A 44930-nucleotide genomic window follows, 5' to 3' on the forward strand; every position below is an offset into this window, starting at 1 on the left:
GCACAGCGTAAAAAGGCCGCGTGAATCGTGGGTTAAGAGCTACACGAAACAGGGGCAAGGTCACTTCGAGCACAGCCCCGTTCGCTACGCGGCTTGAGTCAAGTTCAATGAGGCCGGATCAATAGCTTTTTTTCGGGCATGAAGCAGGGGCCGTGCAACACGCCTGCCGCGTGGATGATGAGGTGGAACGTGCCACCTGCACGCAGGGCGTCGGCTGCCTGGCCGATGCTGGCCTCATCGTCCATGTCCAGGCGCGGCTGGGATCGGCGGTGCAGGCCCACCACCTCGGCGCAGCGGGGGTGGGCGCGCAGGGCCTGCACAAAGGCCTGGCCGATGCCGCCACTGGCGCCGATGACCAGGGCGCGAAAGCCGAGGGGGAAGGAATCCAGCGTCAAGGCAGTGGTCAAGGAGTGGTCTCGCTGTCCAGCGCGTGGGCCAGCAAGTCCTCCAGTGCCAGCACCTGCAAGGCGCTGTGGTGGGTGCTGCGCAGGAAGATCGGCGGCGCGACATGGGCCAGCAAGGCTTCGCGCCAGCGCTGCACGCACAGGCACCAGCGGTCGCCGGGCTTGAGGCCTGCGAAGCGGTACTCCGGGCGCGGGGTCGTCAGGTTGTTGCCACGCGCGAGGGAGAAGTCCAGGAACGCCTGGGTCATCTGGGCGCAGACCACGTGCCTGCCGTGGTCCACGTCATGCGTGGAGCAGCAGCCATCGCGGAAGAATCCGGTCAACGGATCGTAGGAGCAGGGCACCAGGGGAGTGCCCAAGACGTTGAGATCGGCCATGGCGGTGGGAAAGGGATGGCGTTGATGCGCCATTGTGGGCAAATCACCCGCTGGCGCAGACCTGGCTGCGCCATACACCCTGCGCCATGACGGGCTTTGCTGCGCCACGAGTCAGCGTGGCAGCAAACCCTTGAGCTGGTACAGCGCATCCAGCGCCTCGCGCGGGCTGAGCTGGTCGGGTTGGATGGCTGCCAGGGCGGCTTCGACCGGGCTGGCGGCTGTCAGCTCGGGTTCGGGCGGGGGAGCGAACAGGTCCACCTGTAGTTCGCCTTCGTCGGCGCGTTCTTCCAGCGCGGTCAGGGTGTGGCGGGCGTGATGCAGCACGGGGGCGGGCATGCCGGCCAATTTGGCCACCTGGATGCCGTAGCTGCGGCTGGCCGGGCCGCTTTGGATTTCGTGCAGGAAGACGATGTCCGACCCGGACTCGGCCGCGCTCACGTGCATGTTGACGGCGTGGCGCGCTTTGGCGGGCAGTTCGGTCAGCTCGAAGTAGTGCGTGGCGAAAAGCGTGAAGGCCTTGGTCTTGTCGTGCAGGTGCGTGGCGATGCCGCTGGCCAGGGCCAGGCCGTCGAAGGTGCTGGTGCCCCGGCCGATCTCGTCCATCAGCACCAGGCTGTGCGGCGTGGCGGCGTGCAGGATCTGCGCGGCCTCCACCATCTCCAGCATAAAGGTGGATTGCGCGTTGGCCAGGTCGTCCGCCGCGCCGATGCGCGTGTGGATGGCGTCGATGGGGCCCAGGCGGCAATTCGTAGCCGGCACATGGCTGCCCATGCTGGCCAGCAGCACGATGAGCGCCACCTGGCGCATGTAGGTCGATTTGCCGCCCATGTTGGGACCGGTGATGACCTGCATGCGCGTGTTGGCGTTCAGGCGCGTGTGGTTGGGGATGAAGGCGCCGCTCGATGTCTCGGCCAGACGCGCCTCCACCACGGGGTGGCGGCCGGCTTCGATCTCGATGCAGGGCTCGTTCACGAACTGCGGCGCGCACCAACCCAGAGTGAGTGAGCGTTCGGCCAGACAGCACAGCACGTCCAGCGTTGCCAGGGCCTGGGCCAGGCGGGTGAGCTGCGGCACATGGGGCTGGAGCTGATCCAGCACCTGTTCGTACAGCCATTTCTCGCGTTGCAGCGCGCGCTCCTGCGCGGACAGGGCCTTGTCCTCGAAGGCCTTGAGTTCAGGGGTGATGAAGCGCTCGGCGTTCTTCAGCGTCTGGCGGCGGCGGTAGTCGTCGGGCACCTTGTCGAGGTGGCTGCCCGTGACCTCGATGTAGAAGCCGTGCACCTTGTTGAATTGCACGCGCAAATTCGGAATGCCGGTGCGCGCTTTCTCGCGCGTTTCCAGGTCGAGCAGGAAGGCGTCGCAATTGGTCTGGATGGCGCGCAGCTCGTCGAGCTCGGCGTCAAAGCCGCTGGCGATCACGCCGCCGTCGCGCACCAGGGCGGCGGGCTCTTCGGCCATCGCGCGCGCCAGCAGCGGGGTGCAGCCAGCGGGTGGTTGCAGGGTGCTGAAAATATGAGCCAAATAGGGCTCTGGCGCCCGTCCATTCTGCGCAAGCAGCTCTGCTTTTTGTAGCGTTTTGCACAGCGCTACCAGTTCGCGCGGGCGCACCTGGCGCAGGGCTACGCGGGCAGTGATGCGTTCGACATCGCTGACGCCCTTGAGCTGGTCACGCAGCGCCTGCCACGGTGCCTGGGTGGCGCTGGCGTCGCTGCGCAGGGCGGTGGTGGCGGCCAGACGCTGGCGGGCCTCGTGCCGCTCGCGCTGGGGTTCGAGCAGCCAGGTGCGCAGCAGACGGCTGCCCATGCCGGTCATGCAGGTGTCCAGCAGTGAGAGCAGCGTGGGGCTGTCCTCGCCGCGCAGGGTCTTGACGAGTTCAAGGTTGCGGCGCGTGCTGGCGGGCAGGGCTATGAGCTCGTCGTCGCGTTGCACGCGCACGCTATGGATGTGCGAGAGCTGGCGGCCCTGGGTGTGTTCGGCGTACTGCAGCAGGGCGGCGGCGGCGGCATGGGCCAGGGGCAGGTCTTGCGCGTCCCAGGCTTGCAGCGTGGCGGCACCCAGGTGTTCCAGCAGTTTGCGTTCACCCAGCGGTGGGTCGAACTGCCAGTCAGGGCGCGGCGCCATGGGGCAGGCGACATGGCCCGTCTGGCGCAGCGCCTGCAGTTGCTGTTCAAAGCGCTGCGTGCAGCCTGCGCTGTAGATCAGTTCGCTGGGGGCCACGCGTGCCAGCCAGCCGCCCAGCGCGTCGAGGGCGCATTCGGCCAGGAACACGCGCCCCTGCGTCACGCTGAGCCAGGCCAGGCCGCAGCGTGCGCGCGGCCCCTGGTGCACGGCCAGCAGCAGGGCCTCGGCCTTGTCAGAGAGCAGTTCGCTGTCGGTCAGCGTGCCGGGGGTGACCACGCGCACCACCTTGCGCTCCACCGGCCCTTTGGCTGTGGCCACGTCGCCCACCTGCTCGGCAATGGCCACCGATTCGCCCATCTTGATGAGCCGGGCGAGGTAGTTCTCCAGCGCATGGAAGGGCACGCCGGCCATCACCACGGGTTGCCCGGCGGACTGGCCGCGCTGCGTGAGCGTGATGTCGAGCAGGCGTGCGGCCTTCTCGGCGTCCTGCCAGAACAGTTCGTAGAAGTCGCCCATGCGGTAGAGCAGCAGCGTGTCGGGGTACCCTGCCTTGAGGGCGAGGTACTGCTGCATCATCGGCGTGTGCTGCTCCACTTGCCCGTTTGCAAGTTCTTGATTTTGCTGGGGTGCCTGCTGCATGTTGTTGATTTTGTTTGGCAATCTTGCGCAGTTGCGCCGCTGCAACTTCTTTTCTTCGCTCGCCTTCGCGTGTGTACACTCGCCGGTTTGGCGTAGGTTTTAGGGGTGGCTTTTTGAAAGTTACGCCGTCTGTCGATCATCCGGTCGAAAACCTACGCCGCCACAGGAGGGCGAGATGGGTTTCGATGCGCGACAGGCGAAGCTGCTGCCAGCGGGGCAGCACATTATTGTCGATGATGCGCCGGGCCTGCGGCTGGTGGCCACTGCCACGCGCAAGACCTGGACGTACCGCTACAAAAGCCCGGTGGATGGGCGCATGCGCCAGGTGGCGATGGGGCAGTGGCCTGCCGTCTCGTATGCGGCGGCTCTGGGCAAGTGGGAGGATCTGCGACAGCAGCGCGATGCCGGGCGCGACCCCGCCGCAGAGCGCAAAGAGACCGCCGCCCAAACTCAGGCAGCGGCGCGCCTGGCGCGTGCAGGCGTGTACACAGTGGCGCGGTTGACCCAGGACTACCTTGCGGGCCACGTCGATCAGCACCGCAAGCCCAAGGGCCGTGCTGAGACGCGGCGCCTTCTTGAAAACTACCTGGGCGAACTGGCAGACGCGCCCGCCGCCAGCGTGACGCGGGCGCAAGCGTTCGCGCTGCTGGAGGACTTGGCCAAGCGCGCCCCGGTGCTGGCCAGTTCGCTGCGGGGCGAACTGGGGTCGGCGTGGGACTACGCGCTTGACGCCGGGCGCATCCCCGAAGAAACCCCGAACTGGTGGCGATTGATTCTGCGCGGCAAGCTCAAAAGCCGTGGCCGCATCGTTGACGGCAAGCACACGGGGCCATCCTTGCGTGTGCTGGATGATGCCGAGGTTGGCCAACTGGTGCGGTGGCTGCCTAATTTTTCGCCGCTGGTGGCGGACTTGCTCACGCTCTACCTGTGGACGGGGTGCCGGGGCGGCGAGATTGTGGCTATGGAGGGCCGCGAAGTCAGCCAGGAATCAGACGGCTGGTGGTGGACGGTGCCAAAGGCCAAGACCAAGACCGCAAGACACGCTGCGGCGACGGATTTGCGTGTGCCTCTGGTGGGCGCTGCCTTGGCCGTGGTGCGCAGGCGCATGGGCTTGTATGGCGGTGGCTGGTTGTTCCCCGTGGCGCGCGGCGACGCCGCGCACGTCGAGCAAAAAGTGGTGGGCGTTGCGGTGTGGTCTGTGCGGCCAGACACCATTACCGACGTGCTGCCAAAAGACCGACCCAAGGTGCTGCACATGCGGCAATGGGCGCCCCATGACCTGCGCCGCACGGTGCGTACCGCCCTGGCCGCGTTGGGCTGCCCGGACGCTGTGGCAGAGGCTGTGCTGGGCCACATGCCTACGGGCATTGTGGGCGTGTACAACCGCCACAGCTACGACGCGGAGCGCCGCCATTGGCTCACGGTGCTGGATGCCCACTGGACGCGCCTTGCCGCCCAGCAGTAGCGCCACGGCGCACGCCCGTATTGCGCGGTGGCGGCAGGTCGGACACGGGGCGGTTCTCGCACCATTCGTCCAGCTCCGACACCTTCCAGCCCACGCGCTTGGGCGAGAGCTGGCGAGGCTTGGGGAATGTGCCCGCGCGGATCATCTGCTCCATTGTCGTGTCTGACAGGCTGACATAGGCGCCCGTCTGCTCGCGGTCGAGGTAGGCGGGCCTGATGGAGACGATTGCGGTGGTGCTCACGCTGTGGCCTCCTGCTCGGGCAGCAGCCACAGGAAGTGCGGCGGGGTGCCTGCTGCCTGGTAGTCGGCCCACAGGCCCGCGCCCATGGCGCAGCGCGATGGCCCGCCGGGGTTGAGCCCTGCTGCCCGGCATTGCGGGCACGCGCCGTGGTGGGCCTGGTAGGCCGTGTCGGCGGTGCGCCAGGGGGTGGGGCTGGTCAGCATGGGGAGTGCTCCACGTTGAGGCGACGGAACTCCAGCACCCACACCCAGGGGTTGGCATCCCAGCTTCCAGGGCCGTTGATTGACATCCAGAGCGAGGCGTAGCTGCCGATGGGATCGTCCGGGAACACCACATCAGACCCCTTGGGTTCGTCGTATGCTCGCCAGCATCGGCAGTCAAAAAAATCATCTGCGCGCTCGATCCCCTCCGCAATCGCATCCGCCTCGCTGATGTCATGCAGGCGCTCTACGCGGACAGACTTGATTTCCAGCACGATCCGGCTGGCCGTGCGCGGCATGTGGATGGACGGGCGCCAGGTGCGGTAGTGCCCCTCGGGCGACTTCTCCCCGTCCGGGCCATGCACGTCATCCAGGAAGTCCGCGCGGTAGAACACCATGCAGTCTTCGTCATAGGGGCCATAGGGATGGTTGGAGTGCTGCCAGGCTTCCCGCACCCAAAGCCAGTCGCCGGGCTTGCCGTAGGGGCAGCGCATCATCGCGCTGCCTGGCTCGGCATGCGCCCATGCCGGTGCGTCACCGAACGGCACGCCGCCGTCCACGCGGCGCGGCTGCGGCTTCACCACCCGCCGCGTCTGCGTCTTCGTGCCTGCCAGCAGCGCGCGCACCATGGCGCCGCTGAAAAGTATTGGCCGCTCTTTCATGCCAAGCTCCCCAGCATGAAATCACCCAGTTGCACCATCACGTAGCCATCGGGCGTCTCGTGGCTCACGGCTTCGCCCACCCAGCACAGGTGCTGGATGCAGTCGAGCGTGTGTTCGTCCACCTGGCACGATGGGATGCGGTAGGTGTCGGCCTCATCGATGCGCTCGCCTTCGCTCTCGATGAGTTCCTGGGCGGCGATGGTGGCGATGCGGTGGGCGCGCTCGTCGGCAAACTTCTCGGCCAGGGCGCGCATGATGATCTTGTCTGTTGTCTCGCTCATGATCCCCCTCACGCGGCCTGCAGGCCAAGGCTTTGCGCGGACGTGCGCACCACGGCGCCGCCGCTGGTTTGCGTTTGCGCGATCAGCTTGCGGGCGATGTCGTGAATTTCGCCCGCGCTCAGTTGCTGGATCTGGAATTCGTGCAGATCCAGCGCGGTGGTGATTGCTTCCAGCTCGTAGTAGTGCAGCGGGGTCTGGCGCCAGGTGCCGGTGGCCAGGGCGCGGGTGCGGACGGCTGCAAGGGCCTGCTGTGCCGATGTGATGTGCTCGTGCAGGCCGCGCACGATGCCGCGCTGCTCGATGGCCTGGGCGATGTGCATGGCGGTGGCCAGCACGGTGTGCTGGTCTTCGGTGGCCACGCCTTCGCGCAGGCGGGCAAAGCAGGCGCGGTAGGGGGCCATGGTTTCGGCCACTTCGGCGCGGGTGAGCGCGCTGGCGCGTTTGAGGGCCTTGAACAGTGTGTTCACGCCGCCGGGCTTAAGGTGCTGGCGGGAGCGTGGGGGGGTGTAGCGAGGGATTCCCATCACTGGCTCCCCTGCGATGCGGGCGAGGGCTGGGGTGCTGTGTAGAGCTTGCTTCCGGCGGGGATCATGCGCAAAAGCTCGACGTGGTGATGCCCGTGCTCGCCGCAGTCGATGGTGCAGTCGCCGTGGTAGATCATCACCGGCTCCTGCGCCTCCTGCTGGGGCGCTGCTGGAAGGTCGGCGCGCGCTTTCCAGAACGTCCATGCAATCTCCGCCATGTCGTTTTCGTAGGCTCCTGATGTGTCGCGCGCAAGATTTCTGGCGTCAACTGGGTCGCCGTCTTTTGCGGCCCAATCTTTCAATGTTTGCTCAAATGCGGCTCGCTCATTGTTGTCTGCTGGAGTACGAGTCGCCCGCCCCGCTGTTTTGCCGCATTCATAAATTATTTGGTCACGTGTCATCTCTTTTTGCGCGATGAACCCTTGGCAGCAGGTTGGGCAGTACATCACAAGTGCGTTCAGCTTGTCGCAATGTTGGCGCCACAGCATCGCGTGTTCAGCGGTCTTGTGGTCTACCACTGGCGCTGGCTGGCTGTCTGCCTGGGGCGCCTCGGCACCATCTGCCAGCAGTACTTGAAGGCCAAGCACACCGGCAATGTGCACCTCCAGCGTCGCCCCCTTGGACTTTGACCAGCCAGGCAGTAAATAGATCGCGCCGCAGGTGGCAATGCGACTGATGTCCCAGCGCAGGTAGTCGGACCAGCCAGCGCCGTCAACGTGGCCGTGCTCTGCGGGGTTCTCGACATGCCAGCCTTCGGAGCGCAGGCGCGCAGCGGTGGCATTGAACAGCGGGAAGTTGTATTCGGGCAGGCCAGTCATCGGCCCCGCCACATAGACGCGGCGCTCGCGGTCGGCGCGCAGGTGCACGATGCGCTGCACGGCTTCGGCTGGGGCGCTGTCTGCCTGGGGCGTGGGGGAGGGCTGGGGTGCTGGAGGTGGTGGTGCCAACTTGCACAGCGGGTGGTGATTGCCTGGCGCGCAGAGCGGCTTCCCGCAGCTCAGCGGCATACCCATGCTGTCCACCGGCTCCTGCGCCTCCTGCTGGGGCGCTGGCTGCTGCACATCCTGAACTGGGTTGTGCCCGCGCTGGTGCAGGCAGAAGCACAGCTTTGCGTGGGTATCGACAAATGCGCGGAAGGCATCGGGCGGGATGATGGCCGGTACGCCCTCGGAGGACTCGTCGGGGATTGCGGCTTTGTGCAGTTCTGTCATGGCGCGCTTGGCATCCTGCAGTAGCTCGCGCAGCTCATCAACCATCGCGGAGAGATGGAGGTTTGCGGCTTCGTGCCCGGCAATCTCGGCCTGCAGGGCGCCAAGTTCAACGGAATGCGCTGCCTGATGTGCCTCGATGTGCAGCCGCAGAAGCTCTGCCGCCACCGGAGCAGGCGTTGGGTATGCGATGCCGTCGATCAAGACAGATTCCATTGGCGCTTGCTGGGTGGTTGGCGCGGCGTCGAGCGCGGCGCGCAGTCCAGCCTTGATTTGCTCGACTTCATCAGAGCCAACTGCGCCATCACTCAAGGCGCTGTGGAATGCCAGCGCCATGGCGTCTGTGACATGCGGCCCCGCCACAGCGGCAGGCGCTGCCGTGGTGAGGGCTGCAATACGGGCCTGCGTTTCTCGCCGGTGGTCGCATGGCATGCTGCGGCCGGATTCAATCCATGGGTCATCGCCGCAGGCGTTGAGGCAATCGCAGTCGTCTTTGCCATCGGCCCTGCCGATGCATCGCGGCCCCTTGGTGTGCAGGGCGGGGGCGCCGCAGCGAGTGGGGGTGGTGCAGACCATGCACTTGGGTGTGGACGTGGTGCTTGAAAGATGTTTGCCTGGGTGGATCATGGTTCTGCTCCGGTGGCCTGCTCTATCGCGGCCTGCAGCATTTGCACTACTTCGGCGCGCGCTTGTGTTGGGTTCAATTCGCTGATGCAGTTCCAGGCGGCTTGAGTCGCTTTCAGCAACTCGGGCGCCGAGGCAATCAGGCGGGCATTTGCGCGGGTTTCTTCCGCCTCTTTCGAGGGGACTCCGTCGTAAATAGGAGTGATGACATTTGCCACCTTGTAGCGGTAGCCAAGCGCCGCTCCTCGAACGCGGATGTAGGGTTTGTCGCATTCTTCGGGGAGTACGGCCCAAGGTCCGGGTGTATGTGCTTCCCGGCTCATCCCACCACCTCCAGGTGCGCGGCATTGAAGGACTCCACGGCCTCTTTCTTGCGTGCGGTGCCTGCGGGGAAGGCTACGCGCCAGGTGTCGCGGCGCTGGCCTACCAGGTAGCGCAGGGTGCCGGTTTGGCCGATGTAGGGGGCGTTCTTTGGGCCTGCGTCGTGGGGGCGCACGCGTACCGTTGCGCCCTCTTTCAGGGGCTTGGCTGCTTCCACTGCCGCCCCATCCTGCGCACCCGCACCGCCCTTGCCACCGGGCGCGGGCGCATCCCCGACCGAAGGATCGGGGGGCGCTTCGTTGCCTTGCGCCGTAGGCGCCTGGTTCTGGTCTTCTGCAGCGCGCAGCGCTGCAGCGATGGCGGCTTGGGCTTGCGCGGGGGTGGTTTTGGGCGCGGCCTCTGCCTTGGCTTTTGGGGCTTTGCCCTTCCCGCGCGCTGGGCTGGCTTGCGCAGCGGGGCGTGGGGTAGAGGCGCCTTCCGGGGGCGCAGTTTGATCGGCTTTCACGGGCTTGGGCAGGTGTTCGGCCTCGGCCTGGGCCTTCAGCTCGGCGATGACGGTGTCCAGCCGGTCTTTGAACACCGTTGCTGCCACCAGCACCAGGCCTTCGTTCTGGGGGTGGCCGTGGCGGTAGTGGTTTGCGCTGCTGTCGCGCTGCATGATGACCAGCAGCATGAGGAAGTCTGGCGATGCGGTGGCCTTGGCAAAGTCAATCAGTGCGCTGTGTGGGGCCACTTTGCCCAGGTCTAGGATGTCGGCCAGGGCTGCGGCGTCGTCGGTGCTCAGGCTGGCGATTTCGCGGAGCACGATGTAGCGGTGCACATCCAGCGAAAATAGGGGCACGATGCACTCGGTGTTGATGGCCTTCCAGGCGCGGTCTATCAGTGCGTCGCGCCACGCCTGCTCATACTTGGCCTTGGCCTTCTCCAGCGTCTTGGCCTCTTTGCTCTTGACCAGTTCCTTCACCTCTGCCGCCACGGCCTTGCTGGCCTTGGCCTGGCCCTCCACGGTTTTGAGCAGGCGCAGCACCACCTCGTTGGGCAGGGCGGCCACCAGCTCGCCGCGCTTGCGGGGGTTCTCGATCAGCGTGGGCTTGATGCCTTCGGCTTCCATCTGCTGGCCGATGATTTTGCGCAGGGGCTGGTCGGTGGGGCTGTCTTCCACGCTGTCCAGGCGCTTGTAACCTTTGAGCTTGTGGTTGTAGGCGTCGTAGGCCAGCTCGGCGGCGTCGGGGCCGGCAATCACGGTCTGGCCCTTGGCCTGGGCCTCGGCCACCATCAGGGCGGTGTGGGCGTCTTCCTTGGCGCGGTAGCACTGCGGGTCGGTGCACACGTCTGCACTGTCCACGTCCTTGAAAAGGTCGGGGTTCGCGCCGGTGCGCTTGGGGCATGCTGCGCAGCTGCCCGCAGTGGGCAACAGGCTGGCATCGGCAATGGGGAAGCGGGCCTTGTCCAGGCGCAGCATGTATTCGTCTTGCACGTGGCGGGCGCATTCGCGGTAGCCGGGGGCATCGCCCTGCCAGTCGGTGCGGGTGCAAAACTGGAGCGCCTTGATCTGCAGGCCCTCGTCGGGGATGCGGGCGATGAGCAGCCCGCGGCTGAAGTCGATCTTGCCCTCACGCAGGGCCTCGCGGGCCTGCTGGCACAGGTCCAGCAGCTTGAGGCGGGCATACACATAGCTGCGGCTCTTGCCGATCTTGGCGGCCACCTGGTCGGCGTCGGCGTGGCCGTGCTTCATCAGGGCTTCGTAGCCTTCGGCCTCCTCCAGCGCGGTCACGTCTTCGCGCTGCAGGTTTTCGATGACCTGAATCTCCAGCGCTTGCTCGTCCGTCAGCTCGCGGATCATGGCGGGCACTTCGGCCACGTTGGCCATCTTGCAGGCACGCAGGCGGCGCGCGCCTGCCACCAGCTCGTAGGCGGGCAGGGGCGCGCCTTGGCGGCGGTGGCCCCACGTGTCTGGCACGCGGTGGCCGGGCAGCGGGCGCAGCAATATGGGCTGGTGCACGCCCGTGGCCCTGATGCTGTCGGCCAGCTCTGCCAGCTTGGCCTGGTCGAAGTGCTTGCGGGGGTTGGTGGGGCTCTCTTCAATGAGGGCCACTTCCACCATCATCATTTGCGGGCCTGCGCCGGGGGTGGGCAGGGGCTGGGTTGTGGTGTCGTGTGCTTGGGTTGCCATGGGATGCCTCACAGGGGATAGCCAGGCGCGTTCTCGCGCAGCATGGCCAGGGCGGTTTGGATGGGGATGGCGCGGCGGATGTGGTCCGGCGGCGTGCAGTGCGACAGCACCAGGGTGTCGGTCATGGGCCAGGGCTGGCCCGGATACCAGTCATCCAGCACGGCAGAGAGGTCGAAGTGCTTGCGCAGCGCCTCGGCGTTCAGCGTCTTGCCACTGCGTTGGGGGCCGTAGATCAGGATGGATTTGTGATGCTTTGCACCGACCGTGCGCTTTGGGCGGTAGTAGGGGGTCTGGGTTGTGGTGTCGCTTACGTAGGGCATGTCAGTGCTCCTTTTGGGTCAGTCGGCCATAGCTGGTTGGGGCTCCGGCACCTCCACCCGCACCCCAGGCACGCCCCAGGCCAGGGCGGCGTATTCGCTCAGCGCCAGGCCTTGCAGGTGGCGGATGTCGTGGCTGTTGTTGATGACGGCTGCGGGCTCGAACAGCGCGCCGCACACCTCGCTGGTGTGCGCGCCGGGCTGCACCGTGCAGCCTGGGCGCTTGATCTGCCAGATGTAGCCGCCCATGGAGCGCACCAGATCGGCCTCGTTGGCGAAGCGCACATCCGTCAGCACCACGGCGCTGGGGCGCATGGTTTGCAGCAGCCAATGCACGCTTTGCCGTGTCTTTTGCACCCAGTAGTTGGTGTTTTGATGGCGGCGGTATTCGGTGCCCCACCACTGCATGATTTGGCGCGGGCTGCGGGGGGCTGTAAGGTCCAGCGGCAGGCCGGCGCGCATGTGGTGCACTGCAATGCGATCCACAAAGGCGGAGTCGGTGCACCGGGCCAAGGCCAGGGCGCTCATGGGGTGCTCTTTGGTCTCGCGCCGGGTCAAAAAGATGTACTCCAGACAGTAGGCCTCGACAATCTCTGTGCGCAGCGCATCCGCGAACGCCAGCACGGCCGCGCCGCAGTGCGTTTGCAAGATGCTGGCCACGGTATCTTTGCCGCAGCCAGCTGGGCCGGTCAGGCCGATGATGAGGGGGGGGGTCATTCAAAATCCTTGCGGGTATGGGTGGGCTCAGGGGTGTGGATCAGGTCGGCCTCGCATTCCAGGCGGTGGGCCTTGAAGCGGGGGTTGATGGCGCGCAGCTCGGCGTGCTGGCCGCGCATGCGGTTGGCCAGGGCGCGGGCAGCGGCGCTGCTGGCGTAGCTGGCATCTGGGTAGCGGTGGGTAATGCAAACGGTTTGGCCGGTGGGCACGTCGGCAATCTCCAGCTCCACCACGGGCACGCCCTGGCGCGTGACGCGGCAGGCGCTGCTGGTCACCAGCCCGCGAATGCTGAGCACCAGGGTGGACCGTGTGGCCGTGTGCATGGCGCGCGCCCGTTACATGCCCAGGTAGGCCGACAGCACGCCCGCCGCAAACGGCAGGCCCACCACCAGCGCCGCCGCCACCAGGGCCAGCGCCGCAACGCCCAGCCAGGCCAGCAGGGCGCGCGCAGTGGGGTTGCGGCGCAAGCGGCTGCGGCGGTAGGGGCCGTAGAGCTGGATGGGGGCACTCATGCAGCACCGCCCGTCTGCCGCAGGGGCTTGGCGGTAATGGTCTGGGCACCGTGCAGCAGCATGGCATCGGCAATGGCCTGGCAGGGGCCGGTGGCCAGGGCGATGTATTCCAGCCCGGCCACGGTGATGCGGTAGGGGTGCAGGGTGGGGGCGGTCATTTCAGCCCCCCGAGTGCGGCAGTGTTGAAGTCTGTGCCGATGAATGTGCCCACGCCTTCGCTGTTGCCGCCGCGCCACACCACGCGGGCAATGCTGGCGGCCATGGGGATGATGTCGAGGCGCAGCAGCGCCATGGCGGTTTCGCTTTTGTGGTTGGCGATGGCCTTATCCAGGCGCGACAGGATGGCGGCGCTTTCCTTGTGGTGCGCGGCCTGGGCCATGCTGGCACTGTGCTGCACCTCGCCAGCCAGGCGGGTGCGGGCCTGTGCACACAGGGCGTCCAGACCGAAAGCCGGGCGAGGCGCGGGGGTGGCGTCTTCGCGCAGTACCAGGTCAAAGTGCAGCACCTCATGCAGCATGGCGCGGGCGTCTATCAGGCAGTCGAGCGTGACCCTTGGCAGCTCGGTGGGCTGCATGTGCAGCTGCAGTGCGGTGATGTGCGGCTGCGTGATGCCCAGGGCCTTCAACACCGCCTTGTTGGTCGCTAACTTCATGCGGCACCACCTTCCGGCACCACCACCAGCGCGCCATCTACCGTCAGGCCCACGGTCTGGCCCTCTGCCTCCAGTTGCTTGACCAGCTCCAAGGCGTCTTCCTGCCATGCCTCGGCGTTGCGCCATGCGCGTTCCAGGTCGCTCTGCAGCGACTCGATGCGGTTGTGGGCGTCTTCGAGCTGTTCGGCCAGGCTGGCTGCCAGGCTGCGCAAGTGGTCAAGCTCCCAGCGTTCCAGGCGCTTGCGCAGGGCGGCGATGGTTTTTGCGGCGCTGGCCTGTGGGGCGCCCGGCGCGGGTTGTGTGCACGCGTGTGCACTGGGGTTGGGGTGGTGCATTTTTGCCCTCGTTGGTGTGTCAACGGTGGCGAGAATACCAAAAGGTAAGATTTAACGCAATACCAAAAGGGAATGATCGAAGAAAAAGAAAAGCCCGCTTGTTGCGGGCTCGTCTGTGCGGGGTCTTACACGGTCATCAAGACCTCTGTCCAGCGCCGCTCGGAGATGACTCTGATAGGGTGGCCGTCCTGGCGTAGTTCCATTGCCTGTTCGATCTTGCGGCCATAGGAGGTGTGTGCCCATTGTGGTGAAACGTTGGTGCCCACCACCAAGAACGACACCTTACGGGTAACCCCTGACACGGGGATGGCGCCATGGGCGACGGACAGCCTTTCGCAGGCGGCGCGTGTGCCGTAGATGAATTCCCCGGTCAGGCAAATGTGTTTGTCGCGTAAGTCCACATGATCTTCGTCCTGTAGTGGCAGGCCTGCGACTTGAGGGGCTGCGCAACCGGTTCCGGTGAAGTCGATCGCGGCCAGGGGCTGGAGTGTTGCGAGTAGGTGCGTGCGTTCTTCCTCGGTGATGATGCCGTCGGCCAGGACGTGCTCGATGCGTTGGGCGATGATGCTGCCAGGCCAGACGCTGGCGGCGTATTCGTTCTCGATCAGCCACGATCTGAGCAGCTTGATCTCCATGTCGTGCAAGTGCGCGTCGGCCACGATGCCGGTGACCATGCCAAGCAGCAGTTCGATGGCCTTGTTGTTTTGACGCTGGGCCATCGCCTGTGCGGCGCCGATGTTGTCCATGGCCATCATTCTTCTCCTGTGCTTTGGCCCAGCCGCTTGGTGTCGTCGGTGTAGATGACCGTGGTGCCGGTGCGCGAGCAACGCATGTGCACGTCCCGGCCTTGCTCGATGTCTAGGTCTTCACCGCGCAGGCCTTGCCAGGTGGCGAGGTAATAGTGTGCTCCGATCTTTGACTTGGCTTTGATGGGCTTGTCCAAGCCGCCCTTCCACCCCATGGCGGGGAGTTCCCCGGCGCGGGCCTTGGCGGCTAAAGCAGGGTCTGTTTGAGATCGTTCGATGCCGTTCAGCCAGCAGCAGATCAGGCCCTTGTCGGGCCCTTCCCAGCGATCTTCCCATGTGGGGCCGATGCTGGGCGGGTTGTTGATCGATGCGGTGATTCTCATGTCCGGCTGCGCAAGTGGTGAGGGAACGCAATGATTCGCGCTGTGTGGCGGTGCGGGTCAACTTTTTACTGCAAGTGCCTCGCGCTCCCACTTCATCACGGCGATATCGAGGTACTTGTCAATGTCGTTGATGGCCTCTTGGCCTTGCTTGTAGCCAAGGGCTTTTTGAAGTTCGGTGATCCTGCTGTAGCTCACTCGCTTGAACGGCCACGTCATGTTGTATTGCCGAGGGGCTTCCAGCCCTGGGTCTGAGGCTGGCATCAAGCGGATGGGGGCGTTTTGCGTTTGGCCTGGCAGGGCAGTGCCCATGGGCATGTCAAACCAGCCGCGCGGCAGGGCAAAGGCGGCTTCGATCACCCGCTGCATTTTGTCTGCAATAGGCTTCTCCTGAGGCTTCCCGACAGGGTAGAGCATGCGCGAGACGTAGTTGTCACTGCGTTCAATGCGGCGTGCCAACTCAGCGATCTTGCCTTGGCAGGTGTGATCCATGAGTTCGCGCAGCCTGTTTTTGCGGTGCTCTGCCAGTTCCATTGGCGCATTTTCGCGGGCCGTTACTCTTTGGTATATGCCCAAAAGGTTAGGGTATTGCGTAAACATTACCTTTAGGTATGATGTCGGGTATGGAAGAACTACGTGCATACCTCAACGGGCTGCCTGTCGCCGAGCAGGATGGCTTTGCCAAGCGCTGCGGCACCACGGTTGGATACCTGCGCAAGCTGCTGGCGACCGGCGACCAGGTGCGCGAGAAGACTTGCGTGGCAATCGAGCGCGAGAGCGGCGGTGCCGTGTCTCGAATGGCCTTGCGGCCAGATTGGCGCGAGATCTGGCCTGAGCTTTCCGCGGCCAATCCGAACCAGGAAGTTGCGAGTGCGTAGCGCTGTGTTTGCCCGCCACCCCGCCACCACCAGCAGCGCCTGGCCGGGGGTTCCCTCCTTCCCCCACGCATTCGAGCAGGGCCGCAGCGCGCGGGCAGGTGCGCGGCGTTCCAGGCGTTGGGGCGGGGTGGCGGCTTTTGTTGGGCATGGGCGCACTTTCGCGGCCTGCCGTCATGTCGGTCTGTAGCGTTTTTGAGAGGTGGATGGGATGGACTATCTTGATTCCGTGAGGCGCGCTGTGCGCCATTACCCCGGCGGGGTGGATGCCGTGGCCGCGCGCCTGGGCAAAAGCCCCAGCACGCTGGAGAAGGAATTGCGCGCGGCGCCGCAGTACAAGCTGGGCGCGGTGGACGCTGCCGAGATTGCCGCCATGTGCGTGGAGCAGGGCAGCGACTACGGCCTGGAGTACCCCACGCGCATTGCCGAGGCGGTGGGTGCCACGCTGCTGGTGTTGCCGCGTGGCACCGATGTGCCTGATGGTGTGACGGCCCAGACGGTGGCAAGCCTGGTGCGCGAGTTTTCGGATGTGGTCAGCTCTGCCACGCTGGCCGATGCCGATGGCGAGATTTCGCGCAACGAGCTGCTGGCCGTGGAGCGCCAGTGGGCCGAGCTGGTGGCTGCAGGGCAGGCGTTGATGCGCCACCTGGATGCCAAGCACCAGCGCGCCATGGCCAAGTGGCGTGGGCGGGAAGGCGGTGCAACATGAGGCCCGTGGGCGATGTGCGGCAGGCGCTGCTGGCGGCCTGCGTTGAGCTTGCCACGCCCACGCAGGGTCCCACCCTGCGCGAGCTGGCAGCCAAGGCCTGCGTGGGGCTGGATGCGGCCCGGCGCACGGTGAGCGACATGCATCGGGCAAAGCAGATCCGCAAAGTGCGCGAGCGCCGGGTGCAGTACCGCAACCGGCCGGTGGCCGAATACGCGCCTGCTGGCCCTGAGTGCGCGCAGGACGGCGGTGCAGACTTGGCGAGCGTGCTGCGGGTATGGGGTGGCTGACCACATATGACCTGCACACACGACGCCGCTGGCGGTGGAGACGCCGGCTTCTGTGACCTTTACGCGGTGGTGCGCCCATGAATGCACCCCTGCCTCCCATCCGATTCACCGACCTGGCTGCGGCGCTACTGCAGCATGCCGACACCCTGGTGCCCCAATGGTTGTCGGGGGGCGCCAAGCGAGGGCACGAATACGTGTGCGGCTCGCTGGCGGGCGGCAAGGGGTCGAGCTGCTCGGTGAACCTGACCAATGGCCGCTGGGCTGACTTTGCCAGCGATGAACAGGGCGGCGACTTGCTGAGCCTGTATGCCGCCATCCACGGCCTGAGCATGGCCAAGGCTGCCGTGAAGGTGGCACGCGAGGAAGGGCTGGAGAGCGTGGCGGGCATCGTCATGCCTGCGCCTGGTGGCGCGCCCGTGCCCAAGGCGCCACCGCGCCCGGCGCCGCCGCCCAAGCCCCAGGCAGAGCCCGAGGGCTGGGCCACGGTGCGGCCGGTGCCTGCCCATGCGCCTGCGCCCACGTTCAAGCACTTTCACCGCCAGCCGGGTGACCTGGAACACACGGCCACGTACCAGGTGGGCGGCGATTTGCACGGGTACGTGGTGCGCTTTCGCACCAGCGACGGCGGCAAGGACACGCTGCCCTACACCTGGTGCCAGAGCGCCCGCGATGGCGCGGCAAAGTGGCACTGGCGCCAGTTTGATGAGCCGCGCCCCTTGTTCCTGCCCGGCGGCGCTTTGCCCGGTGGCCGCACGGTGGTGCTGGTGGAAGGCGAGCGCAAGGCGGAAAGCCTGCAGGCGCTGCTGGATGCCGGGGCACCCGGCGTGTATTGCGTGGCCAGCTGGCCCGGCGGCAGCAAGGCATGGCAGAAGGCCGACTGGGCCTGGCTGCAGGGCTGCACGGTGCTGGCCTGGGCCGACTGCGATGCCAAGCGCGAGCCATTGACCGCTGCCGAGCGCAAGGCCACGCCCGACAAGGCCGCGCAATTGGTGCTGCAGCAGGCCAAGCCCTTGCTGCCCGCCCACAAGCAGCCGGGCATGGCCGCCATGCTGGGCATTGGCGCGCTGCTGAGGGATGCGCACGGCTGCACGGTGCAGTTGCTGCCCATCCCCGAGCCCGGTGCTGTGCCCGATGGCTGGGACTGCCGCGATGCCATCGAGACGGATGGCTGGGACTTTGCCCGCGTGCAGGCCTTCTTTGCGCAGGCGCATGCACTGCCCGCCGATGGCTGGGACGCGGCGCCGGAAACCAAAAAAATCGAGCGCCCCGTTGGCACTGAGGGCGGCCCCTTGGCCCTGGGCGAGTGCCCCGGCGCGCTGGCCGATGAGGTGGGGTTGGTGAAGTGCGGCGCGCGCCTGGTGCCTGACTGGCTGGCCCCGTACTGGGACAAGGAAAAAAAGCGCTGGAACGCATCGCGCCGGATGGTGATCCTGATCCTGGAACGCGACCCGGTGCTGTGCGATGTGCTGGCCTTCAATGAGCTGAACAACAACGTGCAAGCGCGTACCGCCTGGCCCTGGCTGCATGGCAAGGCGGGCGATGTGACCGATGCGGTGGATTTGCTGTTGGGCGACTACCTGACCGACCAGTACGGGCTGCCCAGCATTTCGCGGGCGGCACTGAGCGAGGCGATCCAGACCGTGGCGCACAAGCGGCGTTTCCACCCTATTCGCGAATGGCTGCAGGGCTTGCAGTGGGATGGCACCAGCCGCATCGATAAGTGGCTGATTTTTGCGCTGGGGGAGTCGCCCGAGTCGCTCAAGCCCGCGATGCAGGAGTACCTGCAGATTGTGGGCCGGTGCTGGCTGCTGGGCATGGTCAACCGCGTGATGCACCCTGGCTGCAAGTTCGACTACTGCCCGGTGCTGGAGGGCGCGGGCGGCCTGCGCAAAAGCACGCTGGTGGAGGTGTTGGCTGGGGCGGATTACTTCAGCGACACGCCTTTTCAGGTGGGCGCGGGCAAGGAAGGCCAGGAGCAGGTGCAAGGCCTGTGGCTCTATGAGATTGCCGAGCTGACGCACTTCAGCAAGTCGGAGGTGGGCGCCATCAAGGCGTTCATCAGCAGCAAGGCGGACCGCTACCGGGTGGCGTATGGCGCGGTGGTGCAAAAGTTTGACCGGCAGTGCGTGCTGGTGGGCACCACGAACGAGTCCACCTACTTGCGGGACCGCTCGGGCAATCGCCGGTTCTGGCCCATACCTGTGCGCCACCGCATCAACACCGAGTGGGTGGCGAAGTACCGCGAGCAGCTGTTTGCCGAGGCCTATGCGCTGTACCTGCAGGGCGCGGTGTATGCGCCTACGGAGGAGCAGGAGAAGCGCTTGTTCGAGCCCATGCAGGAAAGCCGCTTGCAGGAAACGGCGGTGCAGTCCGAGCTGCTGCATGTGCTGACGCGTGCGCGTGGGCCTGCGGGCATTGCCGCCGTGGTGAACGACCTGGCCACGTTTGTGACCATTTCGCAACTGGCCCTTGCGCTGGGCGTGGATGCCGCAAAGAGCACGCCGGGCCTGGAAGGCCAGATTCGCGCGTGGCTGGAGCACGAAGGCTGGCAGCGCATGAAGCGCCAGGTGAACGGGGTGCGGGCCTGGGGATACCAGCGCCCGCCCAAGTGGCCGGGGGATGAGGCATCCACCGCGCTGGATGAGCCCCTGCCGCCGCCGCCCAATGGGCCGGTGGTGGATGTGCAGGGCAGTGCGCCGGATTATGGACAGGAGCCCGACGATGCGCCGTTTTGACCACAAGGTCACGGCGCAACAAACGCGCCGTGCTGCAAACGCTGGGGGAGGCGTGATTCGCGCCAGCGTGCCCGAAGGGCTGGAGGGCGCTATCCGCCCCCGTTGCGGTGCGGTGGCGGGGAAGTCGGCGCATGGGCCGATGACGTAGGTGTCCAAGTGTCCACGGTGTCCATGCGTTGGCATGGACGCCATCCATAGCCCCTTCCCCTGGTTTTTGGGGGTTGAAGCCGCTGCATTGTCTGCTGGCTTCAGGGCAGGTGTCCCGGCCCATGTTGCAAGGCGGGCGGGCGCAGGCAGGGGCGCGTGCGCGCACTCGTGCGCAAGCACACCACCCCTACCCATAGGCTCTATCAGAAAGGTTGGACAGATGGACACTCAGGCAGACCCAAAGGCCGATGTGAGCGGCAAGGTGGCAGAGATCAAGGAGCACATGCCCGCTGTGTACAAGGCCATCCAGGCAAAGGCGGGTGAGGTGGGCAATGTGGCCTATGAGTGGGTGCGCAAGGCCCTGCGTGGCGAGCCGGGGTGCTTTTGGGCCATAGAGGGCGGGCGCGTGGTGGGCACGCCGTTTTATGGACACCCGGTCATGGATGTGGTGGCCAAGGGCCTGGTGGAGTTTGGCTGTGCATACGTGTGCATCTGGCCAGACCAGCAGCCCGCAATGGGTCTGCAGCGCAACACGGGGGCGGCGCAGCATGGCCAGGCTTAAACACATCCAGCAGCGCCTGGACAACTGGGCCATCTGGACCACGCGCGGCGCCAGCGGTGGCCTGGGGTACGCCACGCGCTCGGTGCTGGCCAGCGAGGTGTGGAGCCGGGGCAGCTACAACCATGTGCCGATCCCGGTGTTCGATGAGGAGGCCGCGGAGACTGACCAGGCGGTGCGTGCGCTCAAGCTGTCGAAGTCGCATCTGTTCGTCACGCTGGAGTGCATTTACCTCAAAGACCTGGGCGTCAAGGCCACGGCCCGGCGCATGCACCGGGCAGAGTCCACCATCAAGGCGCAACTGGAGCAGGCAGACCACGCCATTGCCGCCTGGCTGGATGCCAGGGCAGATGAGCGCGAGCGCAAGCGGGTGCAGGCGACGGTATCCGCCCGGCGCACCGATGCGCTATAGACGCGCGGGGGAGTTTTCCGACATAGACCTTTTGGGTACATTTTAGGCACTGTGTGTGTATTGCGCCTCCACCCGCGATGCGCACGGTGGGAACCCCGGCAGGCATGGCGCTTGTCGGGGTTTTTCTTTGCCCGACCCAGGGCGCCAACCTGAAGGAAAACGCCATGAGCGTGCGAGCTAAGTTCACCTGTAACTCCAAGATCCCGTCGCATGGGACCACCACTGTCTACTTCAATGCCGTGTACGCGAACAAAGACGGATCGCGCGCTGAAGAGAACAAGGCGTTCTCCGATGCAACCCCGTCCGGTCAGATCGCGCTCTCGATTGCCGACGGTAAGCCCGCACTGGACGCCTTCGAGTTGGGCAAGTCCTACTTCGTGGACTTCACGCCCGCCTGAGTTGCTGGGACGGCCCGCTGCACGGCGCGTACCGACAGTGGCTAGGTGGTATAGCCCAGCCCGCCCATCCATAGAGCACGGAAGGCAGTTTGTGTGGGTCTGCCCCGAGATATGCGAACCACAGGTCTACCCACCCACGGGTGACACCTCGGAAAGACGGGGTCACCATCATGCCCATTGCCGCCCCTCGCCCTTGCACCCATCCCGGCTGCGGCGTGCTGGTGCGCGATGGCTCAGGCCGTTGTGCCAAGCACCCGAAGCCGCAGTGGTCGAAGCCCGCCAACGCCACGAAGCGCATCACCGGCCGCAAGCTGCAGGCCATGCGCGCCGACCTGTTTGCCCGCGACCCGCTGTGTGCCGAGTGCAAGCGGCAAGGAAGGGTGACGCTGGCAACGCAGCGTGACCACATCAAGCCGCTGGCCGAGGGCGGCGCCGACACCGACGACAACGTGCAGGGCCTGTGCGCCCCGTGCCACGACGCCAAGAGCAAGACCGAGGCCGCGCGCGGTGTGCGCCGCGCCTGGGGCAACTACCGCGAGGGCTGACACCGGCCCGCGCGCCTGGCCCAAGGGGGAGGGGTGGTCTGAACTTTGGAGCCTTTGGCCTGGAAACCGACCGGTTCCCCTCTTTTTTGCGTGCGCAGGTTTCAGGGGGGTGGGGGGTCACGTAGGAGTCAATCATGGGTAAACGAGGGCCAGCTGCAAAGCCTGTTGAGCTGAAGGTTCTGGAGGGCAATCGGGGCAAGCGCCCGGTGGCGGTCAACCTCGACAGCACCTTCCGGCCCGAGGCGGGCATGCCCACCGTGCCGAAGGGCCTGAGCCCTGGTGCGCGCAAGGTGTGGAAGCGGCTGGGTACTGAACTGCTGCGCTACAACCTAATCTCGGTGGTGCACAGCGACTTGTTCGAAGAGTTGTGCGAAACCGTCTCGGATGTGAAGGATCTGCGGCACGCGATTCGCTCCAAGCAGAACCTGTTGAGGTCGGAAGGCAAAGACCCGATGGGCGCCTTCCAGGTGCTGACGCCCAACGGCATGCCACAGCAACATCCGCTGTACCAGATTCTAAAAAGCGAGCGCCAGATGATGCTGACGCTCCTGGCCAAGTTCGGGCTCAGCCCGTCTGAGCAGGCCAATGTGACCACCGCCATACGCGCGCAGCTGCAGCTGTTTGAGGGCGATGGCGGGGACAAGCCCAAAGACGCCCAGCCAGCGGCCGCAGCTGGCGCGCCGAAGGGGTTCGCAGACTTCGATTGATCCACCATGTCCCGACCTCATGCCGAGTATTTCGAGCGCGCGCAGGCTTATGCCCAGCGCGTGGTCGAAGGGCAGGAGACGGCGGGGAAGTATGAGCGCCTCGCCTGCAAGCGCTTCCTGAACGACCTGAAGCGGCAGAACACCAAGGGCTTCCCCTACGTCATCGACGTGCGCAAGGGTGGCCGAGCCTGCCAATTCCAGGAGCTGCTATGCCACATCAAAGGCGAGTGGGCCAAGCCGATCTACGTGGACGGCATGGTCACCTACGCCAAGATCCGGCTGGAAGACTGGCAGATCTTCGCGGAGTTCCAGCTGTTCGGCTGGGTGCATGCTGAAACCCGACTGCGCCGGTTCCGGCGCTCGTATGAGGAGATCGCGCGAAAAAACGCGAAGTCCACGCGTTCCGCTGGCCGTGGCTTGTATCTCGCCTTCGCCGACGACGAACCTGGCGCCCAGGTGTACAGCGCGGCCACCACTGGCGAACAGGCCAAGGAGGTGTTCGACACCGCCCGCGAAATGGTGCTGCGCGATAGCGAGTTCCGCGCACGCTTCGGCGTGACGGTGGGGCGTTACGACATCACCTGCGCTATTTCGGCAAGCAGCTTCAAGATCATGAACGCCGAGGCGTCCACGCAGGACGGCCTGAACGTGCATGGCGGCATCGTGGATGAAGTCCACGCGCACAAGAAGCGCGACCTGTGGGACGTGATCGAGTCGGCCGACGGCGCACGCAGTCAGCCTCTGATCAGTGCCATCACCACGGCGGGCAAAGACACCGGCGGCATCGGCTATGAGCTGCGCGGCTACACCATCAAGGTGCTGGAAGGAACCCACGCGGATGAAACCTGGTTTGGTGTGATCTACACCATCGACGAAGGAGACGACTGGAAAGACCCGAATATCTGGCGCAAGGCGAACCCGAACATTGGCGTGAGCGCCAAGTTGGACAAGCTGCAGTCCGCTTGCACCAAGGCCATCGCTACGCCATCGGCGCGCGGCAACTTCCTCACGAAGCACTTGAACGTGTGGACCAACGCCGGGGTGGCCTGGATGGACATGGAAGCCTGGAACGCCTGCGCAGACACCGAGATGTGCGCTGAAGACTTTGCAGACTGCGAAGCCTTTAGCGCGATGGACCTGGCAGAAAAGCACGACTTTGCCGCCAAGGTCAAGGTGATCGAGCGAGATGGCATCTATCACGTCTTCACCAGGCTGTACTACAACGAAGTGGCAGCGGCGGAGAGCAAGACCGCCCAGCTCTCGGGCTGGATCGAGGAAGGGTTTGTACAAGTCAGTCCTGGCAACCAGACCGACTTCGATATGGTGGGGGCTGACCTGCTTCGCGACCGGGAGTTGCACGACCTGCGAGAGGCGGCTTATGACCCCGCACTGGCTGGCTACTTTGCCCGCACGTTGCTGGAGAAAGGGCTACCCATGGTGGAGATCACACAGCGGTCCAGCTTCTACACCCAGCCGCTGTTGCAGGTGCAGGCGCTTGTGCTCAGTGGTCGGCTCAAGCATGACGGCAACCCCGCCATGACTTGGATGATGAGCAACCTGGTGGTGCTTACCTCCAAATACAACGAACTGAAGTCGCCCACCAAAGAGCGCGAAGAAAACAAGATCGACGGCCCCATGGCCATGTTGATGGCGTTCGGCCGCGCGCTCGCTGGTGTGGAGATCGAAGAAACCATAGACAGCGACTACACCTTCGCATGAACAGCAACATCTTCAACACCTGCCTGACCCTGGGCTGGCTGCTTACGGTCGCCGGTGTGACGGGCCTGCACTCGCTGGCGGCCGGCCTGCTGGCCGGTGGCCTGCTGCTGCTGATCATCACCATCCTGCTGGCCCGCTGGGCGGGGGTCAAGGCGCCTGCGCCGAAGAAGGAAAGCCATGTTTCTGACTAACCTGCAGGCGGTATCGGATGAGCGCAACCCCAGCGACGACTTCTGGTTTCAGCCTGGCGCTGCACTGGGGCATACCCAGTCCGGCGCCGTGGTGACCGCTGAAACGGCCATGCGCCTGAGCACTGTGTTCAAGGTGATCAAGGTCATCAGCGAGACCATCGGCATGCTGCCCATGCACATGTACCAGGCGCTCGGGCCACAGCGGCGCGAGCGCATGCGTGCCCACCCTGTGGCACGGCTGCTCAGCTCCAGGCCCAATCAGTGGCAGACGCCGATGCAGTTCCGCCAGATGCTGGAGGCGCACCGCTCACTGCGCGGCAACGGCTACGCGCGCATCTACTGGGCCGACAATGGCGACCCCGAGATGATTGTGCCCCTGCACCCTGATCGCGTGACAGTCGAGGTAGCGGCCAACGGCCTGCCCCGTTACCAGGTGCGCTCACAAGATGGCACCCGCCCCGAGACCTTGCTGCAAGGCGAAGTGTTCCACCTGGTGGGCCTCACGCTAGATGGTTATGTGGGCATCAACCCCATCCAGGCCGAGCGCGAGGCCATTGGCAGCGCGATTGCGGCGCGTGACTACGGCAGCCGGTTCTGGAACAACGACGCCCGTCCGCCGTTCTACATCAAGGTCCCACAGCCCTTCAAGGACAACGAAGCGCGCAAGAACTTCCGCAGCGAGTGGCAAGTGGCCTACGGCGGCGCCAATCGCGGGCGTCCGGCGGTGCTGGATCGTGGAATGGAGATCGCCGAGCTGGGCATCAACAACGCCGACAGTCAATGGCTGGACTTCCGCAAGTACAGCGAGGTGGACATCTGTGGCCTGTGGCGCGTGCCGCCGCACAAGATCGGCATCATGGACCGCGCCACCTGGGCCAACGTCGAGCACATGAACATCGAGTTCGTGTCGGATTGCTTGCTGCCCCTGGCTGTGAGCTGGGAGCAGACCGTGGCTCGCGACATGCTCCCGGAAGACACGGAAGAGTTCTCCGAGATGCTGCTGGAGCTGCTGCTGCGCGGCGACACCAAGACCCGGTACGAAGCCTACGGCAAGGCCATCCAGGACGGCTGGATGACCCGCAACGAAGCCCGCGCGCTGGAAAACCGCAACCCGCTGCCCGGCCTGGACGAACCCCTGCAGCCGCTCAACATGACCACCGCAGGCGCGGCCATGCTGCCCCGTGGTGGCGGCACACCGGGCCGCGCCGCCGCGTTGTTGGGCGCAGCAGCTGCCCGCATTGCCCGCAAGGAAGTCGGCATGCTGCAGACGGCCACCAAGCAAGGCCAGCCGCTGGCCGCAGCCTTCGCCGGGCATGACCGCTTTGTGGCCGAGGTGATGGCCGTGCCCCAGGCCACGGCCGAGGCGTACGTGGCCGGCACAGTGCGCCAGGCCGAACAGCTCAACCTGGCCGAAGGCTTCGATGCCCAGGCCTGGGCCGATGCACAAATTGCCGCCTTGCTGCGGCTGGAAGGATGACCATGCTGCTGCTCCTCGCAGAGTTCTATGCAACCCCCTGGGCGCTGGACCCTACCATCCACGCCCAGATGGAAATGATCCTGGAGCGCTGGGCCGCAGGCACCCGCCTCACGCAGGACCAGATCCAGGCGGCCGTGGGCACCGCCCCGCAAGCTGCAGCCCAGCGCCGTGAGCATGCCCAGCAGGCCAGCGGCGGCGCGGTGGCCGTGGTGCCGGTGTACGGCGTGCTCACGCACCGTGCGTACGCTGCACAGTCCATCAGCACCACGCTCACCAGCACCGAGGCACTGGCCGCACAGATCCGCGCGGCCGAGGCCAATCCCGATGTTTCCAGCATCGTGCTCGATGTGAACAGCCCGGGCGGCTCGGTGTTCGGTGTCCAGGAGGTTGGCGACGCCATCTACAAGGCGCGCAGCGCCAAACCCGTGATCGCCGTGGTCAACTCCATCGCGGCCAGCGGAGGCTACTGGGTAGCCTCGCAGGCCACTGAGGTGGTGATTACGCCCAGCGGCATGGCGGGCAGCATCGGCGCCTTCATGGCCCATGAAGACCGCTCGCAAAAGTACGCGCAAGAGGGCATCAAGCGCACCTACGTGCACGCAGGAAAGTACAAGGTCGAGGGCAACGATAGCGGCCCGCTGGATGGCGAGGCACTGGAGTACACCCAGGCCATGGTGGACGGCTTTTACAGCGCGTTCGTGCGCGCTGTGGCCCGTGGCCGTGGCGTCAGCGTTGAGACAGCGCGCGGCCCCGACTTCGGCCAGGGCCGCATGGTGATGGCCAAGGACGCGGTGACGCGCGGCATGGCCAACCGCATCGGCACGCTGGAGCAGGTGATTGCCGAGCAGAGCAAGCCCACTACGCGCCGCAGCAGCAACCTGAGCGCATCCACCGCCTCGGCCCGCCTGCAGATCCTGCAGGCAGGCTGACCCCTGCAACCCCGTACGCGGCACGACAGCGCCGCACCGCTGCCCGCCCGTTGGCTGGCAGCGCAGGCCGCCGCCTGGCTGCTGTCAAACCCACCCTGTTCCGGCCCGCCTTGCGCGGGCCTTTCCATTTCTGAAAGACGCTCATGAAAACCTTCAGCTTCCGATCCATCCTGGCCTTTGTGGCCGTAGCAGCCCTCGCCGTGGGCGCGGCCTTCGCGGCCCCGCCGGACGCATTGCTGGCCCATGCCATCCTGCAGCCCGACGCACTCAGCGCAGGCCACCTGCTGGCCTTTGCAGCCGCTGGCAGCATCAAGCAGCTCAACACCCTGCTGGCATCGCGAAAGTCCACACTGGACGCCATGGCCGCCATCACCGCAGCGGCCGAAGCGCGCGACGATGGCATGCTTACCGCCGACGAACGCTCCCAGTTCGACGCCCACGCCGAAAAGATCAAGACGCTGGACGGCGACATCGCCCGCGTGCGGGCCAACATCGACGCCACCCGCACCGGCGCATCGGTCGAAGTGCCTGACGGTCGTATCACGACCGAAGACAACCGCGCAGCAGATCCGCGCGGCGGCTTCCGCAGCTTCGGCGAGTTCGCCGCAGCCGTGCATGCTGCGGGAGTTGCGGCTGCCAACGGTCACCAGGTGCGCGATGACCGCCTGATCTTCAACGCCTCGGCGCCTGGCAGCAGCTATGCCAATGAGTCGGCAGGCTCTGATGGTGGCTTCTTGGTTCCGGTTGATTTCAGCCGCACCATCTTCCAGGCCAGCCAGACGCAGGTGGACGCGCTGCTGCCCTACACCGACAGCACCCCGGTGGAAGGAAACGGCATGGCCTTCCCGGTGGACGAAACCACCCCCTGGGGCAGCTCGGGCATCAAGGCTTACTGGACGAACGAAGCGGCCGAGATGACCAAGAGCAAGCCCGCTTTTGATCCGGTGCAGCTGCGCCTGCAAAAGCTCACCTGCCTGGTGCCTGTGACGGATGAGCTGCTGGCCGATAGCGGCGCCATCGGCTCCTACCTCAACACGCAAACGCCCCAGGCTATGGCCTGGCGTACCAACGAAGCGCTGTGGGGTGGTGATGGCATCGGCAAGCCGCGCGGCTTCTTCGGCAGCGGCGCCATGGTGTCGGTGGCGAAAGAAACCAGCCAGACGGCCGCGACCATCGTCCGCCAGAACGTCACCAAAATGCGCGCGCGCATGTCGCCTGCCAGCTACCGCCGCGCCTTCTGGATGATCAACAACGATGCGCTGCCGCAGCTGGATGAACTGGCCTACGGCCAGGCCACCACCAACGCTGCCATCTACAACCCGGTGGGCGGCGAATTCGGCTACGGCACGCTGCTCGGCCGCTCGGTGATGGTTACCCAGCACAACCCCACCGTGGGCGCACAGGGCGACATCGCGCTGGTGGACTGGAAGAGCTACCGCACCATCACCAAGTCGGGCGGCATCGAGACGGCCACCAGCATGCACCTGTGGTTCGACCTGGGCATGACCGCCTTCCGCGCAGTGTTCCGCGTTGCAGGCCAGCCGGCAGTCACCAAGCCCATCACGCCCAACAACGGCAGCAACACGCTGTCGCCGTTCGTTGTGCTGGATCTGCGCGCTTAACGCGCTCTGGCTCACGCAGCCTTGCAGGCCGCCATGTTGGCGGCCTGCGCCTCGTTTGATCATCACCTGACAGGAAACCATCATGCAACTCAATGCAAAGCTGCGGGAACTGCTCCCGCTCGTGGGCGTGCTGTCCCCGGCCGCCACCACCAACGTCGAGCGCTTCTCCACCGTGGTGGACATGGGTGCCCACATCCAGGCCGTCGCCGTCGTGGCGCTGGGCGACATGGCTGCCGAGACCATCGACGCCAAGCTCTACGCCTGCGACTCGGACGGCAACAACGCCGTGGCACTCACAGCCAACAGCGCCACGCAGCTGGCCGCCCACGCCAGCAACAACGACAACAAGCAGATCGTGCTCAATGTGCGCTCTGATGACCTGCTGGCCAGCGGCAAGCGCTACGTCAAACTGGGCGTGGTCACCGGCGGCGCCACGGGGGGCTCGGTGGCCGGGGTCATCCTGGCGCAGCCGCGCATGGGCAACGCAGCCACGGTGGACCTGTCCAGCGTCGTGCAGCTTGTGGGCTGATCGCACTATGGCGACCACCCCACCCAAGCTGCTGCGCGTCCTGGTGGACTACTACCAGGGCGGCGCCAAGATTTACGCCGCAGGCAACGTGTACCCCGAGTCCGAAACGCTGCTGCTCATGAAGGCTCGCGGAGAAGCCGGGGTGCCCAAGTCGCAAGCCGAATCGAAAGCCGCCAAGGCTGCCCGCGAAGCCGCTGAAAAGGCAGAGCGCGAAGCCAAGGAACAGGCCGAGCGCGAGGCTGCAGATGCCGCCGCCAAAGCTCTGGCAGAGCAAGGCGGTGCGGGTGGCGCCAGCGACTCGCAAGATGCAACTCAACCCTGATCCCTGATCCCCCTTCGCCTTGTGCCCGCCCACCCGGCGGGCACAAGCCAAAGGCGGAACACACCATGCCCACCATCAAGATCACCGACGCAGCGGTCGAGCCGCTCACGCTTGCCGAGGCCAAGACGCACCTGCGCGAGACGCTGACGGACACGCTCAACGATGCGCTGATCACAGCGCTCATCAAGGTGGCGCGCGAGGCGGCCGAGGCGCGGCTGCAGCGCACGCTGCTCACCACCACCTGGCAACGCACGCTGGATTGCTTCCCCAGCCGCAATGATCCGGTGGAGCTGCACATGCCGCGCGTGATCGCCGTCACCAGCGTCCAGTACGTGGCGCCAGATGGGGTGCTCACTCCGATGGATCAGTCGGCCTACGACCTGGAACCCACGGCCGAGCCCGGGCTGCTGCTGCCCGCGTACAACACCAGCTGGCCCGCCACACGGGTGCGGCCGGGCGCAGTGCAGATTCAGTACACGGCCGGCTACGGCGCCACGGCAGACAAGATTCCGACACCAATCGTGCAGTGGATCAAGTTGGCCCTCACCGACCTCTACGAGAACAGGACACGCAGCGCGGAGCGCCCGGTACTGCCGCAGGCCTTTGCGGAGGGCTTGCTGGACCACTACAAAGTGTGGAGCGTGTAGCCATGGACCCCGGAAAGCTCAAACACCTCGTCACCCTGCAGGCCCCCGCCACCGGCCAGGACGCCGCAGGCCAACCGCTCACCGGCTGGGTGGACGTGGCCCAGCTTTGGGCAGACATTCGCACCACCGGCGGGCTGGAGGCCATCAAGGCGGGCGCTGCCACATCGGTGGTGCAGCGCTCGGTGCGCCTGCGCTGGCGCACCGGCCTGCACGCGGGCATGCGCGTGCTGCACGGCGCCGCCGTGTACAACGTGCTGGCCGTGCTGCCCGACGAGGCCACGCGCCAGTTTGTCGATCTGGTTTGTCAGGAGGTCGCATGATCAGCATCGCCCTGGACACCCGCGCCATCAATGCCCGCCTCGACGCCCTGGCAAAAACCGCCAAGGACTCAGCCCGGCCCGCAGCCCAGGCAGGCGCGCAGGTGCTGTACGAGGAAGTGGTGCGCCGCGTGCCCGTGTCAGACCAGGAGCACAGCACCAAGGGCAAGAAGCACACCTTCCAGCCCGGCAACCTGCGCGCCGCCATCTACCAGGCCTTCGTTCAAGACGAATCCGGCCAGGGCCGTGCCACCTACCGCATCAGCTGGAACAAGCGCAAGGCCTTCTACGGCCACTTCGTGGAGCATGGCACCAGCCGCATGGCGGCTCGCCCCTTCCTGCGGCCCAGCTTCGACGCCATGGAGCAAAAGGCCCTCAGCGCAGCCCGCGCCGTCATGGCAGAGCAAATCAAGGGGGGCGCCCCATGACCCCCGAAGCCCACGTCTTCGCCGCCCTGCAGGCCCTGGTGGGTGGCCGCTGCTACCCCGACGTGGCGCCCAGCACCGCCGCGCTGCCGCGCATCGTGTACCAGCAGGTCGGCGGGCGCAGCGTCACTTACACCGAAGGCACCGTGCCAGACCGCGAAAACGCCCGCATGCAGATCGCCTGCTGGGCCACCACGCGCGAGGCCGCCACTGCCCTGGCCCGCCAGGCCGAAGCCGCATTGATGGCCGCCAGCCTGCAATGCGAGCCGCTGGGCGCCAGGGTGTCGGGGCATGAGCCCGACACCGGCCTGTACGGCGCGCGACAGGACTTTTCCATCTGGGTGCCCCTGTAGGCACCCAGCCCCCAGAGCAAGCCGCCCGGCGCAATCCAGGCGGCTTTTTTGTTGCCCGCAAGGGCGTTCCCTCAAATGCCCGCGATGCGGGCTTTTTTGTTTGAAAGGCCCACCATGGCACGCACCCCCACCGGCACCATCACCTCGGTCGCCACCGTCCTCGCAACCGCGAAAACCATCACCGGCATCAGCAACGCCGCAGAAGCTGTCGTCAGCTCCACCGCACATGGCTACTCCAACGGCGACATCGTTCTGGTGTTCTCCGCCTGGGGCCGCATCAACTTTCGCGCGTTCAATGTCAAGAGCGTCACCACCGACACCTTCGTGCTCGACGGCTGCGACACCTCCAACACCGAGTTCTACACCCCCGGTGGTGGTGCAGGCACGGTGCGCAAGGTCACCACCTGGGTGGACTTGGACAAGACCATGAACCACAGCTCCAGCGGCGGCGAGCCCAAGACCGTGACCGTGAAGTTCACCGAGTCCGACGTGGAGACATCCATCAACGACGGCTTCAGCGCAGTGCAGCGCACCTTCGAGATGGACGCCGACATGATCGGCACCCCCGGCTACAACGCCCTCAAGACGCTGTCTGCCACGCAGGCCGATACCGTCATCCGCCGCCGCGCCAAAACAGGCGCCTTCTCGCTGATCCCCGGCCGCGTGGCCTTCAATGAAGAGGAGGTCGAAGGCGAGGGCCAGATCGTGCGCGTCAAGGGCACCATCAACGGCCAAAACATCAGCACGCGCTACGCCGCAGCCTGACCCACCGGGCCGCCCGGCCCGCCACCCCCGAGCACCGACTCCGCCCCGTTCGCCCTTCGCTGGGGCGGCGGGGTGGGGCACGGGCAATTCTCCCCCCAGCGAAAGACCCACACCATGACCCAAAAGACCGTACCCGCCACCGTTCTCAAGCGCCTGGGCACCCAGTGCCCCGAGTTCGCCCTGCCGGTCACCATCCAGCGCCTGGACGGCGCCGCCGTGCAAATCGACCTGCGCTGCAAGGCCTTGCGCAAAAGCGAATGGGCCAAAGTGCGTGACGAACGCCAGCGCGCCCTGCTCGAGTCGCTGGCCCCCGCAACCACCGGCCCGGCGCCCACCGAAGCCGCCCCTGCCCCCGCCGATGCAGCGGCCCCTGCACCCGCAGAGCCTGCCGCCACAGAGCCCGCCCGCCCCATCGACGCCGCGCTGCAGGCCCTGTCCACCACCGGCTTCGGTGCGAACGTTGCCAAAGGCCTGCGCAGCGATGCCGAGCTGGTGCTCACCTTTGCGCTGGGCTGGGGCCTGGAAGACGACTTCACCGCAGACAGCCTCATGGCTTTGGAAGATGAATTCGGCGGCGCCACGCGCGCCATCATCACCGCCTACGAAACCGCCATCTTCCACGGCCGCCTGGGAAACTGACGGCCATTGCCCGCGCGCTCTTCGAGCCCCCCTACACCGAGGCAGAGGCCCGGTCAGAGGGCTTTGAGCTGGAAGACTACGAGAGCGACACCCTCGACGTCTGGCCCGACAACGAGCGCGCCCTGGCCCTGTTCCAGCGCGTGGGCACGCGCTGGGCATACCCCCCCATGGGCGGCACACCCAGCGGCCTGCGCTGGGAGGCCATCTACCCCCTGATGGACCGGCTGCAGCTCCCCCCGCCCGAGTGGGATGACTTGCACGCCGACCTCATGGCCATGGAGGCCGCAGCCGTGGCCGCCTTCCGCGAATTTGCCCCCAAACCCAAAACCTGACCGGCGCTGTGCACACGCATGCACAGCGCCCGCCCCGCCATGACCAGCGACCTGAGCACCGAGATCAAGATCACCGCCAGCGCCGACGGCGTTGAGGCCGGTGTGGGCCGCGCCAAGCGGTCCATCGCCGACCTTGCACAGGCCGCCGCCACGGCGGGCGAGCAGGGCGGCAAAAGCATGCAGAAGATTGGCGCCGGTGGCGAGGCCGCCGCCCGCACCATGGATGGCGTCACCAAGAACATGGTGTCCAGCCTGCAGCGCCAGATCGCGGCCCTGGAGTCGGGCGGCACCGCCACGCGCCAGTACCAGGAGAGCATCGCCCGCCTGCGCGGCGCGAACCTGGACACGCTCAAGCCCTACCTGGACCAGCTGGATGCCGCCCGCGTCAAGGCTGAGGCGGCAGCGCATTCGCAAGCCGGGCTCAGCTCTCGCCTTGGCGCCCTGGGTGGCGTGGCCGACGTGGTGCGCGGGCAAATCCTGGCCCTGGGAAGCAGCTTGACGATGGGGGCCATGTTCGCCTTCGTCAAGCGCATCAACGACGGCGTGGATGCGCTCAACGACATCAAGGACGCCACCGGCTCCACGATTGAAAACATCAGCGCGCTGGAAGACACGGCACTGCGTACCGGTGCATCGCTGGACCTGGTGGGCTCTGTGCTCATCAAGTTCAACGATGTTCTGAGCAAGGCCACGCCAGGCAGCGACATGGCCCTGGCGCTTGAGTCCATCGGCCTCAAGGCCGAAGAACTGCGCAGGCTCGACCCAGCTGAGGCACTGCGGCAAACCGCTGTAGCTCTGTCGGGCTTCGCAGACGATGCCAACAAGGCCCGCCTGATTCAAGACCTGTTCGGCAAGTCCGTCAAGGATGCCGCCCCGTTCCTGGCAGACCTGGCAGAGAAGGGCGCACTGGTGGGCACGGTGCTCGCCAGCCAGGCCGATGAAGCCGACCGCTTCAACAAGCAGCTGTTCGAAATGCAGGCCCACGCCACCAACGCCGCCCGCGCAGTGGCCGGGCCGCTGGTGGCCGGCATCAACGAAGCGGTCAAGGCGTTTCGCGATGGCAGCGCCGCAGGCGAGGGGTTCTGGGAAACCGCCTGGAAGCGATACCAGCAAAACGTGTACCGCCTGCATGGCATGCCAGCGCCTCAGGGAGAAGCCATCACCAGTAATCCTGTGGGTGGTGGGCGTGGTGTGGTCAACCCGGCATTTGTGGACCCACGCCCATCCGTGGCGCCACATGCATCTGCTGCGAGTCTTGCCGCCGCCAACACGCAAGCCAAGCAGGCCGCCGAAGCCCTGCGCCGCGAGCTGGCTGAGCAGGCCAAGATCATGGCCGAGCTGCACGGCCTGAGTGGCAGCTTTGCCGACGACTGGGCGCGCCTGAGCCGCATGTATGCCGACGGCGCCCTCAGCCTCGACCAGCTCACCCAGGCCCAGGCCGAGCTGCTGGCAAAGCAGCCCGCCATTCGCGCTGCGCAGGAAGCCGAAAAGCGCGTGCTGGAGGACATGGCCAAGGCCACGCTCGAAGCCGCCAAGGCTCGCGAAGGGTACATCGCATCGCTCCAGGCCGGGGCAGACAAGCTCCTGGCCGACGTGCAGGCGCAGCAAGAAGCGGCTGACCGCATGGGCCTCTCGCGCCAGGCCGTGGCAGAGCTGGACGCCGCAAAGCTCGAAATGCTGGCCACCGACCGCGAGCTGCAGGCCAGCAAAGAGCTGGACCGCAACCTCGACCTGCAGGCCTACGAGGCCCTCATGGCCCAGGCCAAAGCCTACCGCGAACTGGCCAACGCCAAGCGCACCGGCGCCGCCCGCGAAACCGCCGTCGAAGAAGCCAAGAAGGCTGCCGACGAATGGCAGCGCACATCCGACCAGATCAACCAGAGCCTCACCGACGCCCTCATGCGCGGGTTTGAAAGCGGCAAGGACTTCGCGCAGAACCTGCGCGACACCGTGGTCAACATGTTCAAGACCATGGTGCTGCGGCCCGTCATCAGCGCGGTGGTGAACCCGGTGGCGGGCGCCATCACTGGCGCGCTGGGCCTGTCCACTGCTGCGCAGGCGGGGCAGGGCGGGGGGCTTTCAACGGCGCTCAGCGGGGCCTCGCTGCTGAGTAGCTTTGGAAGCCTGAACGCCGGACTGAGCTACGGCGCACAAAGCCTGTTTGCTAACGGCCTTGGAACCACGCTCACGGCGGGTTCGCAAATGCTTGGCGCTGGCTCCATCATGGGCGGCCTTGGCACCATCGCTGGCGCCCTCGGCCCCATCGCCCTGGGCATCGGCCTGCTCTCGTCCATGTTTTCGCGCAAGCTCAAGGATCAGGGTATTCAGGGCACGCTGGGCGGCGAAGCGGGGTTCGAGGGGCAGCAGTACCGCTTCTACGAGGGCGGCCTGTTCCGCTCTGACAAGACCACTTACTCGGCCATCGATCCCGAGCTGGCGCGCGTGCTGTCCGGCGGCTTCTCGGCTGTGCAGGATCAGGTGACCGACTTTGCCGAGGCCCTCTCGCTGCCCACCGACCGGATCAAGGGGTTCACCACCGACATCAAGGTCAGCTTCAAGGGGCTGGACGAGGCGGGCATTCAAAAGGCCCTGCAGGACGCACTGGCCACTGGCTCCAACGAGCTTGCGCAGCAAGTGCTGGGCACGCTGACCACCACCACGCGCGAAGTCACAGAGACGCTCGCGGGCGGCATGGGCGACTGGGGCGACGGCACGATGCAGACCGTTACCCGCACCATTGAAGAGACCACCTACGCAGCAAGTGAATATGCGCGCGAAGGCGAAAAAGCCATCGACACCCTCACGCGCCTGGCAACCAGTCTGAGCAGCGTCAACACCATCTGGGACCAGCTCGGCAACACGCTTCTCGACGCATCTCTGGCGGGGGCGGATGCTGCCAGCCGCATTGCCGACGCCTTTGGTGGGCTGGAAGCCATGGCCGCCACCACGGGCACCTACTTCCAGAACTTCTACAGCGCCGATGAACAGCGCGAAGCCATGCGCCGCCAACTGGAGCAGCAATTCGGCAAACTCAATCTGACGCTGCCCGACATTGATGCCACGAACGCGCGGGAGCAATACCGCCTGCTTGCGGAGGCGCAGGACCGCAGCACCGACGAGGGACTCAAAGCCTACGCCATGCTGTTGCAGCTCTCGGGTGCATTCGCCAGCATTACGCAGTCGGCAGAGCAGGCCCGCGAATCTTCCATCAATGCCGTATTCGGCGCCCTGCAACGCGCAGTGAAGCGCGAGCAGGAATGGCTGCAGGCCCGCATCGATGTGGCAAGTGAGGCGCGGGCTGCTCTGAGCGGCCTGTTCGACCTGCTGCACGACAGCGTGCAAGACCTGTACGGCTCCGTCAGCAGCACCGCAGTGCAGCAGGGAGCACAGGCCAGCGCGTACATCGCACAAGCCCTTGCCACCGCGCGAGGCACCGGCTACTTGCCAGATACGGACGCGCTGTCTGATGCCATCAGCGCAGCACGCGGCGGTATTGATGCCACGCAGTACGCCACACAGTTCGAGGCAGACCGCGCCCGCCTGGTGTTGGCAGGCCAGCTTTCCGAGCTGGAGGCCATGGCAGGCGAGCAGCTCGGCACGGCAGAGCGCACGTTGCGCGAACTGCAGGGGCAGAGTGAGCAGCTGGACGCCACGCTGAGGTTCTGGCGCGACCAAATCGAGTTGAGTCAGGCAGGTGTGGATGCGACCTTGAGTGTTGCCGACGCCATTGCGCAATTGCAGGCCCTGATGTTCCCCGAGCTGGACAAGCCCGAGGACACCAAGCCCGGCGGCGCCCCTACTTTCAGCAGCGGGCCAAGCGGCGGCGGCGGCGGTGGGGCCAGCAGCCCCGCGCCATCGCGCACCGATCAAATCCTCGGGTTTGTTGACAGCACGTACAAAGACACCAGCGTGCTCGACGATCTGCGCGGATTTGCGATCACGGCAGAGATCAAGGGATGGACGCAGGCGGATATTGCATCGGCCTACGGCTACAGCCTGGAAGACATCGAAAAAGTGTTCTCCGGCGCCGGAATCCCGAAGTTCGCCGTGGGCACGAACTACGTCCCGCGCGACATGCTGGCCCAGATCCACGAGGGCGAAGCCATCATCCCCAAGGCATACAACCCTTGGGCCGGTGGTTCCCAGCCCGTCGCCGCTGGCAGCGACGCTGAACTGATTGCAGAGCTGCGCGCCCTGCGTGCCGAGGTAGCGCAGCTGCGGGCCACAAGCGCAGCCACGGCGAGCTACACGGCGCAACTGGCAGACCAAATCGACAACGTGAGCGGCGGCGGCAACGCCGTGCGCATGGAGGCCGTGGCATGACAGCAGCGCGAATCCTTGTGCCATTGAGCGTTACGGCATCCATGGTGTCTGCGGGCACCAGCATTGCAGAGCCAGACCTTTCCATTGGCGAGGCCGCATGGGCAGCGGGCACGGCGTACACCCCCGGGCAGCGCGTCACGCACAGCGGCAGCGTGTGGGAGGCCGTGGCTGCCAGCACCGGCGTGACGCCCGGCACCGACGGCACGAAGTGGCTGCGCTTTGGCCCAAGCAACCGCATGGCGCCGTTTGATGAATACACCACCACGCCCGCGGGCTCCACCACCTCGCTCACCTTCGTGCTGCGGCCAGGCTTCTTCAATGCCATTCGGCTCGACGGCCTTGTGGGCAGCGCTTACAGCATCACGCTCAAGGATGCGCCCGGTGGAGCGGTGGTCAACTCCTGGACGGGTGACCTGTGGGAGCAGGCCATTGGCATGTACGAGCTTCTGTTCCAGCCGCTGCGCTATCTCAAGTCGCTGTCGTTTGACGGCATCGGCATTTATCCCGACCCGGAACTCACTATCACCATCAGCGCATCCACCGGCGCGCCGGTGGCGGTGGGCACCATCATGGTGGGCGACTGGCGCAGCCTCATTGGAAACGCCAATTGGGGCGGCGTGGTGCGCGGTGCTTCGGCCCAGCGTAAGAGCTACACCTACTGGGATGAAAAGCCCGATGGCACCTACAGCATCGTGCGACGCCCGGCCCGCCGCGACGTGCAGTGCCAGGTGGTCATTGATGCGCATGAAGCCATGTACACCGATGCGCTGCTTGACGAGGTGCTAGACCGCCTCGTGGCTTTCGAGGCCACCGACTTGCCGCGCTACGGCTACCTCAACACCGTCGGCTTCGTCTCGGGGTCGATAGCCGACGACACATCCGCCAATGCGCGGCTCGATCTTCAAATCAAAGGGAGCATCTGATGGCAGCAACACCTGTCCCATCGTTCACTGCGCCGCCGGATTTCCCGGCGCTATCAGACCGGGCGGCGGGCACCTACAACAGCAAGGCGTTCGCCTGGGCGACCGCATGGCAGGGCACCACCGGCCCCAACGTGTACGCCATTGCCAACACGGCATACCTCAACGCGCAGGAGGCGGCAGCGCAGGCATCGACGGCAGTCGGCGCGGCCAACAGCGCAGCGTCCGCCGCCGAAGTCGCCATGGGCGCCACCAACTTCAGAGGCCTGTGGTCATCGCTCACAGGCGCGCTCGCCAAGCCCGCCACGGTCAAACACAACGGGCGCTTCTGGCTGCTGCTGACGAATCTGGCGGATGTCGCGGCCAGCGAACCCAGTGGCAGCAATCCTGACTGGACCACGCTGGACGCCGGTGTGGAAGTAACTGCACAGGTCACAACGAACACCACCGCCGTGCCGGGCGTGCGCTACATCCTCATTTCCAACGGCGTCACGCTCACCGGCCCAACTGCGGGCTCCATGGCAAAGGGCGAGTGGTGGGCCTTCACGCTCACCGCAGACCCGCTCACCTGCTACGTGGACTTTGCTGGCGTCCCATTCCGCAAGCAGGCCACCGGCGCCGCACGGCGCATTGACACCAAGGTCGCATCGCTGCGGCTGCAGTACGAAGACGCAACACAGGGGTACATCTAAATGGCCGATCTCTCTTCACTCATTGGCGGCGCGGGCGTGGTGCCCATGCCTATTGACAGCCGCACGATCACCAGCAGCATGACTTACACCGCGTCCGTCAGCGGCACGCTGCTGCTGCGAGTCATTGCTGCGGACGGGTCTGGGGGTGTGTCCCTCAGCGGATGCGCAACCGGCGCAGGCGCAGGCGAGTCTGCCGACAAGGTTGTGCAGGTCAGCGCTGGGGATGCGTTTGTCATCACCATCGGCGCAGGCGGCGCCGGGTTGACGCGCACCACCGGCCACGCAAACGGCAATGACGGTGGTGATACCACCGTTTCTGGGCCGGGCGTGGCTATTACCGTAAAGGGCGGCAAGGGCGGCAAGGCCTCAGCCGTGACGGCAGGGGCCCCGCTGTTGGGCGGTGAAGGGGGCGAGGGTGGCAGCGGCGGCGATGTCCATCGGCCAGGTGGGCGCGGAGGGTACATCGCCAATTGCAATTTTGCACACGTCACGGGTGGCGGTGCGGTCAACTTTTCGCACATTTTTACGCAGCAGGCCACCAGAGGCGGAGACGTGCTCAATTCGACGCCGGCAGGTATCACAACAACGGGCGGCGGCGGTGTCAGGGGGCACGGCGGCGATGCGGTGGCGGCCACTGCAGTGTCAACCGCAGGGGGCGGTGCATACGGGGACGCCCTCGATGGCGCGAACCCGGGCGCCGCAGGCCCTAATGCGGGCGGCGGGCGCACTTCGGGGGCGATTACGTTTTTAAGTGCGGCAGGCGACCCGTGGGGCCTCGACTTCGCTTCTGGAAACGGCGCCAGCTATCCGGGCGCCACGTCCGACGCTGGGCCCGGTGGTGGTGGGATGCCCGGACAGCAGGCTTCGAGCACAACAAAGCCGGGCGCCTTTGGCGGGTGGGGGGCTGTGACGGAAACCGCCGGTGTTGTTTGGGCAACAACTGTTCCATTTTATGGCGCGCCGAGCGGTGCCAAGTTCACGAGCGGCACGATGGTCTCGCTCAAAGGCCGCGACGGCGTCGTTTTCCTGCGTCTTTACCCGAGGGCCTAAAGCATGAAGCGCATTGAGATCCTGGGCGCCGATGGCGCCGTCATCAACACCATTGTGGCGGACGAAGAGTTCGCAGAGGCACAGCACCCTGGCGCGTGGCGCCTTGCTGCAGATCAGCCGGAGCAAGTGCCTGCGCCGGTGCTGCGCCACATCACCCGGCTGGCCTTCCTCTCGCGCTTCGCCGATGCGGAGGCTGTGGCCATCGACCTGGCCAGCATCGGCGCCACGCCGCAGGCCGCAGGCATGCGCCGGTACATGAGCAAAGTCAACGCCGCCACCTACATCGACCTGGACCGCGCAGACACCCGCGCGGGCGTGCAAGCGCTGGAGGCTGCGGGCGTGCTCGCTGCGGGCCGCGCGCTGCAGATCCTGGACGCCCCGGTGCAGCCAGAAGAAAGGTGGCATGGATGAAGCTCGCCAGCTACCACGGCACACGCGCGGGCCTCTTGGGCCTGGGCAACGTGCTCATCCGCCTGCGCCTGCGCGGGCGCTACAGCCACAGCGAAGTGGTGTTCGAGCCCGGCGACGGGGTGGATCACCTCATGCCCGACGGCACCTGCCAGCCTGACGCCAGCGGCGCCCTATGGTGCGTCAGCAGCACCGGCCTGGAGCACATCCCGCCCTGGAGCGCGCGCAGGCCCGGCAAGCGTGGCGGCGTGCGCTTCAAGCGCATCGTGCTGGGCGAGAAGTGGACGCTGGACGCCACGCCCGCCAGCCCGCAGCGCGCCGCGCAGTGGGCGCGAGACAACCAGGGCCGCCTGTACGACTGGCAGCTCATCCTGGGCTTCCTGGCCTGGGTGGTGCCCCACAAGAGCAGCCGCGTGATGTGCAGCGAGGCCTGCGCCGAGATGCTGGGCCTGCTGGACGCCTGGCGCTTCGACCCCTGTGCCCTGCGCGCAGCAGTGGCGGGGAGGGCTGGCCATGGCTGACGCACCCCCCACGCTGGACCCGAGCCTGAGCAAGATCATCGCTGGCGTGGCTGGGGCATTCGTCAGCCTGCGCTTCGTGCAAGGCAGCGCCCTGGAGCGCGGCAGCATGGCCGTGGGCGGCGCAGTGGTCAGCTACTACGCCACCAGCCCGGCAGCGCTGTGGATGGGCATGCAAAACGCCGAGGGCCTCGTGGGCTTCCTGATCGGGCTTTTTGGCATGGCCATCATCGCCAAGGTGTACGAGGCCATCCACGCCGTGGACGCGCCCCGCATCGCTGCCGACACATGGGACGCCATCCGGCGCCGCATCGGCGGGGGAGGGTGACGCCATGGCCGCGCTCTACATCCTGGCGCTGCTCACCGTTGCGCTTGTGTGCGCGCTGGGGGTGCTGCACCCCCGGTATGAAGACACGCTGCTGCAGCGCATCGGCATGGCCGTGGCATGCCTGGGCGCCGTGGCCGAGCTGGCCGCCCTGGCCAGCGGCTACGACCGCATCAACGCCCACATCACCACCACCCTGGGCGCGGCCCTGTTTGCGCTGGGCACCGCGGTGAAGAAGTGGCGCGGCCCCCGCATGGGGCGGCGCCGTACCGACAAACGCCACCGGAGGGCCGCATGAATTTGACAAAGCACTTCACCCTGGCCGAACTCACAGCTAGCAGCAAGGCCCGCAGCCTGGGCCTGGACAACACCCCGCCGCCCGAACTGGTGCCGCGCCTGGTGCGCACCGCTGAAATGCTGGAGCGCATCCGCGCCACGCTGGGCGTGCCGGTCATCGTCACCAGCGGCTACCGCAGCCAGGCCGTGAACCGCGCCGTGGGCGGCGTGGCCACCAGCGACCACACCCAGGGCCACGCGGCCGACTTCGTGGCGCCGGGCTTCGGCACGCCCGAGCAGATCGCCCGCTCGCTCGCGCCGCTGGTGGACTTGCTGGGCATAGGCCAGCTCATCTATGAGCACATCGGCGGCAAGGCCTGGGTGCACGTCAGCACCCGCACGCCCGAAAAGCCCGCCAACCGCGTCATCACCATCACCGCCAAGGGCGCCGCCCTGGGCATCCAACCCTGAAAGGACCAACGCCATGCAAGCCATCATCACCATCGTGCAACTGCTCCCCGCCCTGATCGCCGCGATCAAGGCCATCGAGGAAGCCATCCCCGGCCAAGGCCAGGGCGAGGCCAAGCTCGCCGCCGTGCGCGGCATCATCGAAGCCGTGGATGCGGGCTACAAAGGCCTGTGGCCGCAGATCCAGCCCGTCATCGGCGTGCTGGTGGGCCTGTTCAACAAGACCGGCGCCTTCAAGGCCTGACGCGCCATGTGGGCCTACGTCCTTGCCTTGCTGGTGGGCGCTGGCGGCGCGGCCTGGGGCACCTGGCAGGTGCAGGAGTGGCGGTGGACAGCCAACACCGCCGCCCAGCGCGAAGCCGAGCACCAGGCGCGCGAGTCCGACGCGCGGCAGCAGCGCCGCTTTGCCGACCAGGCCGCTGGTGCGCACGCACGCACCGTGGCCACCCTCAACAATCGCCTGGGAGATGCCCGTGCGCAAATCGCTCTCTTGTCTGATCGCCAGTGCCTTGACGCTGGCACTGTCCGCATGCTCAACAACATCGGGGCCAGTGGTCTCGGGGTGCGAGCCCCTGCCGGCCAACCTGCGGGTGCGGCCGCAGCCGCTGCCGGACGTGGTGCCAGCGAGCGCGACACCGCAAGCCACATCGCCCTCTGCCGCGCCAGCTACGCGGCCGTGAGCGACCAGCTCAACAAGATCCTCGACATCGAGGACGGGCGTCATAAACCCGCAGCGCAATGATGCGGCACACCGGCCAGGCGGCAGCCCAACGCAGCCGCCGCACCCAACGACAAAAAGACCAGCGCCAAAGGCGAGCGCAGCGCGAGCTGCAGCAGGCTCTGCGCGAGCGCGCAGAACAAGACGCCGCCCCGCGCAACGACCCGGTGCTGCTGCCGCGCATAGATTAGGGGTTGCACCTACAAAAAAGGCTTGCGTGGTTCCAATGAGACTATTGGAGCCGTGGGGAGATTCGGGGGACTAGGCCGCGCCGACCTGCGCAAGGCGGCTGATGGGATCAGCGTAGTTTTTGGCGTAGATTTTTAGGCGGTGCGCAGGTTTTCAGAGGGGAACACGCCGATGCATCATGGGGGTGTGCTGTTCTATGCCTGCAGGCAGCGGCGGCGCGGCGTGGTCCGTCATGTTTCCTGCTGGGCAATGGTTTCCAGTTGCTCGCGCTGGCGCACGATGATGCCGCGCTGGGCCATGCGGATGACGCCTTCGCGCTCCATGGATTTGAGCTCCACATTCACGCGCTGGCGTGAGCAGCCCAGCAGTTGGGCCAGCTCATCCTGCACCAGCACGATGCCCAGCGGGACTTCATCGCCCGGTGGCACATGGCGCGGGCCGAAGCGACGCATGAGGTGCAGCAGGTGCTTGGCCAACCGTGCCCGCAGGGGCAGCGTGGCCATGTCTTCCATCATCCAGTACAGAAAACGCATGCGCCGCGCCTGCAGGGTCAGCAGCGCTTCGCCGAATTCGGTGTGTTCGCGCAGCAGCTGACGAAACACGGCCTCGGCCACGCCGAGCACCGTGGTGCGGCCATGGGCGTGCGCGTCGTAGGTGTTGGGGCCGCTGTGCAGCACCTCGGCCTCGCCTACCCAGATGCCGGGTTCCACGTAGGCCAAGGTCACCAGCTTGCCCGCCGGGGACGTGCGCCGAAAGCGGATGGCCCCGCTGGCGCAGGCAAACCAATGCTGCGCGAGTTCGCCTTGCTCCACAATGAGGTCGCCATGTGCGTAGCGCGTGACGGTGCCCAGGCGAAAGATGTCGTGCCGCAGCGAAGGGCTCAGGGCCGAGAACCAGCGTCCCCGGTCAATGGCGGCGCGTTCCTCGGGTGTCAGAAAGGGCTGTTGTGGGTTGCGATCGGTGCCGTGGTGCATGGGCGCTGACAGAATGTCGGAGGCGTGGAGGTGGCCTTTGGACAAGGACCCTGGTGACGGCATGGGTTACCGTTGCGATGCATTCTAATGGCGTGGTGTCCTGGTGGCGGCGCTACATTGGCCCACTGGGGACTGCGGGCGCAGGCATGCGGGTTTTCCCCGAATATGTATCAGGGTTGGCGCAAGATGGTTACGTTTTGTCATACTAGGACCATCGCTGCACCCGAGGGCGTCTCTATTCCACCAAAGGCTACTGCGTGACCGCTACCCCGTCCGTGCTTCAGTCCCTTGCTCCGGCTGCCGATCACACCGCGCTGCTGGCGGTGCAATCGAGCCTGCAGTCCATGCTGGATGCCGTGCCCGTGGCGCTGCTCGGGTTCCATCAGCATGGCTCGGAACTGCGCCTGATCTCCGCCAACGCTGCAGCGCGCCGCCTGGAGGGGCTGCGCTCGGTGCGCAACCCTGGGGCCTCGGCCGCCAATGTGTTTGTGCTGCTGTCGGGCACGCACCTGCAGGAGCAGTTGGCCGCCGTGGTGCGCACCGGGGATCCGCTGGAATGCCGCCATGTGCTGCGTGAACAAGGCCGTTTGGTGCTGGCCTGGAAGATCCATGCCCACCGCACGGGCATTGGGAGCGTTCTCGTCACCGTGCAGGATCTGACCGAACTGGAAACCCTGCGTGCACGGCAGGAGCAGGCGGACGCCCTGCTCGAGGATGTGCGGCGCGAGCAGCACGAACAAACCGAGGTGTACAGCTCCATGGAGGGGTTGGCACGCACCGGCCACTGGCGCCGCATCTGGGATGAGGGCGAAACCGTGCTGCTGTGGTCCAGCGGCCTGTGCGATATCGCCGGGTTCGAGCGCCAGGAGTGGATCAGCACCGAGCGTGCGCTCAGCGGCATCCTGCCCGAGGACATGGACACCTTCATCCAGGCCAGCAAGGCCGGCGATGGGCGCGACTTCGAGTACCGCTGGCGTCGCCCCGATGGTGAGGTGCGCTGGATGCGCTCGCGCGTGAGCAGTCCTTCGCGCATGGACGGCGTGCTCGTCGAGATGGGGGTGGTGCAGGACGTGACCGAGGAACACCGCGCCGCCGAGCAGCTGCGCGAGCAGCTCGACTTCATCCAGCGCATTGCCAGCAACATTCCGGGCTTCATCTACCAATGTCGCATCCAGCCCGACGGCAAGCCCAGCCTGCCCTACGTGAGCGAGGCGGTGGAGGGCATGATGGGGGTGTCCGACCATATCGTTCGCCAGGACATCCAGACACTGGAGCGCAATGTGCTGTCCGAGGATTTGCCCCTGCTGCGCCGGGCCATCCGCCGTGCGGTGCGCACGCTCAAACCCTGGCATTGCGAGTACCGCGTGCTGGGGGCGGATGGCAGCGTACGCTGGCACATGACCAGCGCGGCCCTGCAGGCCGAACCCGATGGCGCGGTGCTCATGCACGGCTACACGCTCGACGTGACCGACCGCAAGCGCGCAGCCCAGGAGATCGAACGCCTGGCGTTCTACGACGCCCTCACGTCC

At 66.2% G+C, this 44930-nt stretch carries 59 protein-coding genes; 37 read left to right on the forward strand and 22 right to left on the reverse strand.

Features of this window, described 5'->3' with window-relative positions; translation table 11 throughout:
- Nucleotides 1-104: 104 nt before the first annotated feature.
- The 3 genes from MJ602_RS15735 to mutS all read right to left on the reverse strand — a co-directional run bounded on the left by MJ602_RS15735 (nt 105) and on the right by mutS (nt 3541).
- Nucleotides 105-407: an NAD-dependent epimerase/dehydratase family protein gene (locus MJ602_RS15735; protein ID WP_243021715.1), complete on the reverse strand. Its 303-nt coding sequence runs from the start codon at nt 405-407 to the stop codon at nt 105-107.
- Nucleotides 404-781: a DUF2237 family protein gene (locus MJ602_RS15740; RefSeq protein WP_162016645.1), complete on the reverse strand. Its 378-nt coding sequence runs from the start codon at nt 779-781 to the stop codon at nt 404-406. Before MJ602_RS15740 ends, MJ602_RS15735 begins: the two co-directional genes overlap by 4 nt.
- 111 nt (nt 782-892) lie before the next feature.
- Entirely contained in the window at nt 893-3541 is a 2649-nt protein-coding gene (mutS, locus tag MJ602_RS15745) for a DNA mismatch repair protein MutS (RefSeq protein ID WP_243021716.1), read from the reverse strand.
- A gap of 175 nt (nt 3542-3716) precedes the next feature.
- Between mutS and MJ602_RS15750 the strand changes: the two genes are divergently transcribed.
- Nucleotides 3717-5006 (forward strand): tyrosine-type recombinase/integrase, encoded by a 1290-nt coding sequence (locus MJ602_RS15750; RefSeq protein WP_243021717.1) that lies wholly within the window; start codon nt 3717-3719, stop codon nt 5004-5006.
- Here the strand turns inward: MJ602_RS15750 and MJ602_RS15755 are convergent.
- The 18 genes from MJ602_RS15755 to MJ602_RS15840 form a co-directional block, all read right to left on the reverse strand.
- Nucleotides 4960-5247, reverse strand: a complete 288-nt coding sequence (locus MJ602_RS15755) for a helix-turn-helix transcriptional regulator (protein WP_243021718.1) — start codon at nt 5245-5247, stop codon at nt 4960-4962. The two genes, MJ602_RS15750 and MJ602_RS15755, sit on opposite strands and share 47 nt — an antisense overlap.
- Entirely contained in the window at nt 5244-5450 is a 207-nt protein-coding gene (locus MJ602_RS15760; RefSeq protein ID WP_243021719.1) for a hypothetical protein, read from the reverse strand. The genes MJ602_RS15755 and MJ602_RS15760 overlap by 4 nt, the downstream gene beginning before the upstream one ends.
- Nucleotides 5444-6109, reverse strand: coding sequence for a hypothetical protein (locus MJ602_RS15765; protein WP_243021720.1), 666 nt, complete (start codon nt 6107-6109; stop codon nt 5444-5446). The genes MJ602_RS15760 and MJ602_RS15765 overlap by 7 nt, the downstream gene beginning before the upstream one ends.
- On the reverse strand, nt 6106-6390 hold the full coding sequence (locus tag MJ602_RS15770; protein ID WP_243021721.1) for a hypothetical protein: 285 nt from the start codon (nt 6388-6390) through the stop codon (nt 6106-6108). Before MJ602_RS15770 ends, MJ602_RS15765 begins: the two co-directional genes overlap by 4 nt.
- Before the next feature lie 8 nt (nt 6391-6398).
- Nucleotides 6399-6914: a hypothetical protein gene (locus MJ602_RS15775; RefSeq protein ID WP_243021722.1), complete on the reverse strand. Its 516-nt coding sequence runs from the start codon at nt 6912-6914 to the stop codon at nt 6399-6401.
- Nucleotides 6914-8749 carry a DUF4406 domain-containing protein gene (locus MJ602_RS15780; protein ID WP_243021723.1) on the reverse strand — a complete coding sequence of 612 codons (1836 nt, stop codon included), beginning with the start codon at nt 8747-8749 and terminating at the stop codon, nt 6914-6916. The genes MJ602_RS15775 and MJ602_RS15780 overlap by 1 nt, the downstream gene beginning before the upstream one ends.
- Nucleotides 8746-9069, reverse strand: coding sequence for a hypothetical protein (locus MJ602_RS15785; RefSeq protein WP_243021724.1), 324 nt, complete (start codon nt 9067-9069; stop codon nt 8746-8748). Before MJ602_RS15785 ends, MJ602_RS15780 begins: the two co-directional genes overlap by 4 nt.
- The gene (locus MJ602_RS15790) at nt 9066-11240 is read right to left on the reverse strand and encodes a ParB/RepB/Spo0J family partition protein (RefSeq protein WP_243021725.1); all 2175 of its coding nucleotides are present in this window, start codon (nt 11238-11240) and stop codon (nt 9066-9068) included. The genes MJ602_RS15785 and MJ602_RS15790 overlap by 4 nt, the downstream gene beginning before the upstream one ends.
- Nucleotides 11241-11248: 8 nt before the next feature.
- Nucleotides 11249-11560, reverse strand: a complete 312-nt coding sequence (locus MJ602_RS15795) for an ATP-binding protein (protein ID WP_243021726.1) — start codon at nt 11558-11560, stop codon at nt 11249-11251.
- Between the two features lie 18 nt (nt 11561-11578).
- Nucleotides 11579-12274, reverse strand: a complete 696-nt coding sequence (locus MJ602_RS15800; protein ID WP_243021727.1) for a deoxynucleotide monophosphate kinase family protein — start codon at nt 12272-12274, stop codon at nt 11579-11581.
- On the reverse strand, nt 12271-12597 hold the full coding sequence (locus MJ602_RS15805; protein WP_243021728.1) for a hypothetical protein: 327 nt from the start codon (nt 12595-12597) through the stop codon (nt 12271-12273). Before MJ602_RS15805 ends, MJ602_RS15800 begins: the two co-directional genes overlap by 4 nt.
- A 12-nt stretch (nt 12598-12609) precedes the next feature.
- The gene (locus tag MJ602_RS15810) at nt 12610-12786 is read right to left on the reverse strand and encodes a hypothetical protein (protein WP_243021729.1); all 177 of its coding nucleotides are present in this window, start codon (nt 12784-12786) and stop codon (nt 12610-12612) included.
- The gene (locus MJ602_RS15815; protein ID WP_243021730.1) at nt 12783-12944 is read right to left on the reverse strand and encodes a hypothetical protein; all 162 of its coding nucleotides are present in this window, start codon (nt 12942-12944) and stop codon (nt 12783-12785) included. Before MJ602_RS15815 ends, MJ602_RS15810 begins: the two co-directional genes overlap by 4 nt.
- On the reverse strand, nt 12941-13438 hold the full coding sequence (locus MJ602_RS15820) for a hypothetical protein (RefSeq protein WP_243021731.1): 498 nt from the start codon (nt 13436-13438) through the stop codon (nt 12941-12943). Before MJ602_RS15820 ends, MJ602_RS15815 begins: the two co-directional genes overlap by 4 nt.
- Nucleotides 13435-13773: a hypothetical protein gene (locus tag MJ602_RS15825; protein WP_243021732.1), complete on the reverse strand. Its 339-nt coding sequence runs from the start codon at nt 13771-13773 to the stop codon at nt 13435-13437. Before MJ602_RS15825 ends, MJ602_RS15820 begins: the two co-directional genes overlap by 4 nt.
- 125 nt (nt 13774-13898) lie before the next feature.
- Nucleotides 13899-14519, reverse strand: coding sequence for a BRCT domain-containing protein (locus MJ602_RS15830; protein WP_243021733.1), 621 nt, complete (start codon nt 14517-14519; stop codon nt 13899-13901).
- A gap of 5 nt (nt 14520-14524) precedes the next feature.
- Nucleotides 14525-14902 (reverse strand): hypothetical protein, encoded by a 378-nt coding sequence (locus tag MJ602_RS15835; protein ID WP_243021734.1) that lies wholly within the window; start codon nt 14900-14902, stop codon nt 14525-14527.
- 57 nt (nt 14903-14959) lie between these two features.
- On the reverse strand, nt 14960-15433 hold the full coding sequence (locus MJ602_RS15840) for a hypothetical protein (protein ID WP_243021735.1): 474 nt from the start codon (nt 15431-15433) through the stop codon (nt 14960-14962).
- A gap of 89 nt (nt 15434-15522) precedes the next feature.
- On the opposite strand from MJ602_RS15840, the gene MJ602_RS15845 reads away from it, so the two are divergent.
- The 35 genes from MJ602_RS15845 to MJ602_RS16015 all read left to right on the forward strand — a co-directional run bounded on the left by MJ602_RS15845 (nt 15523) and on the right by MJ602_RS16015 (nt 42429).
- Nucleotides 15523-15777, forward strand: a complete 255-nt coding sequence (locus MJ602_RS15845; RefSeq protein WP_243021736.1) for a transcriptional regulator — start codon at nt 15523-15525, stop codon at nt 15775-15777.
- Nucleotides 15778-15985: 208 nt separating this feature from the next.
- Nucleotides 15986-16483, forward strand: coding sequence for a phage regulatory CII family protein (locus MJ602_RS15850; RefSeq protein WP_341474768.1), 498 nt, complete (start codon nt 15986-15988; stop codon nt 16481-16483).
- Nucleotides 16480-16770 carry a hypothetical protein gene (locus MJ602_RS15855; RefSeq protein ID WP_243021738.1) on the forward strand — a complete coding sequence of 97 codons (291 nt, stop codon included), beginning with the start codon at nt 16480-16482 and terminating at the stop codon, nt 16768-16770. Before MJ602_RS15850 ends, MJ602_RS15855 begins: the two co-directional genes overlap by 4 nt.
- A gap of 77 nt (nt 16771-16847) precedes the next feature.
- Nucleotides 16848-19505 carry a VapE domain-containing protein gene (locus tag MJ602_RS15860; protein WP_243021739.1) on the forward strand — a complete coding sequence of 886 codons (2658 nt, stop codon included), beginning with the start codon at nt 16848-16850 and terminating at the stop codon, nt 19503-19505.
- A 367-nt stretch (nt 19506-19872) separates the two neighbouring features.
- Nucleotides 19873-20214 (forward strand): hypothetical protein, encoded by a 342-nt coding sequence (locus tag MJ602_RS15865; protein ID WP_243021740.1) that lies wholly within the window; start codon nt 19873-19875, stop codon nt 20212-20214.
- Nucleotides 20201-20623 (forward strand): antiterminator Q family protein, encoded by a 423-nt coding sequence (locus MJ602_RS15870; protein ID WP_243021741.1) that lies wholly within the window; start codon nt 20201-20203, stop codon nt 20621-20623. The genes MJ602_RS15865 and MJ602_RS15870 overlap by 14 nt, the downstream gene beginning before the upstream one ends.
- 77 nt (nt 20624-20700) lie before the next feature.
- Complete coding sequence (locus MJ602_RS15875; RefSeq protein ID WP_243021742.1) at nt 20701-21021, forward strand: hypothetical protein; 321 nt, start codon at nt 20701-20703, stop codon at nt 21019-21021.
- A 170-nt stretch (nt 21022-21191) separates the two neighbouring features.
- A complete protein-coding gene (locus MJ602_RS15880; protein WP_243021743.1) occupies nt 21192-21566 on the forward strand; it encodes an HNH endonuclease in 375 nt (124 codons plus the stop codon).
- 134 nt (nt 21567-21700) lie between these two features.
- Nucleotides 21701-22273: a P27 family phage terminase small subunit gene (locus MJ602_RS15885; RefSeq protein ID WP_243021744.1), complete on the forward strand. Its 573-nt coding sequence runs from the start codon at nt 21701-21703 to the stop codon at nt 22271-22273.
- 6 nt (nt 22274-22279) lie between these two features.
- Nucleotides 22280-23992, forward strand: coding sequence for a terminase large subunit (locus MJ602_RS15890; RefSeq protein WP_243021745.1), 1713 nt, complete (start codon nt 22280-22282; stop codon nt 23990-23992).
- A complete protein-coding gene (locus MJ602_RS15895) occupies nt 23989-24183 on the forward strand; it encodes a hypothetical protein (protein ID WP_243021746.1) in 195 nt (64 codons plus the stop codon). The genes MJ602_RS15890 and MJ602_RS15895 overlap by 4 nt, the downstream gene beginning before the upstream one ends.
- Nucleotides 24170-25660 (forward strand): phage portal protein, encoded by a 1491-nt coding sequence (locus MJ602_RS15900; RefSeq protein ID WP_243021747.1) that lies wholly within the window; start codon nt 24170-24172, stop codon nt 25658-25660. Before MJ602_RS15895 ends, MJ602_RS15900 begins: the two co-directional genes overlap by 14 nt.
- 2 nt (nt 25661-25662) lie before the next feature.
- Nucleotides 25663-26589, forward strand: a complete 927-nt coding sequence (locus MJ602_RS15905) for a S49 family peptidase (RefSeq protein WP_243021748.1) — start codon at nt 25663-25665, stop codon at nt 26587-26589.
- A 143-nt stretch (nt 26590-26732) separates the two neighbouring features.
- A complete protein-coding gene (locus MJ602_RS15910) occupies nt 26733-28211 on the forward strand; it encodes a phage major capsid protein (protein ID WP_243021749.1) in 1479 nt (492 codons plus the stop codon).
- Between the two features lie 82 nt (nt 28212-28293).
- The gene (locus tag MJ602_RS15915) at nt 28294-28740 is read left to right on the forward strand and encodes a hypothetical protein (RefSeq protein WP_243021750.1); all 447 of its coding nucleotides are present in this window, start codon (nt 28294-28296) and stop codon (nt 28738-28740) included.
- 7 nt (nt 28741-28747) lie between these two features.
- Entirely contained in the window at nt 28748-29062 is a 315-nt protein-coding gene (locus MJ602_RS15920; protein WP_243021751.1) for a hypothetical protein, read from the forward strand.
- Nucleotides 29063-29127: 65 nt separating this feature from the next.
- Nucleotides 29128-29709, forward strand: a complete 582-nt coding sequence (locus MJ602_RS15925) for a head-tail connector protein (protein ID WP_243021752.1) — start codon at nt 29128-29130, stop codon at nt 29707-29709.
- A gap of 2 nt (nt 29710-29711) precedes the next feature.
- The gene (locus tag MJ602_RS15930) at nt 29712-30029 is read left to right on the forward strand and encodes a phage head closure protein (protein WP_243021753.1); all 318 of its coding nucleotides are present in this window, start codon (nt 29712-29714) and stop codon (nt 30027-30029) included.
- Entirely contained in the window at nt 30026-30454 is a 429-nt protein-coding gene (locus MJ602_RS15935) for an HK97-gp10 family putative phage morphogenesis protein (protein ID WP_243021754.1), read from the forward strand. Before MJ602_RS15930 ends, MJ602_RS15935 begins: the two co-directional genes overlap by 4 nt.
- On the forward strand, nt 30451-30804 hold the full coding sequence (locus MJ602_RS15940; RefSeq protein ID WP_243021755.1) for a DUF3168 domain-containing protein: 354 nt from the start codon (nt 30451-30453) through the stop codon (nt 30802-30804). The genes MJ602_RS15935 and MJ602_RS15940 overlap by 4 nt, the downstream gene beginning before the upstream one ends.
- A gap of 114 nt (nt 30805-30918) precedes the next feature.
- A complete protein-coding gene (locus MJ602_RS15945; RefSeq protein ID WP_243021756.1) occupies nt 30919-31569 on the forward strand; it encodes a phage tail protein in 651 nt (216 codons plus the stop codon).
- 114 nt (nt 31570-31683) lie between these two features.
- Complete coding sequence (locus MJ602_RS15950) at nt 31684-32208, forward strand: phage tail assembly chaperone (RefSeq protein ID WP_243021757.1); 525 nt, start codon at nt 31684-31686, stop codon at nt 32206-32208.
- A gap of 68 nt (nt 32209-32276) precedes the next feature.
- Nucleotides 32277-32540: a DUF1799 domain-containing protein gene (locus MJ602_RS15955; protein ID WP_279236400.1), complete on the forward strand. Its 264-nt coding sequence runs from the start codon at nt 32277-32279 to the stop codon at nt 32538-32540.
- 18 nt (nt 32541-32558) lie between these two features.
- Nucleotides 32559-36863: a coiled-coil domain-containing protein gene (locus tag MJ602_RS15960; RefSeq protein WP_243021758.1), complete on the forward strand. Its 4305-nt coding sequence runs from the start codon at nt 32559-32561 to the stop codon at nt 36861-36863.
- Nucleotides 36860-37786 (forward strand): hypothetical protein, encoded by a 927-nt coding sequence (locus MJ602_RS15965; protein ID WP_243021759.1) that lies wholly within the window; start codon nt 36860-36862, stop codon nt 37784-37786. The genes MJ602_RS15960 and MJ602_RS15965 overlap by 4 nt, the downstream gene beginning before the upstream one ends.
- On the forward strand, nt 37786-38475 hold the full coding sequence (locus tag MJ602_RS15970) for a hypothetical protein (protein WP_243021760.1): 690 nt from the start codon (nt 37786-37788) through the stop codon (nt 38473-38475). The genes MJ602_RS15965 and MJ602_RS15970 overlap by 1 nt, the downstream gene beginning before the upstream one ends.
- Nucleotides 38476-39525, forward strand: coding sequence for a hypothetical protein (locus tag MJ602_RS15975; protein WP_243021761.1), 1050 nt, complete (start codon nt 38476-38478; stop codon nt 39523-39525).
- Between the two features lie 3 nt (nt 39526-39528).
- On the forward strand, nt 39529-39936 hold the full coding sequence (locus MJ602_RS15980; protein ID WP_243021762.1) for a hypothetical protein: 408 nt from the start codon (nt 39529-39531) through the stop codon (nt 39934-39936).
- Nucleotides 39933-40454 carry a hypothetical protein gene (locus MJ602_RS15985; RefSeq protein ID WP_243021763.1) on the forward strand — a complete coding sequence of 174 codons (522 nt, stop codon included), beginning with the start codon at nt 39933-39935 and terminating at the stop codon, nt 40452-40454. Before MJ602_RS15980 ends, MJ602_RS15985 begins: the two co-directional genes overlap by 4 nt.
- Nucleotides 40447-40779: a hypothetical protein gene (locus MJ602_RS15990; protein ID WP_243021764.1), complete on the forward strand. Its 333-nt coding sequence runs from the start codon at nt 40447-40449 to the stop codon at nt 40777-40779. The genes MJ602_RS15985 and MJ602_RS15990 overlap by 8 nt, the downstream gene beginning before the upstream one ends.
- A 4-nt stretch (nt 40780-40783) precedes the next feature.
- Nucleotides 40784-41074, forward strand: a complete 291-nt coding sequence (locus MJ602_RS15995; RefSeq protein WP_243021765.1) for a hypothetical protein — start codon at nt 40784-40786, stop codon at nt 41072-41074.
- A complete protein-coding gene (locus MJ602_RS16000) occupies nt 41071-41523 on the forward strand; it encodes a D-Ala-D-Ala carboxypeptidase family metallohydrolase (protein ID WP_243021766.1) in 453 nt (150 codons plus the stop codon). The genes MJ602_RS15995 and MJ602_RS16000 overlap by 4 nt, the downstream gene beginning before the upstream one ends.
- Before the next feature lie 13 nt (nt 41524-41536).
- Nucleotides 41537-41764 (forward strand): hypothetical protein, encoded by a 228-nt coding sequence (locus tag MJ602_RS16005; protein ID WP_243021767.1) that lies wholly within the window; start codon nt 41537-41539, stop codon nt 41762-41764.
- A 6-nt stretch (nt 41765-41770) separates the two neighbouring features.
- Nucleotides 41771-42262: a hypothetical protein gene (locus MJ602_RS16010; protein ID WP_243021768.1), complete on the forward strand. Its 492-nt coding sequence runs from the start codon at nt 41771-41773 to the stop codon at nt 42260-42262.
- Nucleotides 42262-42429, forward strand: a complete 168-nt coding sequence (locus MJ602_RS16015; protein WP_243021769.1) for a hypothetical protein — start codon at nt 42262-42264, stop codon at nt 42427-42429. The genes MJ602_RS16010 and MJ602_RS16015 overlap by 1 nt, the downstream gene beginning before the upstream one ends.
- A 228-nt stretch (nt 42430-42657) precedes the next feature.
- Here MJ602_RS16015 and MJ602_RS16020 read toward each other — a convergent pair whose 3' ends face one another.
- Nucleotides 42658-43401 (reverse strand): Crp/Fnr family transcriptional regulator, encoded by a 744-nt coding sequence (locus MJ602_RS16020; RefSeq protein WP_243021772.1) that lies wholly within the window; start codon nt 43399-43401, stop codon nt 42658-42660.
- Nucleotides 43402-43658: 257 nt separating this feature from the next.
- Here MJ602_RS16020 and MJ602_RS16025 point away from each other — a divergent pair.
- On the forward strand, nt 43659-44930 hold a 1272-nt coding region (locus MJ602_RS16025), incomplete at its 3' end, for a PAS domain-containing protein (RefSeq protein WP_243021770.1).

It is taken from the genome of Simplicispira sedimenti, assembly GCF_022760965.1.
GTDB classification, from domain to species: domain Bacteria; phylum Pseudomonadota; class Gammaproteobacteria; order Burkholderiales; family Burkholderiaceae_C; genus Simplicispira; species Simplicispira sedimenti.

What these genes read in the sequence shown, in the direction of transcription:
- MJ602_RS15740 (WP_162016645.1), bottom strand. Translation starts at nt 781, where the DNA reads ATGGCCGATCTCAACGTCTTGGGCACTCCCCTGGTGCCCTGCTCCTAC.
- mutS (WP_243021716.1), bottom strand. Translation starts at nt 3,541, where the DNA reads ATGCAGCAGGCACCCCAGCAAAATCAAGAACTTGCAAACGGGCAAGTG.
- MJ602_RS15750 (WP_243021717.1), top strand. Translation starts at nt 3,717, where the DNA reads ATGGGTTTCGATGCGCGACAGGCGAAGCTGCTGCCAGCGGGGCAGCAC.
- MJ602_RS15760 (WP_243021719.1), bottom strand. Translation starts at nt 5,450, where the DNA reads ATGCTGACCAGCCCCACCCCCTGGCGCACCGCCGACACGGCCTACCAG.
- MJ602_RS15765 (WP_243021720.1), bottom strand. Translation starts at nt 6,109, where the DNA reads ATGAAAGAGCGGCCAATACTTTTCAGCGGCGCCATGGTGCGCGCGCTG.
- MJ602_RS15770 (WP_243021721.1), bottom strand. Translation starts at nt 6,390, where the DNA reads ATGAGCGAGACAACAGACAAGATCATCATGCGCGCCCTGGCCGAGAAG.
- MJ602_RS15775 (WP_243021722.1), bottom strand. Translation starts at nt 6,914, where the DNA reads ATGGGAATCCCTCGCTACACCCCCCCACGCTCCCGCCAGCACCTTAAG.
- MJ602_RS15780 (WP_243021723.1), bottom strand. Translation starts at nt 8,749, where the DNA reads ATGATCCACCCAGGCAAACATCTTTCAAGCACCACGTCCACACCCAAG.
- MJ602_RS15785 (WP_243021724.1), bottom strand. Translation starts at nt 9,069, where the DNA reads ATGAGCCGGGAAGCACATACACCCGGACCTTGGGCCGTACTCCCCGAA.
- MJ602_RS15790 (WP_243021725.1), bottom strand. Translation starts at nt 11,240, where the DNA reads ATGGCAACCCAAGCACACGACACCACAACCCAGCCCCTGCCCACCCCC.
- MJ602_RS15795 (WP_243021726.1), bottom strand. Translation starts at nt 11,560, where the DNA reads ATGCCCTACGTAAGCGACACCACAACCCAGACCCCCTACTACCGCCCA.
- MJ602_RS15800 (WP_243021727.1), bottom strand. Translation starts at nt 12,274, where the DNA reads ATGACCCCCCCCCTCATCATCGGCCTGACCGGCCCAGCTGGCTGCGGC.
- MJ602_RS15805 (WP_243021728.1), bottom strand. Translation starts at nt 12,597, where the DNA reads ATGCACACGGCCACACGGTCCACCCTGGTGCTCAGCATTCGCGGGCTG.
- MJ602_RS15810 (WP_243021729.1), bottom strand. Translation starts at nt 12,786, where the DNA reads ATGAGTGCCCCCATCCAGCTCTACGGCCCCTACCGCCGCAGCCGCTTG.
- MJ602_RS15815 (WP_243021730.1), bottom strand. Translation starts at nt 12,944, where the DNA reads ATGACCGCCCCCACCCTGCACCCCTACCGCATCACCGTGGCCGGGCTG.
- MJ602_RS15820 (WP_243021731.1), bottom strand. Translation starts at nt 13,438, where the DNA reads ATGAAGTTAGCGACCAACAAGGCGGTGTTGAAGGCCCTGGGCATCACG.
- MJ602_RS15825 (WP_243021732.1), bottom strand. Translation starts at nt 13,773, where the DNA reads ATGCACCACCCCAACCCCAGTGCACACGCGTGCACACAACCCGCGCCG.
- MJ602_RS15830 (WP_243021733.1), bottom strand. Translation starts at nt 14,519, where the DNA reads ATGGACAACATCGGCGCCGCACAGGCGATGGCCCAGCGTCAAAACAAC.
- MJ602_RS15835 (WP_243021734.1), bottom strand. Translation starts at nt 14,902, where the DNA reads ATGAGAATCACCGCATCGATCAACAACCCGCCCAGCATCGGCCCCACA.
- MJ602_RS15840 (WP_243021735.1), bottom strand. Translation starts at nt 15,433, where the DNA reads ATGGAACTGGCAGAGCACCGCAAAAACAGGCTGCGCGAACTCATGGAT.
- MJ602_RS15845 (WP_243021736.1), top strand. Translation starts at nt 15,523, where the DNA reads ATGGAAGAACTACGTGCATACCTCAACGGGCTGCCTGTCGCCGAGCAG.
- MJ602_RS15850 (WP_341474768.1), top strand. Translation starts at nt 15,986, where the DNA reads ATGGACTATCTTGATTCCGTGAGGCGCGCTGTGCGCCATTACCCCGGC.
- MJ602_RS15855 (WP_243021738.1), top strand. Translation starts at nt 16,480, where the DNA reads ATGAGGCCCGTGGGCGATGTGCGGCAGGCGCTGCTGGCGGCCTGCGTT.
- MJ602_RS15860 (WP_243021739.1), top strand. Translation starts at nt 16,848, where the DNA reads ATGAATGCACCCCTGCCTCCCATCCGATTCACCGACCTGGCTGCGGCG.
- MJ602_RS15865 (WP_243021740.1), top strand. Translation starts at nt 19,873, where the DNA reads ATGGACACTCAGGCAGACCCAAAGGCCGATGTGAGCGGCAAGGTGGCA.
- MJ602_RS15870 (WP_243021741.1), top strand. Translation starts at nt 20,201, where the DNA reads ATGGCCAGGCTTAAACACATCCAGCAGCGCCTGGACAACTGGGCCATC.
- MJ602_RS15875 (WP_243021742.1), top strand. Translation starts at nt 20,701, where the DNA reads ATGCGCACGGTGGGAACCCCGGCAGGCATGGCGCTTGTCGGGGTTTTT.
- MJ602_RS15880 (WP_243021743.1), top strand. Translation starts at nt 21,192, where the DNA reads ATGCCCATTGCCGCCCCTCGCCCTTGCACCCATCCCGGCTGCGGCGTG.
- MJ602_RS15885 (WP_243021744.1), top strand. Translation starts at nt 21,701, where the DNA reads ATGGGTAAACGAGGGCCAGCTGCAAAGCCTGTTGAGCTGAAGGTTCTG.
- MJ602_RS15890 (WP_243021745.1), top strand. Translation starts at nt 22,280, where the DNA reads ATGTCCCGACCTCATGCCGAGTATTTCGAGCGCGCGCAGGCTTATGCC.
- MJ602_RS15895 (WP_243021746.1), top strand. Translation starts at nt 23,989, where the DNA reads ATGAACAGCAACATCTTCAACACCTGCCTGACCCTGGGCTGGCTGCTT.
- MJ602_RS15900 (WP_243021747.1), top strand. Translation starts at nt 24,170, where the DNA reads ATGTTTCTGACTAACCTGCAGGCGGTATCGGATGAGCGCAACCCCAGC.
- MJ602_RS15905 (WP_243021748.1), top strand. Translation starts at nt 25,663, where the DNA reads ATGCTGCTGCTCCTCGCAGAGTTCTATGCAACCCCCTGGGCGCTGGAC.
- MJ602_RS15910 (WP_243021749.1), top strand. Translation starts at nt 26,733, where the DNA reads ATGAAAACCTTCAGCTTCCGATCCATCCTGGCCTTTGTGGCCGTAGCA.
- MJ602_RS15915 (WP_243021750.1), top strand. Translation starts at nt 28,294, where the DNA reads ATGCAACTCAATGCAAAGCTGCGGGAACTGCTCCCGCTCGTGGGCGTG.
- MJ602_RS15920 (WP_243021751.1), top strand. Translation starts at nt 28,748, where the DNA reads ATGGCGACCACCCCACCCAAGCTGCTGCGCGTCCTGGTGGACTACTAC.
- MJ602_RS15925 (WP_243021752.1), top strand. Translation starts at nt 29,128, where the DNA reads ATGCCCACCATCAAGATCACCGACGCAGCGGTCGAGCCGCTCACGCTT.
- MJ602_RS15930 (WP_243021753.1), top strand. Translation starts at nt 29,712, where the DNA reads ATGGACCCCGGAAAGCTCAAACACCTCGTCACCCTGCAGGCCCCCGCC.
- MJ602_RS15935 (WP_243021754.1), top strand. Translation starts at nt 30,026, where the DNA reads ATGATCAGCATCGCCCTGGACACCCGCGCCATCAATGCCCGCCTCGAC.
- MJ602_RS15940 (WP_243021755.1), top strand. Translation starts at nt 30,451, where the DNA reads ATGACCCCCGAAGCCCACGTCTTCGCCGCCCTGCAGGCCCTGGTGGGT.
- MJ602_RS15945 (WP_243021756.1), top strand. Translation starts at nt 30,919, where the DNA reads ATGGCACGCACCCCCACCGGCACCATCACCTCGGTCGCCACCGTCCTC.
- MJ602_RS15950 (WP_243021757.1), top strand. Translation starts at nt 31,684, where the DNA reads ATGACCCAAAAGACCGTACCCGCCACCGTTCTCAAGCGCCTGGGCACC.
- MJ602_RS15960 (WP_243021758.1), top strand. Translation starts at nt 32,559, where the DNA reads ATGCACAGCGCCCGCCCCGCCATGACCAGCGACCTGAGCACCGAGATC.
- MJ602_RS15965 (WP_243021759.1), top strand. Translation starts at nt 36,860, where the DNA reads ATGACAGCAGCGCGAATCCTTGTGCCATTGAGCGTTACGGCATCCATG.
- MJ602_RS15970 (WP_243021760.1), top strand. Translation starts at nt 37,786, where the DNA reads ATGGCAGCAACACCTGTCCCATCGTTCACTGCGCCGCCGGATTTCCCG.
- MJ602_RS15975 (WP_243021761.1), top strand. Translation starts at nt 38,476, where the DNA reads ATGGCCGATCTCTCTTCACTCATTGGCGGCGCGGGCGTGGTGCCCATG.
- MJ602_RS15980 (WP_243021762.1), top strand. Translation starts at nt 39,529, where the DNA reads ATGAAGCGCATTGAGATCCTGGGCGCCGATGGCGCCGTCATCAACACC.
- MJ602_RS15985 (WP_243021763.1), top strand. Translation starts at nt 39,933, where the DNA reads ATGAAGCTCGCCAGCTACCACGGCACACGCGCGGGCCTCTTGGGCCTG.
- MJ602_RS15990 (WP_243021764.1), top strand. Translation starts at nt 40,447, where the DNA reads ATGGCTGACGCACCCCCCACGCTGGACCCGAGCCTGAGCAAGATCATC.
- MJ602_RS15995 (WP_243021765.1), top strand. Translation starts at nt 40,784, where the DNA reads ATGGCCGCGCTCTACATCCTGGCGCTGCTCACCGTTGCGCTTGTGTGC.
- MJ602_RS16000 (WP_243021766.1), top strand. Translation starts at nt 41,071, where the DNA reads ATGAATTTGACAAAGCACTTCACCCTGGCCGAACTCACAGCTAGCAGC.
- MJ602_RS16005 (WP_243021767.1), top strand. Translation starts at nt 41,537, where the DNA reads ATGCAAGCCATCATCACCATCGTGCAACTGCTCCCCGCCCTGATCGCC.
- MJ602_RS16010 (WP_243021768.1), top strand. Translation starts at nt 41,771, where the DNA reads ATGTGGGCCTACGTCCTTGCCTTGCTGGTGGGCGCTGGCGGCGCGGCC.
- MJ602_RS16015 (WP_243021769.1), top strand. Translation starts at nt 42,262, where the DNA reads ATGCGGCACACCGGCCAGGCGGCAGCCCAACGCAGCCGCCGCACCCAA.
- MJ602_RS16020 (WP_243021772.1), bottom strand. Translation starts at nt 43,401, where the DNA reads ATGCACCACGGCACCGATCGCAACCCACAACAGCCCTTTCTGACACCC.